Source organism: Fibrella aquatilis (assembly GCF_017353255.1).
GTDB lineage: Bacteria > Bacteroidota > Bacteroidia > Cytophagales > Spirosomataceae > Fibrella > Fibrella aquatilis.
Genome location: NZ_JAFMYU010000001.1, coordinates 344,530 through 402,200 on the forward strand (window position 1 = coordinate 344,530; position 57,671 = coordinate 402,200).

General features: G+C 54.7%; 51 protein-coding genes and 1 riboswitch (2 of these 52 only partly in view). Of the genes, 29 read left to right on the forward strand and 22 right to left on the reverse strand.

All coding sequences use genetic code 11. The features are described from left to right. Positions 1-540, reverse strand: partial view of a hypothetical protein gene (locus J2I48_RS01470; RefSeq protein WP_207333599.1) — the 5' portion only. Its footprint begins 198 nt before the window's first position; only the first 540 of its 738 coding nucleotides appear in the window; the start codon lies at positions 538-540; its stop codon lies off the left edge, out of view. Between the two features lie 15 nt (positions 541-555). Continuing rightward, positions 556-1,110, reverse strand: a complete 555-nt coding sequence (locus tag J2I48_RS01475; protein WP_207333600.1) for a phosphatase PAP2 family protein — start codon at positions 1,108-1,110, stop codon at positions 556-558. 139 nt (positions 1,111-1,249) lie between these two features. Between J2I48_RS01475 and J2I48_RS01480 the strand changes: the two genes are divergently transcribed. Together J2I48_RS01480 and J2I48_RS01485 are read left to right on the forward strand one after the other, a co-directional pair. Beyond that, a complete protein-coding gene (locus tag J2I48_RS01480) occupies positions 1,250-2,236 on the forward strand; it encodes a M48 family metallopeptidase (protein WP_207333601.1) in 987 nt (328 codons plus the stop codon). A gap of 145 nt (positions 2,237-2,381) precedes the next feature. After that, positions 2,382-3,413 carry a lipid A deacylase LpxR family protein gene (locus J2I48_RS01485; RefSeq protein WP_229375708.1) on the forward strand — a complete coding sequence of 344 codons (1,032 nt, stop codon included), beginning with the start codon at positions 2,382-2,384 and terminating at the stop codon, positions 3,411-3,413. 11 nt (positions 3,414-3,424) lie between these two features. Here the strand turns inward: J2I48_RS01485 and J2I48_RS01490 are convergent, their stop codons facing one another. From J2I48_RS01490 to deoC, 3 genes are all read right to left on the reverse strand, one after another. After that, positions 3,425-4,351: a sugar phosphate isomerase/epimerase family protein gene (locus J2I48_RS01490; protein ID WP_207333603.1), complete on the reverse strand. Its 927-nt coding sequence runs from the start codon at positions 4,349-4,351 to the stop codon at positions 3,425-3,427. A 20-nt stretch (positions 4,352-4,371) separates the two neighbouring features. Continuing rightward, entirely contained in the window at positions 4,372-4,770 is a 399-nt protein-coding gene (locus J2I48_RS01495; RefSeq protein WP_207333604.1) for a GNAT family N-acetyltransferase, read from the reverse strand. 133 nt (positions 4,771-4,903) lie between these two features. Beyond that, the gene (deoC, locus tag J2I48_RS01500; protein WP_207333605.1) at positions 4,904-5,689 is read right to left on the reverse strand and encodes a deoxyribose-phosphate aldolase; all 786 of its coding nucleotides are present in this window, start codon (positions 5,687-5,689) and stop codon (positions 4,904-4,906) included. Positions 5,690-5,857: 168 nt separating this feature from the next. On the opposite strand from deoC, the gene J2I48_RS01505 reads away from it, so the two are divergent. Genes J2I48_RS01505 through J2I48_RS01515 form a run of 3 tightly spaced genes read left to right on the forward strand, consistent with a single transcriptional unit; the run spans position 5,858 to position 8,460 of the window. Further along, entirely contained in the window at positions 5,858-6,442 is a 585-nt protein-coding gene (locus J2I48_RS01505; protein ID WP_207333606.1) for a hypothetical protein, read from the forward strand. A 12-nt stretch (positions 6,443-6,454) separates the two neighbouring features. After that, positions 6,455-7,522: a patatin-like phospholipase family protein gene (locus J2I48_RS01510; RefSeq protein ID WP_207333607.1), complete on the forward strand. Its 1,068-nt coding sequence runs from the start codon at positions 6,455-6,457 to the stop codon at positions 7,520-7,522. A gap of 29 nt (positions 7,523-7,551) precedes the next feature. Further along, positions 7,552-8,460, forward strand: coding sequence for a peptidoglycan-binding domain-containing protein (locus J2I48_RS01515; protein ID WP_207333608.1), 909 nt, complete (start codon positions 7,552-7,554; stop codon positions 8,458-8,460). Between the two features lie 9 nt (positions 8,461-8,469). On the opposite strand, the gene trpS is transcribed toward J2I48_RS01515, so the two are convergent. Then, a complete protein-coding gene (gene trpS / locus J2I48_RS01520; RefSeq protein ID WP_207333609.1) occupies positions 8,470-9,453 on the reverse strand; it encodes a tryptophan--tRNA ligase in 984 nt (327 codons plus the stop codon). Positions 9,454-9,561: 108 nt separating this feature from the next. Next, on the reverse strand, positions 9,562-11,091 hold the full coding sequence (guaA, locus tag J2I48_RS01525; RefSeq protein ID WP_207333761.1) for a glutamine-hydrolyzing GMP synthase: 1,530 nt from the start codon (positions 11,089-11,091) through the stop codon (positions 9,562-9,564). A 182-nt stretch (positions 11,092-11,273) separates the two neighbouring features. Between guaA and J2I48_RS01530 the strand changes: the two genes are divergently transcribed. Both J2I48_RS01530 and J2I48_RS01535 read left to right on the forward strand, forming a co-directional pair. Continuing rightward, positions 11,274-11,702 (forward strand): LytR/AlgR family response regulator transcription factor, encoded by a 429-nt coding sequence (locus J2I48_RS01530; protein ID WP_207333610.1) that lies wholly within the window; start codon positions 11,274-11,276, stop codon positions 11,700-11,702. Between the two features lie 314 nt (positions 11,703-12,016). Next, the gene (locus tag J2I48_RS01535) at positions 12,017-12,430 is read left to right on the forward strand and encodes a LytR/AlgR family response regulator transcription factor (RefSeq protein ID WP_207333611.1); all 414 of its coding nucleotides are present in this window, start codon (positions 12,017-12,019) and stop codon (positions 12,428-12,430) included. A 120-nt stretch (positions 12,431-12,550) separates the two neighbouring features. Here the strand turns inward: J2I48_RS01535 and J2I48_RS01540 are convergent, their stop codons facing one another. Further along, complete coding sequence (locus J2I48_RS01540) at positions 12,551-13,225, reverse strand: outer membrane beta-barrel protein (protein WP_207333762.1); 675 nt, start codon at positions 13,223-13,225, stop codon at positions 12,551-12,553. A 258-nt stretch (positions 13,226-13,483) separates the two neighbouring features. Here J2I48_RS01540 and radA point away from each other — a divergent pair, with 258 nt between their 5' ends. Further along, positions 13,484-14,860 carry a DNA repair protein RadA gene (radA, locus tag J2I48_RS01545; RefSeq protein ID WP_207333612.1) on the forward strand — a complete coding sequence of 459 codons (1,377 nt, stop codon included), beginning with the start codon at positions 13,484-13,486 and terminating at the stop codon, positions 14,858-14,860. 76 nt (positions 14,861-14,936) lie between these two features. Here the strand turns inward: radA and J2I48_RS01550 are convergent, their stop codons facing one another. From J2I48_RS01550 to J2I48_RS01565, 4 genes are all read right to left on the reverse strand, one after another. Next, positions 14,937-15,434, reverse strand: a complete 498-nt coding sequence (locus J2I48_RS01550; protein WP_207333613.1) for a hypothetical protein — start codon at positions 15,432-15,434, stop codon at positions 14,937-14,939. A gap of 160 nt (positions 15,435-15,594) precedes the next feature. Continuing rightward, on the reverse strand, positions 15,595-16,266 hold the full coding sequence (locus J2I48_RS01555) for a hypothetical protein (RefSeq protein WP_207333614.1): 672 nt from the start codon (positions 16,264-16,266) through the stop codon (positions 15,595-15,597). A gap of 75 nt (positions 16,267-16,341) precedes the next feature. Beyond that, complete coding sequence (locus J2I48_RS01560; RefSeq protein ID WP_207333615.1) at positions 16,342-18,132, reverse strand: ABC transporter ATP-binding protein; 1,791 nt, start codon at positions 18,130-18,132, stop codon at positions 16,342-16,344. 151 nt (positions 18,133-18,283) lie between these two features. After that, positions 18,284-18,997, reverse strand: a complete 714-nt coding sequence (locus tag J2I48_RS01565) for a hypothetical protein (RefSeq protein ID WP_207333616.1) — start codon at positions 18,995-18,997, stop codon at positions 18,284-18,286. Positions 18,998-19,159: 162 nt separating this feature from the next. Here J2I48_RS01565 and nusB point away from each other — a divergent pair, with 162 nt between their 5' ends. The 5 genes from nusB (at position 19,160) to J2I48_RS01590 (ending at position 22,282) form a co-directional block, all read left to right on the forward strand. Beyond that, positions 19,160-20,296 (forward strand): transcription antitermination factor NusB, encoded by a 1,137-nt coding sequence (nusB, locus tag J2I48_RS01570; protein ID WP_207333617.1) that lies wholly within the window; start codon positions 19,160-19,162, stop codon positions 20,294-20,296. A gap of 112 nt (positions 20,297-20,408) precedes the next feature. Then, positions 20,409-20,711, forward strand: coding sequence for a YtxH domain-containing protein (locus tag J2I48_RS01575; protein WP_207333618.1), 303 nt, complete (start codon positions 20,409-20,411; stop codon positions 20,709-20,711). Positions 20,712-20,743: 32 nt separating this feature from the next. Then, complete coding sequence (locus tag J2I48_RS01580) at positions 20,744-21,199, forward strand: DUF1573 domain-containing protein (protein ID WP_310587243.1); 456 nt, start codon at positions 20,744-20,746, stop codon at positions 21,197-21,199. 36 nt (positions 21,200-21,235) lie between these two features. Next, positions 21,236-21,550 carry a preprotein translocase subunit YajC gene (gene yajC, locus J2I48_RS01585; protein WP_207333619.1) on the forward strand — a complete coding sequence of 105 codons (315 nt, stop codon included), beginning with the start codon at positions 21,236-21,238 and terminating at the stop codon, positions 21,548-21,550. Between the two features lie 27 nt (positions 21,551-21,577). Beyond that, positions 21,578-22,282, forward strand: coding sequence for a YbbR-like domain-containing protein (locus tag J2I48_RS01590; RefSeq protein ID WP_207333620.1), 705 nt, complete (start codon positions 21,578-21,580; stop codon positions 22,280-22,282). A 94-nt stretch (positions 22,283-22,376) separates the two neighbouring features. Here J2I48_RS01590 and J2I48_RS01595 read toward each other — a convergent pair whose 3' ends face one another. Next, positions 22,377-23,939, reverse strand: coding sequence for a capsule assembly Wzi family protein (locus tag J2I48_RS01595; protein ID WP_207333621.1), 1,563 nt, complete (start codon positions 23,937-23,939; stop codon positions 22,377-22,379). 273 nt (positions 23,940-24,212) lie between these two features. On the opposite strand from J2I48_RS01595, the gene J2I48_RS01600 reads away from it, so the two are divergent. From J2I48_RS01600 to menD, 3 genes are all read left to right on the forward strand, one after another. Next, positions 24,213-24,791 (forward strand): DinB family protein, encoded by a 579-nt coding sequence (locus J2I48_RS01600; RefSeq protein WP_207333622.1) that lies wholly within the window; start codon positions 24,213-24,215, stop codon positions 24,789-24,791. Between the two features lie 192 nt (positions 24,792-24,983). Next, complete coding sequence (locus J2I48_RS01605; RefSeq protein ID WP_207333623.1) at positions 24,984-25,418, forward strand: EVE domain-containing protein; 435 nt, start codon at positions 24,984-24,986, stop codon at positions 25,416-25,418. A 126-nt stretch (positions 25,419-25,544) separates the two neighbouring features. Next, on the forward strand, positions 25,545-27,278 hold the full coding sequence (gene menD / locus J2I48_RS01610; protein ID WP_207333624.1) for a 2-succinyl-5-enolpyruvyl-6-hydroxy-3-cyclohexene-1-carboxylic-acid synthase: 1,734 nt from the start codon (positions 25,545-25,547) through the stop codon (positions 27,276-27,278). A gap of 60 nt (positions 27,279-27,338) precedes the next feature. Here the strand turns inward: menD and arr are convergent, their stop codons facing one another. Together arr and J2I48_RS01620 are read right to left on the reverse strand one after the other, a co-directional pair. Then, positions 27,339-27,776: an NAD(+)--rifampin ADP-ribosyltransferase gene (gene arr / locus J2I48_RS01615; protein ID WP_207333625.1), complete on the reverse strand. Its 438-nt coding sequence runs from the start codon at positions 27,774-27,776 to the stop codon at positions 27,339-27,341. A 6-nt stretch (positions 27,777-27,782) separates the two neighbouring features. Then, the gene (locus J2I48_RS01620) at positions 27,783-28,769 is read right to left on the reverse strand and encodes a tetratricopeptide repeat protein (RefSeq protein WP_229375711.1); all 987 of its coding nucleotides are present in this window, start codon (positions 28,767-28,769) and stop codon (positions 27,783-27,785) included. A gap of 129 nt (positions 28,770-28,898) precedes the next feature. Between J2I48_RS01620 and J2I48_RS01625 the strand changes: the two genes are divergently transcribed. Then, positions 28,899-29,150: a hypothetical protein gene (locus J2I48_RS01625; RefSeq protein ID WP_207333627.1), complete on the forward strand. Its 252-nt coding sequence runs from the start codon at positions 28,899-28,901 to the stop codon at positions 29,148-29,150. 69 nt (positions 29,151-29,219) lie between these two features. Here the strand turns inward: J2I48_RS01625 and J2I48_RS01630 are convergent, their stop codons facing one another. Then, positions 29,220-31,151, reverse strand: a complete 1,932-nt coding sequence (locus J2I48_RS01630; protein ID WP_262899079.1) for a M61 family metallopeptidase — start codon at positions 31,149-31,151, stop codon at positions 29,220-29,222. 123 nt (positions 31,152-31,274) lie between these two features. Between J2I48_RS01630 and J2I48_RS01635 the strand changes: the two genes are divergently transcribed. The 6 genes from J2I48_RS01635 (at position 31,275) to trmB (ending at position 40,381) form a co-directional block, all read left to right on the forward strand. Next, on the forward strand, positions 31,275-34,307 hold the full coding sequence (locus tag J2I48_RS01635) for a tetratricopeptide repeat protein (protein ID WP_207333628.1): 3,033 nt from the start codon (positions 31,275-31,277) through the stop codon (positions 34,305-34,307). A 12-nt stretch (positions 34,308-34,319) separates the two neighbouring features. Beyond that, positions 34,320-36,035: a TonB-dependent receptor gene (locus tag J2I48_RS01640; protein ID WP_310587244.1), complete on the forward strand. Its 1,716-nt coding sequence runs from the start codon at positions 34,320-34,322 to the stop codon at positions 36,033-36,035. Next, positions 36,035-37,285, forward strand: coding sequence for an HU domain-containing protein (locus J2I48_RS01645; RefSeq protein ID WP_207333629.1), 1,251 nt, complete (start codon positions 36,035-36,037; stop codon positions 37,283-37,285). The genes J2I48_RS01640 and J2I48_RS01645 overlap by 1 nt, the downstream gene beginning before the upstream one ends. A 147-nt stretch (positions 37,286-37,432) precedes the next feature. Further along, the gene (locus J2I48_RS01650; RefSeq protein WP_207333630.1) at positions 37,433-38,371 is read left to right on the forward strand and encodes a hypothetical protein; all 939 of its coding nucleotides are present in this window, start codon (positions 37,433-37,435) and stop codon (positions 38,369-38,371) included. 6 nt (positions 38,372-38,377) lie between these two features. Then, entirely contained in the window at positions 38,378-39,697 is a 1,320-nt protein-coding gene (locus J2I48_RS01655) for a bifunctional folylpolyglutamate synthase/dihydrofolate synthase (protein WP_207333631.1), read from the forward strand. Positions 39,698-39,703: 6 nt separating this feature from the next. Further along, positions 39,704-40,381: a tRNA (guanosine(46)-N7)-methyltransferase TrmB gene (gene trmB / locus J2I48_RS01660; RefSeq protein WP_207333632.1), complete on the forward strand. Its 678-nt coding sequence runs from the start codon at positions 39,704-39,706 to the stop codon at positions 40,379-40,381. Here trmB and J2I48_RS01665 read toward each other — a convergent pair. After that, positions 40,367-41,299: a sugar phosphate isomerase/epimerase family protein gene (locus J2I48_RS01665; RefSeq protein ID WP_207333633.1), complete on the reverse strand. Its 933-nt coding sequence runs from the start codon at positions 41,297-41,299 to the stop codon at positions 40,367-40,369. The two genes, trmB and J2I48_RS01665, sit on opposite strands and share 15 nt — an antisense overlap. A 154-nt stretch (positions 41,300-41,453) precedes the next feature. Between J2I48_RS01665 and J2I48_RS01670 the strand changes: the two genes are divergently transcribed. Both J2I48_RS01670 and J2I48_RS01675 read left to right on the forward strand, forming a co-directional pair. Beyond that, positions 41,454-42,335, forward strand: coding sequence for a helix-turn-helix domain-containing protein (locus J2I48_RS01670; protein ID WP_229375713.1), 882 nt, complete (start codon positions 41,454-41,456; stop codon positions 42,333-42,335). 132 nt (positions 42,336-42,467) lie between these two features. Next, on the forward strand, positions 42,468-43,205 hold the full coding sequence (locus J2I48_RS01675; RefSeq protein ID WP_207333634.1) for an SDR family oxidoreductase: 738 nt from the start codon (positions 42,468-42,470) through the stop codon (positions 43,203-43,205). Between the two features lie 112 nt (positions 43,206-43,317). Here the strand turns inward: J2I48_RS01675 and gap are convergent, their stop codons facing one another. Continuing rightward, positions 43,318-44,313: a type I glyceraldehyde-3-phosphate dehydrogenase gene (gap, locus tag J2I48_RS01680; protein ID WP_207333635.1), complete on the reverse strand. Its 996-nt coding sequence runs from the start codon at positions 44,311-44,313 to the stop codon at positions 43,318-43,320. Between the two features lie 1,237 nt (positions 44,314-45,550). On the opposite strand from gap, the gene J2I48_RS01685 reads away from it, so the two are divergent. The 4 genes from J2I48_RS01685 to J2I48_RS01700 all read left to right on the forward strand — a co-directional run bounded on the left by J2I48_RS01685 (position 45,551) and on the right by J2I48_RS01700 (position 50,445). Beyond that, complete coding sequence (locus J2I48_RS01685; RefSeq protein ID WP_207333636.1) at positions 45,551-46,369, forward strand: 2,3,4,5-tetrahydropyridine-2,6-dicarboxylate N-succinyltransferase; 819 nt, start codon at positions 45,551-45,553, stop codon at positions 46,367-46,369. A 197-nt stretch (positions 46,370-46,566) separates the two neighbouring features. Further along, positions 46,567-47,052: a helix-turn-helix transcriptional regulator gene (locus J2I48_RS01690; RefSeq protein ID WP_207333637.1), complete on the forward strand. Its 486-nt coding sequence runs from the start codon at positions 46,567-46,569 to the stop codon at positions 47,050-47,052. 18 nt (positions 47,053-47,070) lie between these two features. Further along, positions 47,071-47,276: riboswitch (cobalamin riboswitch) on the forward strand. A 153-nt stretch (positions 47,277-47,429) separates the two neighbouring features. Next, positions 47,430-49,310 (forward strand): TonB-dependent receptor plug domain-containing protein, encoded by a 1,881-nt coding sequence (locus J2I48_RS01695; protein ID WP_207333638.1) that lies wholly within the window; start codon positions 47,430-47,432, stop codon positions 49,308-49,310. Continuing rightward, entirely contained in the window at positions 49,297-50,445 is a 1,149-nt protein-coding gene (locus J2I48_RS01700) for a DUF5074 domain-containing protein (RefSeq protein WP_207333639.1), read from the forward strand. Before J2I48_RS01695 ends, J2I48_RS01700 begins: the two co-directional genes overlap by 14 nt. 274 nt (positions 50,446-50,719) lie before the next feature. Here J2I48_RS01700 and J2I48_RS01705 read toward each other — a convergent pair whose 3' ends face one another. From J2I48_RS01705 to ligA, 4 genes are all read right to left on the reverse strand, one after another. Further along, positions 50,720-52,204, reverse strand: a complete 1,485-nt coding sequence (locus J2I48_RS01705) for a hypothetical protein (protein ID WP_229375718.1) — start codon at positions 52,202-52,204, stop codon at positions 50,720-50,722. Positions 52,205-52,334: 130 nt separating this feature from the next. Continuing rightward, positions 52,335-54,890 (reverse strand): DNA gyrase subunit A, encoded by a 2,556-nt coding sequence (gyrA, locus tag J2I48_RS01710; RefSeq protein WP_207333640.1) that lies wholly within the window; start codon positions 54,888-54,890, stop codon positions 52,335-52,337. Between the two features lie 414 nt (positions 54,891-55,304). Further along, positions 55,305-56,201, reverse strand: a complete 897-nt coding sequence (gene dapA / locus J2I48_RS01715) for a 4-hydroxy-tetrahydrodipicolinate synthase (RefSeq protein ID WP_207333641.1) — start codon at positions 56,199-56,201, stop codon at positions 55,305-55,307. Positions 56,202-56,240: 39 nt separating this feature from the next. Then, positions 56,241-57,671, reverse strand: partial view of an NAD-dependent DNA ligase LigA gene (ligA, locus tag J2I48_RS01720; protein ID WP_207333642.1) — the 3' portion only. The gene runs 729 nt beyond the window's last position; only the last 1,431 of its 2,160 coding nucleotides appear in the window; its start codon lies beyond the right edge, outside the window — the gene reads right to left on this strand; the stop codon is at positions 56,241-56,243.

Here is a 57,671-nt window from a genome sequence, read left to right on the forward strand (position 1 = left end):
GTTTTGTACGGTAATGACCTGTACGTCGCGGTTGGCAAATGAGGCCTGAATGTGCAACTCACGGTCGCCGGTTTGCGCGTAGCTAAGGTAGCTTAGCTCGAAGGGTTTTTCCTTGCCGCCTGCTTCATAAATGGCCTGTATCAGTTCCTGCACCGGATACAGAAACGCGTCAGCATCGGTGGGTGTGCCCGGCTGCGGCGGCTTCCCGTTTGAGCCGGTCGTGGCCATTGTCACCTCCAGAAAATCGTCTTTTTCCGACAGCTCGTCTTCCCGCAGGGGTTTCAGGCGGGTCTTTTCGACCAGGTTTTCCACCACCAGTAGCCAGGCGCGGCCCAACGTGCCCGCCCAGCTGAAATTGTCGTTCAGGGTGAAGCCTTCGCCCGTAATGTCCTCTTCGTCAAGCTCTTCGCGGTCGGTGTAGGTAATAGAAAAGTCGATGTGCAGGGCGTTGGCCGCCGTAGACTTCGCCTCAAGCGTGTAGTAATGCGTGAAAGGAGGGGGAATCATACCCGCCGACTGAAAGCGAATTTTAAGCAACATAGGGGGAGCCAATCACTAATGACCAATGACTTTTTCGTACAAAGATACGCAGCCCACTGCTGCCAGGGTGCCAATGGCGGCGCCAGCCAGCACGTCGACGGGGTAGTGCGCGCCTACGTAGACCCGGCTGTAGGCTACCAGCGCGGCCCAGGCAAAGAGCCACCGCAGCCAGCCGTAGCGGGTGCCCAGCAGCAGCCAGAGGCCCGTGGCCAGGGCAAACGTGTTGGCGGCGTGCGACGAACAGAATCCGTACTGTCCGCCACAGGGTAGGGGCAGGTGGATGGCTGCCTGCAAGGCGGTTTCGTGGCAGGGGCGGAGCCGGAGCGTGAGCGGTTTCAACACCGACGAACATACCTGATCGCTGATGATTACGGCGACGGCCAGCGTAAGTACCAGCCCGATAGCCCGCTTCCTAAATCGCCAGGCGAGCCAGCCCACCAGCACCACATAGCCCGGAATCCAGGTGTTGCGCTCCGTTATCAGCACCATAATGGGGTCGAGCCAGGAGGCATGGAGGTGATTTAGCAGCAAAAAGAACTGGGTGTCGAGCTGATTCAGGGTCTCACGCATAGCAGGGCAAAGGTACGTTTTGGCAAAAGACCGTTCGCTCGAAGTTTCTACAGCGCTCCTGACAAGGGCACGGTTGGGTTAATTTGATGCTCTATATTTATCGACATTGTAGACTATTTATTCACCCAACGCACATTTTATGCTCCGCGACGATCTGATCCCGCTTCCCGACATTTCAGCACAGGCCTTCCAACACCCCCTCGACCGCGACGCCACCGGGCTGCTCAAGGGCATCGACAAGTTCCGCTCCATCATCGGTACGCTCAACTCCTACGTCGAGCATTCGATGCATTACTACAACAGTTCGTCGTGTATTCAGGTAAGCGAAACGCAGTACCCGTCGCTCTATAATGCCTACAAGCGCACGGCTGAAGCACTGGATATTAAGAAGTTACCAGACTTGTACATCGAAACGATCGACGAGATCAACGCCTTCGCCAGCGGCATCGACCGGTATACGATCAAGATCAATTCGGGCTTGCTCGACATCCTCACCGAGCGCGAAACGATGGCCATTATCGGCCACGAACTGGGCCACGTGAAGTGCGACCATATGTTCTACAACACCTTCACCTACTTCATCCGGTACTTCGGCGGGTCGGTGACGGGTATGATTCCGCCGCCCTTCAACTCGGCCCTCGACATCAGTGTGCAATTGGCCCTGCTGGAGTGGAGCCGCCGCGCCGAATTCTCAGCCGACCGTGCTGCCCTGCTTGCCACGCAGGACGTGCAGGCGGTGGCCGAGGCACTGGGCAAAATTGCGGGTTATTCCAAAACTCTCAGCGACCCCATCAGTGTAGAAGCCATTGTGGCACAGGCCAATACGTTTGAAGAGTACGTTGATGACAGCTGGATGGCGAAGTTCATTAAGGTGCAGTCGATGCTGAAACAAACGCACCCCTACACGGTCCTGCGCGTGAAAGAAATCCTGGCCTGGTCTGACTCTGATCAGTATAAGCAGATCCTGGCTGGGACGTATCAGAAAGTAGGCGAACTGCCCGCCGCTGTGCTCGACCCCGCTGCCCCGGCTGAACCCAACGCCGCACAAAAGGCCGCCTCTGCCATTGGCAGTTCGCTCTCGTCAGGCCTGAAATCGTTCGGCGGTTTTGGCAAAAAATCGGAATAAGTCACCCGGTACTGGCAGTACATAGCTACGCACTGCCAGTGCCGGGGCTTGTCATAACGTATAGTCGATACAGTTGACAGACTCGTAAGCAGGACTACATTTGCCAGACAAATGACTGTTTACCGTTCAGTATTGACAACGTTATATGCGCTTTCTTCTATTAATTTTATTTATTAGTGCGTCCAGTTTAACATTTTCCCAGAATATTGATAAACCGCGTATTGGTGAAGTTGCTCAGCCACCAGGTTCTTTTCTAAAAATTGATTGGGAAAATGATGCTTTTCAGGTGCATCAGCGGAGCGTATCAGACCGGTATTTTAGTAATGGCCTTCGTCTGTCGCATCTAAGCAACTACTGGAAAAAGTGGCCCACCCGCGTTGCCCTGCTGAGGCTTTCTGCCAAAGAAAACCGCGATTACAGGTCGCTGTACTCGTTTTCGGCGGGTCAGGAGCTTTACACACCCCGCAACACAACCTGGGTCATGCGCCCGCTGTACCCAAACGACCGGCCTTATGCGGGTTACCTGTACTTCTCGTGGGGCCTCACTACCGCAGACCCTATAGGTGCCCGGCGGCTAAGTTCGGCGATCACACTGGGCATGATCGGTCCGGCGTCGGGGGCGGCTGAGTTGCAGCGGGAGATACACCACCTCATGGGGCAGCCTATGCCTGCTGGCTGGGGTACGCAGATCAAAAACGACCCGATCATTAGCTACACCGTGCGGTACGAAGGCCGGGCTATCCCGCGCTTCACCCCCGCTTTCGACGTTATAAGTGATGTGGAGGGCACTATTGGCTCACTCATGAATACGGCAGGCATGGGGGGAACCTTGCGGATTGGGTTATTCAATGACTATTTCCAGCACCCAACAGGCCTGTATCAGGCCGGAGATGAGTCATCGCGGACGTTCCAGTGTTACGCCTTCTGTCGCGTTGGTTTCCAGGCCGTGCTCGACAATGCGCTGATGCAGGGTGGCTGGCTGAACGGGTCTAAAAACTACTACGCGCTGCCCGCCGTTGAGCTACAGCATTTCTACGGGCAGCTGGATGTTGGCGGTGTCATTGCGGCCAGGAACATGCAGCTTACCTTCACGCAGCACCTTCGCACTGCCGAATTTGTGGGTGCCCTCGCCGATCAGTGGGGCCACATTAGCCTGCTGGTAAGGGTCTCAAACTAATGACAACCAGCCTACCCCAGAAACTGACGCAGGTAGTTACGGGCGGTCAGAATGGCCGTTTTCACGTCGTCGGGGGTGCTTTCGTAGGCTTTGTCTTCTACCTCAATACAGACCGGACCCCGGTAGCGCACGTCGGTGAGGGCGGCGAAGAAAGCTCCCCAGCGCACGTCGCCGAGGCCGGGTAATTTGGGCGAATGGTAGTCCAGCGGATTGGCCATGATGCCCACGCGGTCGAGCCTATCACGGTAGAGTTTGGCGTCTTTGAGGTGGATGTGGTGCAGCCGGTCGCGGTAGGCATATATCGGTTTCACCTCGTCCATCATCTGCCAGATCAGGTGGCTGGGGTCGTAGTTGAGGCCCAGCGTCTGCGAGGGAATGATCTCGAACACGCGGTCCCAGATGGCGGGGGTGGTCATGAGGTTTTTACCCCCCGGCCATTCGTCGTCGGTGAACCACATGGGGCAGTTTTCAATACCGAGCTTCACGTTGTGCGCCTCCGCCTCGTGCACGATGGCGGGCCAGTGTTCGGCCACCAGCTTCAGGTTGTCGGCCACACTCAGCGCGGGGTTCCGACCCAAAAACGTGTTGACCACCGGCACCGACCCGTCGGACCGCGTTAGTTTGGCCGCCGCGCGGATAAGCTTTTTGATGTGCTCGCGGTAAAATTCGGCCTGTTCGGCGTTGGCATCCAACGGGTTAGGGTAATAGCCCAGCCCCGAAATAGTCACACCATATCGCCTGCACAGAGAATGAACGGCCTCTGCGTCGAGGTTATCTACGTCGATGTGCGTAACGTCGGCATATCGTCGGCCGTCAGCGTTGCCCGTAGGCCAGCACATGACTTCCACGCAACGGAACCCGTGTTCAGCCGCAAATTTTAGAACAGAATGCAAATCGTTGTCAGGCAAAATAGCCGACACAAAGCCAAGATCTAACATCGGTAAACAGTAAACTGAAACTATCTTCTAAGGCAGAAAACAAGTTCGGGTTCGTTTTGGATGAACAGGATTTCGCCGGCGGCGGCGTAGCCCCGTTTTTGCAGCAGGTGCAGCATAGGCAGGTTGTCGGCCTCGGTCGAGGTGTAGATTTTCTCAAAAGGCCAGCGTGCTTCGGCGAAGGTCAGCAGGGCCGTGCCGATGCCGCGCCCCTGCGCTTCGTCGCGCACCTGCACGTAAGCAATAAACGGGCATTGGTAGAACGTCCGGGCGGTGGTCAGGTAGCCCACAACAACCTCATTATCAACAGCTACAAAACATTCACCCCGGCTGATTTCCTCCTGCCGGTCACCAGCAAACATGTCGAACTCATCAATGGCACTGAAATCAGCCGCAACGGCTTTACGAATAGAATAAGACATGTGTTGATTTACGAATTACGATGTACGAATTACGATTTTTGCTGGCCGGTCCGCCGGTGCGGCACGAATATGCTGAAGCAAGGGTAGTCGTGCCGCACCGGCGGACCGGCCAGCAAAAATCGTAATTCGTAAATTAGTACCCTTTCCCTTCCTGTATGTCTGTCATGGGTACATCGTGAGCAACGGCACCGAAGCGGCGGTAGGCGTCTTCCATGATGACGGCGGTGGCCGAAGCACCCAGGCGGGTAACGCCCATGGCCTTCACCTGTAACAGTCCGTCGAGGGTGCGAATACCCCCGGCGGCTTTCACCTGAACCTGAACCGCACCGGGTCCCGTCCCTACGTTGTCGAGCATGACTTGGAGCTGCGGGATGGTGGCCCCTTCGTAGTTGTATTTGCCGTCGGCACCTTTCACGAATCCATAGCCGGTAGAGGTCTTCACAAACTCGGCACCCACTTCGGTGCATAGCTGGCAAAGCTTGATAATGTATTTGTTATCAGGCAGATAGTCGTTCTCGAAGATTACTTTCAGGATGGCTCCATGGGCTAGGCAGGCATCATGAATAACCCGAATTTCGTCGCGCACGTAGTCCCAGTCTTCGCTCAGCACCTTGCCAATGTTCACTACCATGTCGATCTCCACGGCCCCGTCCCGGCAGGCCTGAATGGTCTCGGCTACCTTGATGGCGGTGGTCGAATTACCTGCGGGGAAGCCAATCACCGTACCCACCAGCACATCGGAACCAGCCAGTAATTCGGCGGCCATCGGAACGGCGTAGGGCTTTATACAGACCGAAGCCACGTCATACTTGAGGGCTACGGCGCACCCGTCGCGCAGTTCAGCGTCGGTCATGGTGGGGTGCAACAGCGAGTGATCGATCATCTTGGCGATCTCGCGAATGAGTGTTGTGTTGGGCATAGGTGAGAAGGTGAAAGAACAAAGATAGCGGGCCGAAGATAACCCGGTAGCTGGGGGCAGATTACCGCATTATAAATTGACTGTCAATCAGTAACATGGCTCTTGCCAAATGGTGCATTCTATGCGGGAAGTGCGGAAGTTTGGTCCACCATCACATACCCCGCTGCCATGATCTGTACCATTCGCCATATTCTTTTTCTAAGCCTCGTTGCGCTGCTGACGGCGGCGCAGGCGCAGGATACCCCACCCGCCGACGAGCCGCCGCCCGATTTTGCCGAATTCAACCGTCGGGTGGTGCTGCCTCTTGAGGTGGGTATGGGCTTTTCGTCGCAGCAGTCGAAAGCCCTGTCTTCGGTGCAGACCTGCCCCCAAATCACGCTCATCAACCACCGCCTGCGGTTGGGTGCCTCTGTGGGTGGGGCCTATTCGGCTGGGGTGCCAGACCTGAAAACCGATCAATGGCAGGTGTATGCAGGGCCACGGGTTTCGGTCAAACTGACCACACTCAGCCTAGCGTTGAACGGCCTGCCCGACGGCATACGCTGGGGTAATGTGCAGGTATTTGTCGAACACCTGTGGGGACAAACCAATACAAAATTAATTGGCGGTGGCGCGGCATTGGAGGTGCTAAAACGATACAGCGTTTTTGTGAAGTTGCACCGCGACTACGAACACCAAAGTACCTGGGCGCAATTTGCACTGGCGTATAATTTTATTGGTCAGCGAAAAGAAAAAAGTTTTGGCGATAATTAACCAGTTACGGCCATGAAAAAAGCATTAGTTATTAGTGGCGGAGGGGCGAAAGGTGCCTACGCTGTGGGCGTGCTGAAATTTATCAGAAACAGGCCTGAACTCTTCAAAAACGGCCAATTTCTGTTCGATATCTACCTCGGTACCAGCACGGGCGCGCTTATTGTGCCACTGGCATCGGTAGGCGACATGAACGTATTAATTACTTTTTATTCTGGCGTAAACACGGCTAATTTATTGAGTATACACGATGCTACGGCTTTGTTTGCTAAGGGGTGTTTATTTAATAGTTTAAAATTAGACCGGCTCGTCGATACGGTATATGATACCACCCGATTTGGGTTAATTAAAGCCACTGGAAAGCAGGTGGGTGTATCGGCGGTTTGTTTGCAAACGGGCGAATTACGCATATTCACCTCGCAGGCTCTGGCGGCTAGTCTGCCCCACTACACCACGCAAGCAATTAATACCCGGAACGACCTGGTCGATGCCGTGCTGGCCTCGTCGCATCAGCCGTTTTTTCTGGAGCCAGTCCGCATTCGGTCTGACCCGTCCGTGCCTGGCGCACCCCGCCACTACGTAGATGGGGGTGTGCGTGAGTATGCCGCCATTCAGGTGGCGCTCGATGCCGGGGCCGACGAGGTGTACGCCATTTTGCTGGCCCCCGAAACACCCGAAGCGGCCGATACCCTAAAGCCCAATGACCTCATCGGCGTGTTGCAGCGAACTATCGACATTTTCAGCGAAGACGTGAGCCTCAACGACGTGCGGTTGCCCGACATCCTGAGCCGGGGCACCAACTACGTGCTGGCCGTGCGGCAGGCGATGGTGGCGGCGGGCCTGCCCAGTGCGCAGATAGACAGCCTGCTGAATCCGCCCCGGCAACCCAATCCTTTTGCCAACCGTGTGGCCAGCAAACTCCATATCATCCGGCCCAAACTACCCCTGGGTGGCGGGCCGGGCGGGCTGCGATTCGACCCCCTGGAAATGCAGGGGATGATGGCCCGTGGCGAAGCCGATGCCGCCGCCTATTTCACTAGACTCGATGCCAACGGTGGCGTTCCGCCCGTTGTATTAGCTTGATTTACAACAAAATAAACCATTCCATAACCATGAAACTTCAACAAATCATTGCCAACAACCTGAGCATTCACCTCAGCGATCTGGCTTTCGACATTCAGCTGACGGGTGAAGTGCAGACGAAGCTGATGACCCTGGGTTGCCTCGACGCCCCCGTCGACGGGAGTTTTGGACCGGTGTCGAGGCTGGCGCTGAGTCGCTTTGCCGACATTGCCGGGGTAGCCTATGAGGAGCGGGTCGATGCACCATTGGCACAGGCGCTACTCGACGCGTCGGATGACACATTTTTGCCCTTGACGCTTGGTACCGACTTCGCCAGCAGGGTGGTTCGTTATATGCAGCTGCGTAATCACTGGCTGGCCAAACTGCCCGGCTTCCTCAACATCATTTACGTAGAAGGAGCCAACGACGACGGCCAACCCAATGCCGATACGTTCAACGTGTTCAACGACCGCCGGTTGGTGTTACATATACAAAATGGCACGCCCACGTTGCTCCTTAATGTCCTGGCCACCACCGAGCCGGGTCGTTTTTACACCGAGAATCCGGAAAACAGCCTTGGTGCCGCTCGTATAGCGTTTGGGCAGTACAAATCGTGGCAGGTGGGTACTCACAAACAAGGCCGACCCGGTGCCCACGAGGCCCTGGTGCAGGTGGGCAATCTGACCGTGTGCCGCGATCTTAACCGGGATGGAAAACGCACCGGCGACCGGATTTTTATAGACAGCGGATTCGGTATCAACCAGCATTCGGGGCACAACCAGCCCGCCAACAATATTGGCAAAGCCAGCGCGGGTTGCCTGGTGGGCCGTACCGATGCCCAGCATCAGGAATTTATGCAACTGGTGAAAACCGACCCGCGCTACAGCGAAGCCTCGCACGGGTATCGGTTTGTGAGCACCATTATTGCTGGCGACGATCTGAAGGCAAAAGTAGGCTGACGGCTGGGGTTAGCTAAAACCCATCACGTCCCGCACACGGGCAATGGTGCGGCTGGCCACGGCGCGGGCTTTTTCTTCTCCTGCCTGTAGCTCACGCTCCAGTTCGGGGTTGCCATCGGCCATTAGTTCGGTAAAGCGGGCGCGTTCGGTGGCAAACCGACTGAGGATCAGTTCGTAGAAGTCCTTCTTGGCGCTTCCGAAACCGTAGCCACCCGCTTCATACTTGGCCCGCATCTGCTCAATCTGTTCGTCAGAGGCCAGCAGCGAATAGAGTTGGAACGTGATATCGTTGTCCGGGTTTTTGGGGGCTTCAAGCGGCGTAGAGTCAGACAGGATTCGTTTCACCACCTTCCACAGGTCGTTTTCGGGCAGGAAGATGTCGATGTAGTTATTATACGACTTGCTCATCTTGGCTCCGTCTATGCCGGGAATAGTCATGATTTTCGCGTCGATGCGGGCTTCGGGCAGCACAAAAATATCCTTGCCATACTGCCGGTTGACCGTCCCGGCAATGTCGCGGGCCATTTCCAGGTGTTGCCGCTGATCTTTACCCACGGGCACCAGGTCGGCGTCGTAGAGTAGGATATCGGCTGTTTGCAACACTGGGTACGTGAACAACCCCGCCGACGTAGCGCTTTCGCCCAACTTGTCGACCTTGTCTTTGTACGACGTCGCGTTTAGCAACATCGGCATGGGGGTAAAGCAGTTCAGGTACCAGGCCAGTTCGGTATGCTCCGGTACCCGCGACTGCCGCCAGAGGGTATTTTTGGTGGTATCGTAGCCAAACGCCAGCCAGGTGGCGGCAATGGCCCTGACGTACTCGCGGCGCGTAGGACCGTCTTTGAGTGTAGTAAGCGAATGCAGGTCGGCAATGAACAGAAATGACTCATTGCCAGCCACTTTCGATAAATTAATAGCGGGCAAAATGGCCCCCAGAATATTGCCCAAATGCGGCCTGCCGCTGCTCTGAATGCCTGTTAAGATGCGTGACATGGGAAAATAATGTACAATGTTGCAATGCACAATGAACAATGCATAATGGGCTGACGCATAAATATGCTCGCATCGGCTCATTGTTCATTATACATTGTGCATTAAAAACTACTCCCACTCAATTGTAGCGGGTGGTTTGGATGATATATCATAGACGACGCGATTGACGCCTTTGACTTTGTTGATGATCTCGTTGGAGATGTCGGCCAGGAACGTGTAGGGGAGGTGCGCCCAGTCGGCTGTCATGCCGTCAACGCTCGTAACAGCGCGGAGAGCCACTACGCGTTCGTAGGTACGCTCGTCGCCCATGACGCCAACGCTCTGCACGGGCAGGAGCATGGCCCCGGCTTGCCAGACTTGGTCGTACAGCCCTTCGCGGCGGAGGCCGTCGATGAATAGTGCATCGACTTGTTGCAGAATGGCCACTTTTTCGGCTGTGACGTCGCCCAGAATACGAATGGCTAGTCCCGGACCGGGGAACGGGTGGCGACCCAGAATGTGGTTGGGCAGGCCCAGCGTGCGGCCTACCAGGCGTACTTCGTCCTTGAAGAGCGTATTCAGCGGCTCAACCACCTTCAACTTCATGAAATCGGGCAGGCCACCCACATTGTGGTGCGACTTGATCGTGGCCGATGGGCCTTTCACGGATACCGACTCGATCACATCGGGGTATATCGTGCCCTGACCCAGCCAGGCAACGTTCTCGATCAGGTGGGCCTCCTGATCGAAGACGTCGATGAACGTTTTACCGATGGCTTTACGCTTGGCTTCGGGGTCGCTCAGGCCCGCCAGCGCGTGGTAGAACTGGTCTTTGGCGTCAACACCTTTCACATTGAGACCCAGCGTCTTATAGCTATCGAGCACCCCCTCAAACTCATCCTTCCGCAAGAGACCATTGTCAACAAATACGCAGTAGAGATTAGCCCCGATGGCCCGGTGAATGAGCATGGCCGCCACCGACGAGTCGACCCCGCCCGACAGGCCAAGCACTACCTTATCGGTACCGAGTTGCGCCTGTAGCCCCGCCACGGTGGTGTCGACAAAGGACTCGGCGGTCCAGTCCTGACTACAGCCGCAGATATCGACCACGAAGTTTTTCAGCAACTGTTTGCCCTGGGTGGAGTGGGTCACTTCGGGGTGAAATTGTATGCCATAGGTAGCTTCGCCCGTGGCCTGGAACGCCGCCACCCGTACCGTCTCGGTCGAGGCAATCACTTCAAAATCAGCGGGTAAGCTCGTTATCGTGTCGCCGTGCGACATCCACACCTGCGAGTTAAGATCCAGACCGTGCATGAGCCGATTGGCCAAGTCGATCTCATTCAGCCGGGCGCGGCCATATTCACGAATAGACGAAGGCTTCACCTCGCCACCGCCTTTTTGGGCCATCAACTGTGCCCCGTAGCACACACCCAACACGGGCATGTGGTGCCGAAACGCGGTCAGGTCTACACTGGGCGCGTCGGCATCACGAACAGAGCAGGGACTGCCAGAGAGGATGACGCCTTTGGTGTTGGCGGCAATGGGAGGGATGTTGTTGTACGGGTGAATTTCACAGTACACATTCAGTTCACGAACCCGGCGGGCAATCAATTGGGTGAACTGAGAACCGAAGTCCAGAATCAGAATTTGCTCGGTAATCATGCGTGGGTTTCTAAAGCCCAAAATTACATGAATTTGGGCTTTGGCCTCATTGGGGCCTAATTATTGGACTAGATACAACCATAGGGCAACCAAACGATTCCACACTTTATCAGAAAAGTTACACCAAACTGCCTGATAATCAGCCTTTCACTAAAGTATCAGTTACACACTCAAAAAGTATGAAAACCATGACATCTGAATCATTTATCGAATCCCTGTCTATGCCCTTCCACAAAACTGTGGAAAAAAATTCCCTCCCCAACAATCAGAAACTGCTGATTCCGTTCTTCGATCGGAAACGCACGGTATCGGTTGACGAAATTGTTCGGCTGGAAGGGTCGGGTAACTATACCAATTTTTACCTGAAAGACGGGACCAAAATGCTGGTGTCACGGACTCTGAAAGAATACGAAACCCTCCTCGACGGTCAGGCTTTTGTACGCGTTCATAAATCGTGTATCGTGAACCTCAGCTTTGTACGTAAGTTCTTCGTTAAGAAAGAAGGCGAACTCGAACTGGCCGACGGTCAGCAAGTGAAGATTTCTCGTCGTCGGGCGCAGGTATTCATCGACAGGATTCGGGATCATAGCCCATCGCTGGTCAACTAATCGACCTATTCGCTTGCCTATTACGTAGTTAACTAACGAGCCGGACCGGGGTGCTTTCCACACCACAGTCCGGCTTTTGCGTGATTTACACTCAGTGAATAACTTATTTAAAGGGCGTATTTCTACGTAATCGGTAAGGGACATACACGCAAAGGTAAGTCCATTGAAAATGCGTAATGATCTGTTTATCAGTTTATTGAATTGAGTTTTGAGTTTGAGTGAATAGTTTCGTGCCTTTAGCTAACGGTCGGCTTGCTGTAGTTTTGGTCATCCCAATCAGGAAATCATCTGATAAACCAAAAACAGCTCGTACCATGGAATCAAATCACTTCGCACCGCCCGTTGGCATAGCCATGCCTATGTACCCAGCCACGTATCAACGCAATGCCCACCGGCTGGCCCTTCCGTACCTGAACCGTACCGTGATGGTGTCTGTCGATGACATCGTATACCTGGAAGGAGAGGGTAACTATACGTTTATCCACACCCGCGACCGGCGCAAGTATTTGGTCTCAAAGACGCTGAAAGAGTTTGAGAAAACGCTCGACAACGGCATCTTCATTCGCATACACAAGTCGAACATCATCAACCTAGCCTATGTACAGCATGGTGTGTTTGCCCGTGACCGCGTGATCCGCCTCGCCGACAACCGTGAACTAACCATCTCGCGCCGCCGAATGCATGAAATCACCAAATTGATGGTCAACTACCAGGACGAGTTGAACTAGCATTCTGGGCGGTAGTCGCAAAAAAAGGGTCTGTTGCTAGCAACAGACCCTTTTTTTGCGACGGGTGTGTCGTCAGGTTGGGGATGGTGCGGCATTCCGACCTGACGACACACCCGTAAATCAAAAGATTTTATACGCCAGCGTGATTTGCCACGATTTAGCGCGTTGGCCGAAGCTGCCGGACGTGCTGTTGATTTGGGCAATGTCGGAGAGGTTACCCTGGTAGCGCACATCGAGGCCGAGGCTGCCCAGGTCGAGGCCACCGCCTACCTGATAGCCGTAATAGGCCTTCTGCCAGGCGTCGTTGAGGGTGCCGCCCGTATACTGTTTCAGGGCATCGCTCAACCCGGCGTTGTTGTCCACGCGGAATGAGGCTACCGGACCGGCCATAACGCGCAGGGGACCACCTTTCAGGCCCAGCAACACGGGCACGTCGAAACTAGTGGTCTGGATCGTCACGGTTTCGGGCTTGCCGTTGCGCACCACGTCGAATTGCCCCGACAGGTTGGTGTAGAGCAGTTCGGGCTGGATGAACAGGTTCTTGCCAAAGCGCGTGTAAATGCCAAATGAGGTACCGGTCTTACTGTTGATGCTTTCGCTCAGGTTGTCGCGGAAGGTTTGCCCATTCACGTCAACGCTGGGTGAGCCATTAGGGTTAGTGCCCGTGCTGACGAAGTTGCCAAACGAGAGTCGGGATAAGTTGATGCCTCCTTTAATACCAATCTGAAAACCGCCCTGCGCAAAGGTGAGCGTGGGCAGGAGCGTGATGGCGAGGCCAAACAGGAGTTTGTTCATGCAAGCGGTTGTGCGTTTCATATGCTACATGGGTTTAACGGGAAAATCGTGCCACAGACGTCAAAAACTAACTTTTTCTGAGTAAACGGCGTTGTTTCAGTAAACAACCAACAGTCAGCAACCAACAGTTTTTGCTCCTGTCAACGTGTTTACAACCCTTGGACTACCGTTAACGTTGACCGTTTAACGGCCTTCTAAAAAGTTGTTGCCCCTACCACTGTTCGTTGTTGGCTGATCACTGTTAACTGTCCTCCCTCCGTGGCTAAAATCAAAACTGCTTATTTCTGTCAAAATTGTGGTCATCAGTCGCCGAAGTGGCTGGGGCGGTGCCCGTCGTGTGGTGAGTGGAACACCATTGTGGAGGAGGTTGTCCAGAAAGACGAACCCGAAAAAGGCGGCTGGCGGGCTACGTCTGGCCCGCTGAAAGTGTCGGCCAAGCCCAAGCCGATCCACGCTATCAACTACGAAGAGCAACCCCGGATGCTCACCGCCGACGCCGAACTAAACCGCGTACTGGGCGGGGGCATCGTGCCGGGGTCGTTGGTGCTCATCGGCGGCGAACCGGGCATCGGTAAATCGACCCTGCTGCTTCAGATTGCGCTGAGCCTCAGTAGTTTACGAGTACTATATATATCAGGCGAAGAAAGCGAGCAGCAAATAAAAATGCGGGCCGAGCGCCTCGATGCCCCTACGTCCGACTGTCACATCATGACCGAAACGTCCACGCAGAACATCTTCCGCGTGGTGGAGCATTTCGAGCCGGAAGTCCTCATCGTCGATTCCATTCAGACCATGCAGTCGTCGCTGGTTGAGGCGGGGGCGGGGAGCGTATCGCAGGTGCGGGAGTGTGCCGCCGAGTTTATGAAGTACGCCAAAGAGTCGGGCGTACCGGTGTTTATGATTGGCCACATCACCAAAGAAGGCTCGCTGGCTGGTCCCAAAGTGCTGGAACACATGGTCGATACGGTGCTCACCTTCGAGGGCGACCGGCACACCACCTACCGGATTCTACGCACGTCGAAAAACCGCTTCGGCAGCACCGCCGAACTGGGTATCTACGAGATGCTGAGCACGGGACTGCGGCAGGTGAGCAACCCGTCGGAGATTTTGATCTCACAGCGGGAAGAGAGCCTGAGCGGCGTGGCCATCGGCTCGATGCTGGAAGGAAACCGACCCTTAATGATTGAAATTCAGGCGCTTGTAGGTGTGTCTACCTACGGAACGCCCCAACGCAGCAGCACCGGCTACGACAGCAAACGCCTGCAAATGCTGCTGGCCGTATTGGAAAAGCGGGGCGGGTTCCGGCTCGGTCAGCAGGATGTGTTTCTGAACGTGGCGGGTGGCCTGCGCGTAGAAGACCCCGCTATCGACATGGCTGTTTGCGCGGCCATCGTGTCGAGCTACGAAGACATTGCCATCCCCACCAACGTGGCCTTTGCTGCCGAGATTGGCCTGGGTGGCGAGGTACGGGCCGTGAACCGCATCGAACTCCGCATTGCCGAAGCCCAGAAGCTGGGTTTTAAGCAGATCTACGTCTCGAAATACAACCTCAAGGGCCTCGACATCGACTCCTACAACATCAACATCCGCCCCGTCGCCAAGCTAGACGAAGTATTTCAGGGGGTGTTGATGTAAGACAGAGGTAGCCATTAAGCAGAGAAAGCGCACGAATGACCCCAGCGGGGTCATATGTGTTGGCAGTGCTAAGAAATCAATTTTCTTTCGTTTGCGCTTTTTCGAATATTAAAATATCCCTGTAACATAAATAAAGGGCGATAAATCCAAACACGCCAAACGAACAATCGATCAGTTGCCAATAAAACGGAATCCCTCTGATTGGTCCGGCAATAAACGCCAGCGGAAATATCATGATGCAGGCAATCATACCGAATTGAATAACCCAGATATTTCTGACGGGATCGCGCAATGGGCCAATGAAAACAACCGCGATAACAAGGTGTGCAAAAGCCAGCCAATCGGTGCCGTAACTGAGATACGGATAATGTTGATTGGGCGTTCCAACGGCAGCATAGACACTGCTAAGCCAGTTTTGCAAAAAATGGGGAAATGATGCCAAATGCTCGTTGGCAATAGCTAATTCAGTTTCAATAGGAAAGGCCGTTACACCACTCACTATCAGCGCGATAATGAAAAAAAGCAGCTGGTTTCTGATCCTTTTCCTTGATTGAAGTACTTCCTCTTTTGACATAGCTAGTTAAAAATAAAAAATAACTTTATTTGAACAGATGTGAAATATCATACCGTTTACTTAATAAATATTGAACTGCTGAAAAACTATCTATCTTACAAGAAAAATGGAAGATAAACATCAAAAATGAAAATTTGGCTTTTAGCTTATGTTTTGACAACTACTTTCGTTGTTCGTTAGGTTTTCTACTATCAATATTATCAAGCCACTGTTCTGCAAGGGTCTCAACGTAGTCGTTGAAAGTGATGATGTTATCGTAAGTGTATATCGTGTACTTCGGCTGATCTGCTTTCAAAGTTATATCTAGTGGTGAATAGCCATCATGTGCATATAAAAAAACCTCTTTTGTTTCTTTGTGATAAAACGTATTGTTGCCGTTTGATTCTTGTGAAAATGTCAACAAATCCGCAAGCGACAGTGGTAGAAGACTTTCCAATTCACAGGCTTCTAAATAATTGTCTGCCCACTCGAAACTATTTGTAGAGTTCTGTATCCCGAACAAAAAATTATTGGCGTATAGCAAAGTCTCGTTAAAGTCATCACCACCCCAGTAGTTTATTATTCCACCCATTGTCTTAGTCAATAGGATGTGCTCTGGAATTAAATTTAGATGCTGAGGAAATACATGTTCAAGCTGACATAACCAACCACACGTTTTGTTATTTATGAGTCGCCAAATATATTGTCTGTACCTTTTGTTACTATTTATAGTAAAATCAAGCACATGAGCCGTTTTTAAAAGCGAAAAAAGTTTTGGAAACGTCGTTATAAAATCATCAGAGTACGTCAGTTTTCCATTTCCAATTCTGTCAAAAGTTATATTTGTTTCCATTTTCTAACAAAGTGTAATTAAAAGGCAATACGTAACAACACACTGGGCACTGATTAATTTATACAAAAACTCTACTCACACTTCCTCTCCTTGCAACTGCTTGTCATACAATTCCCTGTACAAACCATTGTGGGCCATTAGCTCGTCGTGGGTGCCTTTTTCGCGGATTTCGCCGTCGTCGAGGACGATGATTTGGTCGGCGAGTTTGGCCGAGGAGACGCGGTGCGAGATGATGACCGAGGTGCGGTTTTCCATGATCCGCTTCAGGTTATTCAGGATAATGTTTTCCGTATTCGTGTCTACCGCGCTGAGGCAATCGTCCAGCACCAGAATGCGCGGGTCGCGGGCAATGGCGCGGGCAATGCTCAGGCGCTGCTTTTGGCCACCAGACAGCGTGATGCCCCGTTCGCCAATGCGCGTGTCGAAGCCTTCGGGAAACTCGTTGATGTTGTCAGCTAAATCGGCGTCGGCCACGGCGCGGAGTACGCGTTCCTGCGGCATGTCGGGCTGACCGAAGCGTACGTTGTTGCTGATCGTGTCGGAAAAGAGGAACACGTCCTGCGGCACGTAGCCCATCTGTCCGCGTAGTTTGCTGAGGTCATAATCTTTGATGGGCACGTTGTCGATGCAGATTTCGCCCGTCGAGGCATCGTACATCCGCATGATCAGGTTAGCCAGCGTGCTCTTGCCCGATCCCGTCGTACCCAGAATCGCCACTGACTCGCCGGCGGCTACGTTCATCGAGAAATTCTTCAGGGCCACAATGCCCGTGTCGGGATAGACGAAGCGGACATTCTGGAACGAAAGTGCCCCCTGTAGCTCGCGTTGCAGGTTTTTCGCCGAAACCAGCGGCGTTTTCACGGCCATAAACTCGTTGATCCGCTGCTGCGACGCCGCTGCCCGCTGTGTTTGACTGGTGGTCCAGCCAAGGGCCATCACGGGCCAGGTGAGCATGTTCACATACAGGATAAACTCGGTAATGTTGCCCGGCGTAAGTCGCCCGGCCAGCACCTCCTGCCCGCCCACATACACCACCAGCACATTGCTGAGGCCAATGAGCAGTACGCTCAGCGGTTGCCAGAGCGCATCGACCATCGTGAGGCGCAGCGATTTTTGCTGGTACGAATCGGCCTCCTGGGCAAAGTCGGCGACGGAGTTTTGTTCCTGCACAAACGACTTGAGCACCCGAATACCCGAAAAGGCTTCCTGCACATACGTACTCATCCGCGATAAGGCCCGCTGTATCTCCTCCGACCGCCGGATCACGATGTTTTCGACCAGGTAAATCCCCACCGACAAGATGGGCAACGGCAGCAGCACATAGAGCGTAAGCCGGGCGTTGATGCTCACCATATAGCTGATTACCAGCGTAAACAGCACCAGCAGGTTCATGCCGTACATGATACTCGGCCCCACATACATCCGTACTTTACCCACGTCTTCCGAAATCCGGGCCATCAGATCGCCGGTGTTGTGCTGCCGGTAGAAGGCCAGCGGCAGGGTCTGGTAATGGTCGTAGATGTCGTTTTTGAGGTCGTACTCAATATGCCGCGACATCACGATGAGCGTTTGGCGGACCAGAAACAGGAAAAATCCTTTCAGCAGGGCCATCACCAGAATCAGGAGGCCGTAGAGCAGAATGCTGAATGCAAAAATGTCGTAGAGCGTAGGCTGCAGGCTCGTGCTGTCGTAGAGGTAATAAATATCAAGCGTTTCGCGAACCAGGTCGAGCGAGTAGCGCACCAGTTGGGCGGGAAAAATGCCGAACAGGTTGGAAACAATAGTGAAGACCGTGCCCCAGATGAGGTACCATTTGTAGCGGGCCAGGTATTTATTGAGGTGTGCTAATGCGCGTAACGTTTCCACAAAGACAAGTCGTTATGCTAAGGCAACGCAGCCAGTGGGGGGGAGGGTTCAATGGTGAAAGAGTGAATGGCGAAAGAGTGAAAGTGTGTTCACAACGGCGCATGGCTGAGGCGAACACTCTTTCACTCTTTCGCCATTCACTCTTTCACTCCTATTCCCACAAAATCCCCGACGTGGCGAGGGCGGCCAGGGTAACGAGGGCCATGCCCACGAAGCTGGTGGCCAGGATGAGGGCCAGGGCGGCCCAGCCACGACCCCGAAACTGACTCTTGTTGCGCCTGATTTTGGCCAGCGACCCCGTGGCTACCAGCATCGAGGCTAGGGGCAACGTCAGGCTCAGCACCCACACCCAGGGTGATACAGGGGCCAGAATAAACAGACCGTAGGGCATCACGCTCCCCGCCAGCGCATAGAAAACGCCTTTGGGCACCCGCCGTTTCGAGGGGTGTACGTCGGGAATAATCTGGCTGGCGGTATAGGTGGATTGTGAACCGGCCATCAGCTGACTTCTGTAAAGCCAGGCGGGTTTGCGGGAAACGGTAAGGTCGGGGTTGCTATGCCGGATGGATGCCATCGCGAGGGCGCTGTAGGGGGTGTGGGCAGGGGGCAGCAGTCGGGCCGACAGAGAGGGGGCAGCTGTGCGCTGGGTGGCCGAATAATGGGCTTCTACGGGTTCACTAGCGGGGGCCGGGGTGGGTAGCTGAGCCGGTGCTGGGGCTTGCGTAACCCGGTCGGGAGCCTGCATAAGCGAGGGGACGTAGGCGGGCTGGGCGGGGCTGAAGAAGGCGGGCGGAGCCGTACGGCAGCCGCCCAGACATAGGAGCAGCAATGGCCCAATACGGGCCAGAAAACGGGGGAAGCGCATATGAAGCAGGTAGAGTTAGGTCAAACGATACGGGGTTACAGTTGGGAAAACTAGCCATTTAGGCGTATTTTTGCAAGACGAAATCAGTGTTCTTTTCCATATCGGTAGAATTAGTAGGATTTAAGCGGCATGTTAAGCAGACGACTCCTGCGCATTAAGGTAATGCAAACCCTTTATGCGCTACGGCAGGCCAATCAATCGACGAAACAGTTGGCCGTCGACGGCATCAATGATCAATTCCAGCCTGATCTCAATTCCATGCTTCCCCAGAATAAGCGGCAGCTGGAAGGGTATCGTAAACTGGCAGCGCTGCTCTTTGATGAGGCCGTTCGCACCAACGAACCTGCGCAGGATCAGGAGGTGCCTAGTTCGGTAATCAATGCCGTAAACGACGCCGTTACCTACTACCAAAACCGGTATCGGAAAGACCAGCAGTTTTTGTCGGGCCGACTCATTGAAGCCGTTAAAGACATCTACAGCGATTACCTCCGGGTGCTGCAACTGCTGATCGAGTTTGGCCACATGTCGCGCCTCGACCGCGAGCGCCGCTTTCCTGACCCCGACGAAACGCCCTTTTTGTACGAATCGGACCTGAGCCAGAACCGGATGATTCAGGCGCTGGCGGAGCACCAGCCGTTGCAGGTAGAAAACACGCGCCGGGGCATCTCCTGGACCGAAGACCTGGCGTTTGTGCGCAAGACGTACCGCGAGGTGCTGAAGACCGACGAGACGTTCATTGCCTACTGCGCCGCCCGGCAGCATACGCCCGACGAGGATCAGCAACTGGTGCAGCACCTGCTTCGGCAACTGGTGTTCAAGCATGAGACCGTGCGCGATTACCTAGCCGAAATAGATCTGGCCTGGGCTGAAAATAGTGAGGTAGTGCGCGGTATGGCCATCCGTACTCTGAAATCGGTGCAAAGCGCGGGCGGACTGGTGCTGGAACAACTCACCGAAGACTGGGAGGAAGACGAGCGGTTCCTGAACGAACTCTACCAAAACGCCCTCAGCCGAGACGAGGAAGTGGAAAAATTACTCACCGCCAACCTCGACAACTGGGAGCTTGACCGCGTGGCCATCCTGGACCTGATCATCCTGAAACTCGCTGTGTGCGAAATGCTTACCTTCCCCAACATTCCCACGAAGGTGACCATCAACGAATACATCGAGCTGGCAAAGGCCTACAGTACGCCCAAAAGCGGTACGTTTGTCAACGGAATTTTGGATAACTTGGCCACCCGATTGACCGCCGAAGGCAAACTCCGCAAGAGTGGCCGGGGGTTGTTAGACAATAAATGAACTGATTTACGATGTACGAATTACGAATTACGATTGGTTGCTTACGCACTAGCAACTTAGCCGTAAGCTATACATCGTAAATCGTAATTCGTACATCGTAAATCTTTTGCACATGAGCAGATCAGGCCGTGACCTCACTTTCTTTCTGACCGGAATTGCCACGGGCACTATTCTGGGCTTGTTGTATGCCCCCGAAAAGGGCATGGTTACCCGCGACCGGTTGTCGTATCGGTTGTCGAAATACCGCGAACAGTTGCAGCAGTTGCTGAACGACATCCTGGAGTCGGCCGACTTACCGGAGAACTTCTCTAAAACAGAAGGTCAGCGTGTGGTAGACGAAGCCCGCGAAAAAGCGGAGCGGCTGCTCGAAGACGTTGACCGGCTCATGGCGCAGATCAAGCAGCAGGGTGCCTAATTATCTACTGGTTTATTTTTGCAAACACTTCCGTGAAAACGTATTTCTATTCCATAGCTGTGCTGCTGCTCCTGGGGGCGGGCACAGCCTGTTCTAACCGCCGCGATGCGCAGGGGCAACCAGTGGGTGAGGCCAACGCCATTGCGGGTAAGACAGCCGTGATTTCGTTCAAAGAAACCGGCGTTCACGACTTCGGCACCATCACCGAAGGCGACACCGTAGAACATACCTACGCCTTTACCAACACGGGTGAACTGCCCCTGGTGATCAACAACATAACGGCCTCCTGCGGCTGCACCACACCCGACTGGCCCCGCGAACCGGTAGCCCCCGGAGACAACTCGACGGTGAAGGTCCGGTTCAACAGCCGGGGTAAAGAAGGCGAACAGCGCAAGACCGTCACCGTCTACGCCAACACCAACCCCGCCACCACCGACATTTCGTTTAAAGTGCTGGTGAAACCAAAATCAACCACAACTGTAAACTAGTTTACGGTATTCTGTTTGCTGTAAACTATCTTCTATATGCACGTCGTAATCGCACAGGCCATGGGCCAAAATGGTATGTTGACCCTCCTGCTTTGGGGTGGGGTGTTGCTGGTGCTGTATTTCTTTATGATCCGGCCGCAGCAGCAGAAGGCCAAGCAGCAAAAAGATTTTGTCAACAACCTGAAGAAGGGCGATGCCGTCGTGACTATCGGTGGCCTCTATGGCAAGATCACCAGTGTGGATGCCAACACCGTTACGCTCGACGTAGACCGGGGCGTGAAGCTCACCTTCGACAAGTCGTCGATTGCCCGTGAGGCGTCGGCCAAGGTAGAATCTGAAAAAGCGGCCTAAAACTGGCTTTTCTGCCCCGCTTCGTAGATGCAACAAGAAACACCACCCCAGAAAACGGCCTTTCAGGTGGGCAAGTGGCTGGTCTGCGTACTGGCGGCTGGCCTGTTTTGGGTAATGAACGCCCTGAACCGCGATGGCTACTCGCTGAACGTGAACTACCCCGTCAAGTTTCAGTATAACGATTCGCTGTTTATTCCCACCACAACGCTGCCCCGCACCGTGCGGGTGAACGTGTCGGGCGATGGCTGGGGGCTGTTGCGCCTGTCGTGGTTGCCGTTTCGGACCAACCCGGTGCAGTATCCGGTAAACAACCCCATGCAGGCGTCGATCATCAACACGTCGGCCATGACAGCGGCCCTAGCCGATCAGGTGAAGAGCCTGAAAGTCAACTACGTCGTGGCCGACACGCTGGAAATGGGTTTCGACCGGCGCATGACCAAAACCATCCGCCTCATCCCCGACAGCACGCATATTAACCTGCTGCCGCGCTATGTGGTGTCGAGCGTGATCAACATGACTCCGGCAGTACTCACCGTGGAAGGCCCCGCCCGGCTGGTTCGTGGCTTTGCCGACACGCTGGTGGTGCGCATCCCTGGTCGCCGCATTGCAGACAATTACGACGAAGAACTGCCGCTGAATGCATACAGACACCCCCTGGTGAAGCGCAGCCACGAAAAAGTGTTCGTCAGCTTTGAAGTAGCTGAACTGCTCTCGCCCTTGCCGAAAAGGTGAGAGAGCGAAAGAGTGAAATAGTGAAAGAGTGGCTGACGCAAGGGGTTGATCTTGCGTCAGCCACTCTTTCACTATTTCACTCTTTCACCATTCCCTATCTCGTAAAACGCGACCGGATCATGCCCGTCCTTTTCAGGCTTACGAAAAAACCGAGGTTATTCTCGTAGAGATCGCCCTGGTCGTAGCCGGTGGTGGTGGTGAGGAGTGTACCGCCTAGCCACTTGAGCTGACTATAGAGGCCGAACATACCCGAAAACTGGGTGGCCACCTGCGCAAAAGGCGCGTCGTAGATACCGATGTTTTGGCTGTACGAAAACTTACCAATAAAACCCATTCTGGCCGAAAACTGGCCCGACAGGCCCACGTGGTAAACCCGAACGCGGTTGTTGTTGGTGAACGCACTGCCCGGAAAATGGCCCGGCAGGTCGGTGGCGGGGGCAATGAAAGGTGTGCCAATGGTGCGCCCGTAGCTCGACCAGCCGTCGCGGTACTGACCGTGGTTGAAGTAGTTGTCGCGGCCCCGTTTGCTGGCATCTTCGTTAATAAAATCGCTCCCGCCCTGACTGTAGGTGTTCAGGTACTCCAGCACTGCCCGGTTTAGCCGAAAACCCCCTTGGTTGGGTCGGTTATTGGTAAATCTGGCTCCGTGCAGCCCGTCGGCAATGTTGATGAGGTAAAAAAGCGAGCCATCTTCATAGATGCTCTGGCGGTAAAGAAACACCGAAACGCGGCGGCCCCGTAGTTCAAGACCCAGATCAACGGTGCCAAGGTGGTTGCCAATGCGGTTGCCGGCGTCGAAGGGGCTGTACTTGGTGGTGTCGACGGTGCGGTTGCCTAGGCTGTTTCCCAACACGATATCAATGTAATCGTGAAAGCTGGCGGGCAGCTGACTATTGCGGATAAAGGCGCTGGGTAATGACTCGTTGTTACCGCCCCACTGCACCGAGTGGTTCATGCCCCCACTGAGCCAGATCTTGCCCGTGGCCTTGCCTAGGCGCAAATACAGCGCCTTCTGATGCAGCATCGACCCTTTGATGAACCGGTCATACTCAAACCAGCCCTGCACGTAGAGGGCGTTGATGTACAGCCAGCGGGTTAGGGGCACCCAACCTATCGTGTTGAACTGAATTTTCAGGGGCGGCACCGCATTGCCCGACCAACTATAGGACCCTGTCGAAAGCGACGAGTCGGTCAGTCCAATGACTTCACGCCGACGGCCTGCCCAGCCTTCGATGCCCCGGAGACGCACTTTTGCATAGGCTTCTGGCAGGATAACCGCCACAGGGTCAGTGGGTTTACTACGGTCGGGGTTAACCCCGTTGGCGTTGGCGACCAGGTCGAACCCCCAGCCCCAGTCTACGCGCCGGTGGCTGGCCCGAAGGCTGTCGAGGGCCGTGAGGGGGGCACCGTGGTAGTCTACCCGGATACCTGCGCGGAGGGTGGGTACGTTTTCGCCGCGTGGCACAATGCCGTATTGATTGGCTCGCAGCCAGAACGGAATTTCGGCCTGCTCGGCTAAGTTGGGCGCGGCGTACCGTTGGGCGTAGGTGCGTTGGGGTGTTACATAACTGCCCAACTCGAGCTGATAATGCAGCGGTTTACTGGTCTGGGCAACCGTGGCGGTGCCGCAAAATAGTAACAGGACAAGTCGATACATTGGGTTAAGCGTGAGCGAAGGCAGGCGTGAGGTGTAGCGGGCTGTGGGCAACCCAACAACGAAGGCTACAAAATCCAAGCCAGAGCACCGGCCATCCGCCCAACAGGAGTTTTGGACAGGATTAGACCTGTAAATAGTGATCGGTATTCGTTTTCCTGTATTTTCGGAACGCCATCAATATTGCCCTACCTTTGCCCAAATCAACTGGTGTCGCCTTACGTTGGTCGATGCAAATCCGGTGGAAGCACCGGTAGTCCCAACTAGTTTAGTGCTATGGAAACAGCTAACAACCCCAATAACGATGAACTGCTGCGGATCATTGATCTGCTGAATACTACTTACGAAGGTGAAGAAGCCTGGCATGGTCCCTCGGTGGCCGGTGCCATGCGCGACCTCACCCCCGACATAGTGGGTCGTCGCCTAACGCCTAACGTGCATACCATTGCCGAACTGGTTTTTCACATGACAAGCTGGCGCATTTTCTGCGTGAAGAAAATGCAGGGCGACGGTGAATTTGATATCCTTACACCCGAAAAAAACTTCGGTCAGCTGCCCGACAAGATCGATGATTTTGAGTGGGAGGCCCTGCAAATGGAATTGAGCCTGAGCCAGGAAGAACTCATCAACGAACTCGACAAGCGCGACGATGATGAGTTTCTGGAAGAGATCGTGCCCGGTCGTGATTATACCTACTACGACCTGCTTCACGGCATTATTAACCACGATACCTACCATACCGGGCAGATTCAGATTCTGAAAAAAGCGCTGGCTTTCAGCCATGCCGGTACCAGCCGTTTCGCCGATGAAGACGATGAATTTGGTGGAAAATTCGACCGCGAAGATTATTATTGAGTAGTCATACGCATGGAAATAGAGTTTTTTTAACTAGTTGACCAACAGAAGGTTAACAGTGTTAGATTAAGTCTATAGGACTTGAATAATTTGTTGACTTTGCTCTAAGAACTTTGCCGGAGTGGCACCCTGGAACTCAGTAGGAGCAGGGTGCCACTCCGGCAAAGTTCTTTTGCCTTTCACTCGTTCAAAATGAATTATTGGTTAGTCAAGACCGAGCCGGAGAAATATGGCTGGTCGCATTTTACCGCACAGGGCCGCGCCATTTGGGACGGGGTGCGCAACTACCAGGCGCGAAATAACCTGGCCGCCATGAAGCTGGGCGATCAGGTGCTGTTCTATCATAGCGTGTCGAACCCGGCGGTAGTAGGGGTGGGCACCGTTACCCGCGAAGCCTACCCTGACCCCACGGCTCCCGTTGAAGCCAACGGTAAACCAACGCCCTGGTGCGTAGTTGAACTGGAGCCTGCCCTGGCCTTTTCGCAGCCGGTGTCGCTGGCGCAGATCAAAGCCGAACCCATGCTGGCCAACATGGGGTTAATTAAACAGTCGCGGCTGTCGGTTATGCCCGTGAAGTCCGACGAGTACGACCAAATTCTACAGTGGGGGATGAAGTTCAAGGTTTAACGTCTAACGTTCAAAGTCCAAAGCCTAGGTGACCCTGTCTAAAGGTTGACTGAGGCATTGGAACTGCTCATGCGTCAGCCAACTTTAAACGTTAGACTTTAAACGTTAAACTTCCCCTTTCCCTCCATGGCCCTTCTCCAACCCATTCTTGATCTAGTCGACTTGCTCTACAAAAAAGGCCTGCGCGATGTGGTGATCTCGCCGGGGTCGCGGTCGGCACCGCTCACACTGGCGGTGGCGCGGCATCCGGGCCTGCGCACCCGCGTAGTGCCCGACGAGCGGTCGGCGGGGTTCACGGCACTGGGCATGGCGCAGATGACCGGGCTACCCGTGGCCCTCATCTGCACGTCGGGGAGCGCGGTGTATAACCTGAGTCCTGCCTTGGCCGAGGCGTATTTTCAGGAAGTACCGCTGCTCTTGCTCACCGCCGACCGTCCGCCTGAATGGCTCTACCAACAGGACGGGCAGACGATTGCGCAGGCGGGTATTTTTGGCACACACGTCAAGCGCAGCTACGACCTCCCCGCCGATTACACCCATGCCGATGCCCGCTGGTTTATTGAACGCACTGGTAATGAAGCAGTTAATTTGTGCGCCGCCACGCCGTCGGGACCAGTCCATATCAACATCCCCCTGCGCGAACCGTTCTACCCTAAGGCCGATGAATCCTTTGTGTATGGGGCCGGTAGGATGGTAGAGGCATTGCCTGTTGACAGGCAGTTGCCAACCCCTGTGTGGCACTCGCTGCTGGACGAATGGGACGCCACCGAACGCAAGCTGATTGCCGTGGGGCAGATGCCCTACTCGCCCGAACTAATCAGGTTGCTTACACAGATCAGCCAGGAGTTGCAGGTACCGGTGATAGGCGAAATCATTAGCAACCTAGGGCGTAATGAGCTGTTTATCAGTACGTCAGACACGCTGCTGGCGCAAAAGGATACAGCCCTGCTGAAGCAACTACGCCCCGATTTGCTCATTACGCTGGGTAATTCATTCCTGACGCGCAACCTGAAAACATACCTCCGCACCTACCCGCCCACGCGCCATTGGCACATCCGCCCCACCACCGAACGGCTCATCGACCCGTTCCGGTCCATGACCACGCAGATACCGATGGAGCCGCTGCCATTTCTGCAAAAGCTGCTGAACGATGTTGATTATCAGCGATTTAAGCAAGGCGACGATGACAGCGACGAAGAAAGCAGCTACCTCACCACCTGGCAAACCGCCGACAGCGCCGCCCGCCGACGGGTGGAAACGCACCTACGCGATGCTCCGTTTACCGACTGGTCGGCCACGCAGCGGGTGCTGGAAAGTCTACCCGACGGCTCGCACCTGCATCTGGGCAACAGTATGCCCGTTCGCTATGCCAACATGTGCGGGCTGGATGCCCGGCAGGAGGTACACGTCTGGGCCAACCGCGGCACGAGCGGCATAGACGGGTGCATGAGCACCGCCGTGGGCGCGGCCCTGCGTACCGAAACCATTGTGACGCTGCTCATCGGCGACGTATCATTTTTCTATGACCGCAACGCCCTCTGGCAACCCGACCTGCCCAACAACCTGCGTATCGTGCTGCTCAACAACGCCGGCGGGCATATTTTCCGCATCATCGATGGCTCCTCATCGCAGCCCGAACTGGAAACCTACTTCGAAACCCCCCATGATCTAACCGCCGAACGCACCGCCGCCGACCACCACTGCGATTACATGGCAGTTTCAGATAAAAACGGCCTTACAGAAGCCCTGGGCCACTTTTTTATCCCGTCAGACCGCCCGCAAATTCTGGAAATAAAGACAAATAAATTCGTGAATGAGGCTGATTTTAAGGTGTATAAAACAGCTCAGTTAAACCTATAAGGTTTTGAAAACCTTACAGGTTTTCTATTCACGTTCATACTGCGTATTGCTGAAGTAATATTAATTGATAATCTCTGCGTTCGAATTCGCTTCGAGATTTGCCAACCTTTCACGCCATTGCCGAATTTGTTCTGGTGTTTGTCTTACCCAATCGGTCAATTCACCAACAACTTTTAATGGAGCCTGGCTACGGTAGGAACGTGTCGGATTACCCGGAAATTTCTTGTCCGTAACGTTCGGGTCGTTCTCAAAAGTACCTGTCGGTTCAACGATATACACCCGTTCGTGTCCGTCACCTCTGGCCAGGGCAGCGGCTAGTCCCGCCCCATCGGGCAGGGCTGTGAAATAGATGTGATTCATGATGACGTCAGGCTTGTAATTCGACCTGAACCCTGCTGTCAGCAGATCGCCAATTTGCAAATCGGCTCTTGTTCCGTGATAAAAGGGACCGTTGTCCAAAACGGTAGCCTCACCAGTTACGATAGGTTTATTTTCCATTTCCCATTACCGGCAATTTGAATTAATCAAGTTTATAGCCTGTTCATCGCCAGCCTGTTGACCGCGCTGCCAGGTGGCGCAGGCTTGGGCTTTTTGGCCGAGGGCCAGTTGTGCTTCGCCCAGATAGCTATACAACTGATCGACCGACGAATCGAGTTTTTCTGCCTGTTGCAGACTGGCGAGTGCTTTGTCGGGTTGCTGTTGGCGGAGGTAGTAGATGCCCAGATTGCGGTGCGCCCAGGCGTTTTTGTCGTTGGCACGGAGGGCGTCGTCAATGAGTGGCTTGGCTTCGGCGTCGCGGTTGAGCATCAGGAGCAGGTAGCCTTTGTTGTTGCGGTAGTAGGGCTGGGTGGGTTGCTGCGTGAGGGCGCGTTCCACAAACGGCAAGGCCTGGGCGTATTGCCCCGTTTGCGCTAGCAACAGGGCCTGATTGTTCAGCGTCTCGGCACGATTTGGGTCAATGACCAGCGCCTGTTTCAGGTCGGCTTGGGCATCGGCGTAGCGTTTTTGACCGAAGGCGAGGGCCGCCCGGTTGGTAAGAGCTTCGGCGTTTTTGGGGTCGAGCAAAATGGCTTTGTCGAAGGCCGATTGGGCCTGTCCGGCGTTGTTCAGACCCGCGTAGGCCTCGCCCAGGCGGGTTTGGTAGAAGGTAGAGTCTTTGTAGGTTTTGGCAATCTGCCCTAAATCGCGGAGGGCATCAGTCGGTTGACCGGTGGCCAGAAAGACGTCGGCGCGGTTGAGGTAGGCGGGTTCAAAGGTGGCGTCGGTCTGGATGGCTTTGGTCAAATCGGCCTGGGCGGCTTCCAGATCACCGTTGCGGTAGTGGGCCAAGCCGCGGTTGCTGTAGGCGTCGGCGAAATCGCCCTTTTTGCCGATAGCTTCCGTATAATACCGGATGGCCTCTTTATACTCGCGCTTCTGCAACTGCACGTTCCCCTTCAAAAAAAACTGCGCCGCCTCGCCAGTACGGTCGGAACAGGAAGTAATGTACAATGTACAATGAACAATGTACAATGCCAAGAGCCAACCATACCGCCGCTTCTTCACCTTCACTCCAATATGCTGTAGGCCAGTGAACCGGAGGCCATTGTACATTGTACATTGTACATTATTCATTGCTCTATGCGCTATATAAAAGACCTCCCTCATCCGCAGATTAAGATTAGTCTGTATAGTTGGAACAGCAAATACATCGTAAAAATTGAGGCCGGTCCCTACGAACAGACCTATAAAATCGGTGAGTTCGACGTGACCGGCCCTGATGAGGTAGAGGCCATGCTGTCTGAAACCTTTATCGCCTCCGTCCTGACCCGCTTTCAGGAGATGGATAGGGATTGGAGCGGGGCTATCGCAGCGGTAAGTGATGAGTGGTAAGTGGTGAGTTTGCTGCCGCGTCTGATTACGCCTACGGCAGCAAACTCACCACTTACCACTCATCGTTTATCACTTGATAAAAAGCCACCTGTTATACAGCGCTTTCTGTTTGTCGGAGACGCTGGGCAGGGGTTCCAGGCGGTAGCCGTAGAGGGGGCTTTCGGTGAGTTGCACGGTGAACTCCCGGCTGATGCCCCCGCGGTTTACGCCTACTTTCAGGCGTTCGCCAGCCTTGCGGCCCGCGAGGGTTTTGTTCAGGTCGTCGGTCAGGGGCGCACCGTCGATGGCCACAATCTCGTCGCCTACGTTGAGGCCACCCAGTTCGGCAGCAGAGCCACGGCGAATGCCCATGACCGTAGCGCGGTTAGTGGCCGGGTTGGTGCGGGCCGTAGCTCCCAGAAAACCGCCCTGCTGCTGCCGGGCTTCGGGCGTGTCGGCGGTGTTGACCAGGCGCAGGCCCACCGGCTCGAAGTAGGCGTTGTAGTTCAGCGGACCGGTGCCATTTACCCCGTTGTCGAAGAAATCGGCCAGGTGCTTGCCCGCTATTTGCTCGGCGGCTTTGCGGAATTCGTCGTCGGTGAAGCCGCGCTGCTGTTTTTTGTAATATTCCTGGTACAGGTACCGCAGCAAATCATCCATCGACCGTTGGCCGTCGGTGGCGCTCAGGATGGCCAGGTTCAGCAGCGACCCCAGCACGGCTCCTTTAGAATAATACGATACCGTGCTATTGGCCGAATTCTCGTTGGGGCGGTAGTATTTGATCCACGCATCGAAGCTCGACTCCGCCGCCGACTGCACCCGGTTGCCCGGCCCGTTTTCGATGCCCGATATATCGCCTGCTACCACACGCAGGTACTCCTCTGGCGTATGAAAACCGGCCCGGCGCAGGATATAATCTTCATAGAACGACGTGCAACCCTCTGACAACCAGAGCATGTGCGTGTAATTCTCATTTTCGTAGTCGAACGGGCCGAGCGCAATGGGCCGGATGCGCTTCACGTTCCAGAGGTGGAAATATTCGTGGGCCACCAGGGTCAGAAAACCCTTGTAGTTGGTCTCGTTGGCATAGGCTACGCGGTTGGTTTGCAGCGTGGTCGAGTTCAGGTGTTCCAGTCCGCCGCCACCCACGTTGGTGTGGTGCACAATAAAGGTGTAGTCGGTGCAGGGGTGTTCGCCTACCACGGTGGCGGCGGTTTCGCACACGCGCTTGTAGTCGGCGGCGAGTTTGGCGGCATCATACTGCACGTTGCCGTACATCACCACCGTATGTGGAATTGCCTGCCCGGCGCGGTCGCTGCTTGTGGCAGGATTGTTCACCGTAAACGTGATGGTTTCGTGGTTGCCAATCTCTATCGGCGAATCCACCAGGATATCGTAGTTGGGTGCCTCGAAGGTGAAGGGCGCGTTGGCCACCGCTTTCATGCCCGTGTTCACCTTCTTCCAGCCCGTAAACGGCACCACCTGCACCTGCAACGGATTGTTTTTCAAGGCGTTGTGATACAGGAACATGGTCGCCCCGTTGAGGTAGCCGTGGGTATCGTCGAGGAAGCTGTTACGTACGCTGAACTCGTAGGCATAGACCCGGTAGCGCACGGTGATGTCGTCCGACTTCGTATACACCCGCCAGGTATTCTTGCTCACCTTCTCCGAGCGTACGGGCTGTGTACCGGCCAGGGCGGTGAACCCCTCCACGTTTTTGGCGTATTCGCGAATCAGGTAGGAGCCGGGCGTCCAGACGGGCATCTTCAGGTCGTAGTAGCCTTCTTTGCTGGCGTTGGTGGCTTTGGCAGCGTTTTGCAGGCGCATTTCCACCTCGAAATAGTGCGTTTGCGGCTGTGGCATCGAGAGCACGTACCGGATCTGCGGCGCGGGGGCGGGAGCGGGTTCGTCGGGGCGGGGCGGGTGCGCCGGGGCGTTGGCCAGGCAGTGGGGGCTAAAAGGGCCACTCAATAGGGTTAGCAGGGTGCAGGCTAAAAGGCCGTTGGCCAACAGTTTTTTCATACGGAAAGAGCACTACATTCGTTGATTGGGTAAGTTTACCGGGCCAAAACGGGCAGTTGAAGGCTGTTTTGGGCCTGCGAAACTACACTTCTTTCTACCCTTACACAACCGTTCACCGGTTCTATGCAGCTACTGTCACGCCGTTTTTTGGGTGTGCTGTGCGTGGGTTTTGCTTCGTTGCTATCCCCGCCCGTCACGGCCCAGCGCACCCTTACCTATACCGAACCCGACCTGTATTTTCGCAACGGCCTGGAACTGTTCGAGAAAACCAACTACGCCGCCGCCCGCGCCGAATTTGGCCGCTACCTGGCCCAGCGTCGGCCCCTGCTCAACGCCACGGGTAGCCCCGCTGCCGGGTCGCCCGCCGCCGACCCCAATGCCATTTCGGCGGAATACTACATTGCCCTGGCCAGTCTCTACGCCAATGATCCGGGTGCCGAAGCGCTGGTAGATCGGTTTGTGCGCAACCACAGCGAAAACCCCAAAGCCGGGCAACTTTACGGCGATCTGGGTACATACTATATTGGCCAGCAGGATTACACTAACGCCATTGTCTACCTGGAAAAGGCCGTCAATCAGGCCAATACGGGTACCCGCCAACGCGCCTTGCAGTATCAGCTAGCCCTGGCTTACTATAATACCCAGGATCTGGCGCGTGCCCTCCCCTTGTTCAACCAGGTTAAAACCGACCCGAACTTTGCCGATGCGTCGGCGGCGTCGTACTATGCCGGGGTAATCCTGTTCCGCAACGGCAACTACGCCGAGGCCGTCAACGACTTCCGGCGCATCCAGAACGACCCGACCTACAAAAACGAAGTGCCCAACTGGATTGCCCAGGCGCTCTACAAGCAGGGTCGCTACGACGAGCTAACGGCCTATACCGAACCACTGCTGGCCCGGTCGCCGGGTAACACGCTGGCGGAGGTAAGTTTATTTACTGCCGAAGTGTATTACCGGCAGGGGCAGTACGACCGCGCCATTCCGGCCTACAAACGCTACCTCGCCGCCAAAGGCACGGCCGCACCCGCCGCCATTCGCTACCGCTACGGGCAGTCGCTCTACAAAACGGGGGCTTATGCCGAAGCCATCAACCAGCTGAAAGGCCCGGCTGCCGGGAAAGATACCACCGCTCAATACGCCGCCTATACGCTGGGTATCAGCTATTTACAGTCCGATAATCCGGCTTATGCGCTCACGGCTTTCGACCAGGCGGGACGGTTGTCGTTTAGTCCGTCTATTCAGGAGGAGGCCCGCTTCACCCACGCCAAGCTCCAACTCGATCAGCAGCGCGGGGCCGACGCCATCAACGAGCTGAATGAGTTCCTGAAAAAATACCCCGACAGTAAGTTCGAGAATGAAGCCAACGAACTGCTGGGCGAGAGCTACCTGGCGTCGAACAATTACCCGGTGGCCATTGCGTACCTCGAAAAACTCAAGCGCCGCACCCCGCGCATTAACGCTACCTACCAGCGCCTTACCTATAATCAGGCGGTGGCCGATTTCAACGCCGAACGCTACGACGCGGCCCTGGTGAACCTGAACAAAGCCATTGCCACCCCCGCCGACGATGATGTCAAAGCCGACGCGACGTTCTGGAAGGCTGAGGCCCTGTCGGCGCAGAAAAAGTTTACCGAAGCCATTCCGCTCTACGCCGCCATCAAGTCGGGGGCCTACGCCGGGCGCAGTCAGTACGGGCTGGGCTATGCCTACTACAACCAGAAGGACTACGCCAAAGCGCTGACCTATTTCCGGGCCTTCACCCGGTCGAATCCCGACGATGCCGTGTTGCTGGGCGATGCACTCATCCGCACCGCCGACTGCCTGCTGGCCACCAAGCAATATACCGAGGCGGTGCAGGCTTATGACCGGGCCATCGAGACGGGCCGCGCCGACGCCGACTACGCCACCTACCAAAAAGCGGTCATTTTCACCTACGTCGGTCGCGATGCCGAGGCCCGCGCCCTGTTTGATCAGGTGCAGAAAAACCCCAACTCGCGCTACGCCGACGATGCCTTGTTTCAGACGGCCAACGTCGATTTCGAGAAAGGTAACTTCAGCGGTGCTGTCAATGGCTATTCGCGGTTGATCAGCACCAAACCAACCAGCTATCTCATTCCAGCGGCGTTACTAAAACGGGCCGTGGCCTACAGCAACCAGCAGCAGTACGATGGAGCCATTGCCGATTATAAGCGCATCCTGGCCGATTTTGGCAATACGTCCGAAGCCAAAAGTGCGCTGCTGGGCTTGCAAAATGCCCTTGACGATGCCGGCCGGGCTGAAGAGTTTTCGGGTGCGCTGGGCGACTACAAAAAGAAGAACCCCGGCAGCAGCGACACCGAGAAGGCCGAACTGGACAATGCCAAGTCGCTGTATTTCGCGGGCAAATACCCACAGGCTATCACGGCTTTTAAAGCTTTTGTGCAGGAGTACCCCAACAGTGCCAACGGGGCCGAGGCGCGGTATTACGGGGCCGATTCCTACGCCAAAACCGGCGACGTGCCGAGTGCGCTGAAGCTCTATAACCAACTGGTGCAGTCGGGGCAGACCGATTTTGCCACCAAAGCGGCCTCGCGGGCGGCTGAGTTGGAGCGCAAGGAACAGAATTATGCCAACGCCGTCCGGAATTACCGCTTTGTACTCAGCCGGGCCAACGAGCGTGCCGATCAGGTGACGGCGCAACTGGGGCTGATGGATACGTACATGGCTTACAAGATAGACTCGGCGGCGGTATATGCCCGTGAGCTGGTCAATGCGGGCAACGTGGTGCCGGGTGCCCAAAACCGGGCGCAACTGGTGCTGGGTAAAGTGGCCCTGGCCAAAGCCGATTACAAAACCGCCATCGCCGATTTCGAGAAAACCGTGGCCCTGGCCAAAGACGTGAGCGGGGCCGAAGCCAACTACCTCATCGGCGACGCGCAGTACCGGCAGAAAAAATACAAAGAGTCCATTGCCACGCTGCTCAAGTTCAACCAGGTGTTCGACGGCTTCGACTACTGGAAAGGCAAAGCCTTTTTGCTCGTGGCCGACAATAACATAGCCCTCGGCGAAACGGCTCAGGCCCGCGCCGTACTCAGCTCCATCATTGACAATGCCGCCGACGCGGAGATTGTGGCCGAAGCCAAAAAGAAACGCGATGCCCTCGGCGACAAGAACTAGCCCTAGCCACCCATGACATTCACGCAAAAAAATAGTATTAAGCGATCAATCAATTCACTGGTAGTCAGTGGATTGTTCTTTATCGGGACGACGTCTGTCATGCAGGCGCAGCAGCCGGGAAAACCGACGAATCCCGGTTCGATTGACAACCAGGAGATTACGGTAGAGAAGAGTCGCCGGATCGAGTTGCCACCCGCTACCCGGATCATCAACAAGATTCCGGCTCCCAAGCCCAACACCGACGCCCGCAAGCTGACCTACGAGTTTCAGGACCGCAAGCTCACCATTGGCGATCCGCGCATTCAGCCCACGGTACTCACGCCCGCGCAGGCCCAGGCCGAGGGGCGCACAGCCCTGTCGAACTACGTGAAAGTAGGGGCGGGCAACTACAATACGTTCTATGGCGAAGGGTTTTACCAGACCAGTACCGCCAGCGGGCTGGGGGTAGAGGCCTCGGCGCGGCACCTGTCGTCGGGTATTGGGCCGGTAGATGGGGCCAACTCGGCGCAGCGCGAAACCCGCCTTGACCTGAAGGGTAGCTACAACACGGGTAACATGAAACTGACCGGCGGCATTGGCTTCGACCAGCAGCGGTACTTTTTCTACGGCTACCGGCCTGTTTCGGAAAACGGTAACCGCGTGGTGCCCAGCCGCGACAGCCTGCTGCAACGGCTGAGCACGTTCCGGCTGAATCTGGGTATTGAGAACACGGGTAAAGACCAGGCCGTAGACTACGCCCTGCGCACCAGCCTGTCGAGCCTGAACGATGCCTACCGCGCCGCCGAAACCGACTGGACTACCCATTTTCAAAGTTCACTGGCCATTACCGATAACGTGGTGGCCCTGCTGGATGCCGACGCCAGTCTGACGCAACGCACTGACCGTGAGACCACTACGCGGAATTTGTTCCGGCTGCGGCCCGCGTTCAAGTATACGGCTTCTAATTTCGCCGTCACGCTGGCCTTGAACGCGGTAAACGAAACCGACAAGCTTCAGGGCATCAACAACACCAAAGCGTTTCCCGTTGTCAACATCGACGTGGTGCCAGCGGGTAATATCCACTTCTTCGCGGGGCTGGATGGCGACATTGTGCGGAACACCCTGCAAAGCTTTCTGTCGGAAAACCGCTGGCTGGCCCCCGACGTGCTGCTGGCCAACACCACCAAATCGTATGATATCTACGGCGGGTCAAAGGGCCAGCTGGGTGGTGGCTTCAGTTACGAAGGCAAGGTGTCGTATGCCCGGTACCGAAATTTCTACGCCTTCAACAATACCCTGGCCGATACCACGAAGTTTTTTACCCTCTATGACGGCGGCTATGCGCAGGTGCTGACCCTGTCGGGCCAACTGGGTTACGCGCCCAACGATCAGTTCCGGTCAACGCTGAAAGCCGACGTGTTCCGGTATGATCTCGACCGCCTCGACGATGCCTGGGGCCGTCCGCGGGTGTCGGCTAGTTGGCAGAATAGCTACACGCTGGACAAGAAGCTGTTTGTCACCTCCGATTTTTACGTCTACGGCGGCATTCGCAACAAAAATTTCGTGACCAACCAAACCGTTCAGCTGCCGGTAATTTACGATTTGAACCTGAAAATCGATTATCTGCTGGGCAAACAGGTATCGGCGTTTGTCTCGCTCAATAATATCATTGGCCAAACGTATCAGCGGTATTTGTATTACCGGGTGCAAGGGCTTAACTTTCTAGGCGGAATCTCATACTCCTTCTAATGGCTATGCAACCCATCGGCGATTACCTGAAAAAACTGCTCTACCAGTACGACTGCCTGGTTGTACCCGGTCTGGGGGCCTTTCTGACCCATGCCGTGTCGGCATCGTATAATGAGCGCGATGGCCTGTTTCTGCCCCCTCGCCGTCGGCTGGCGTTCAACGAAGCCATGCGCTTGGATGATGGGATCCTGACCAACTACATCATGTTTCATGAGCAGTGCCACCGCGAGGCTGCCCTGGCCCATATCGACGCTTTTGTGCAGGAGATTAAGCAGGCCGCGCAGCAGATGGGCAGCTTTTCGCTCGATGGCATCGGCCTGTTTTCGCTTAATGCCGAAAACAGCCTGCAATTCGATCCGGAGCTAAGGCACAACTTCCTCAGCAGCGCCTACGGCATGTCGGCTGTTCAGGTGCAAGGGGCGTCGGTGTTGCTGGCCCAGCCAGTGCTGGCCGTTACCGAAGAGCCAGTGCGGAATCCTGTTTTTGTGGTGAATCGTGAACAGGATGCCGATGAGGTTTCTGTATTCGAGATGCCCGTGCGGCAGCTGTCGCCGGGTTGGCGCTGGGCCGCAATGGCTTTCCTGGCCGGGTCGCTGGGCTTCATCAGCTACTTCACGATTATGCACCCTGACACCGGCTTGCAAAGCAGCCTGAACCCCGCGGCTATGTTCCGCGTGTTTGCGCCCTCGTCATGGCCTGCCTCGTCAACAGCCGAGCGGGAAACAACGACGCCCGTTGCGTCCCTAGCCACAACACCGGCTACACCCATTGCCACCCCGATTGCGCCAACTCCCGAACCAGTTGTGCCAGAAGCTACGCCTATGGCTTTGGCTCCCGCACCGGTTGCTGTTAAAAAGGCAGTTTTGAAGCCAGCTAAAACCCCGGCCGTTCCTGCCAGGACCACACCTGCCACCGTTGTTCCGGCTGCCGACGTACCAGCCACAGGGACCCCATTGGTTGCAACACCTACTGTAGCCGAGCCGGCCAAAGCGGCCCGATTAATAAAACCCTTCGCCGGTAGCCCCTTTGCTGTGGTGGTGGGTAGTTTTGCCAACCGGGCCAACGCCCTGCGGTTACGCAAACGCCTGATCGCAGCCGGCTATAGCGATGCTACGCTATTGCCCGTTCGCAAAGGCGAACTCATCAAAGTAGCTGCCGTGGGTGCCGCCACACTCGACGAGGCTGCCGTCAGCCAAGATTCATTGACGCAGTTTACCGGTACAAAGGCGTTGATCGTCCGCAATCGGTAGCTGTCGGACTGTATCATTCACAAATGAACACGCACAAAAGGCAGCCTAAGGGTTGCCTTTTTTTCTGGTTAAGCGGTTTCGTTATAACGAAATAGGGTTTAGCACCGTTATTTTGGCATAGTTACCCGTTTCTTTTCCACCTGTTCCATGCGCATTACCTACGATAACGAAGCTGAAGCCCGCACCGCCGCCCTTGCTGGGGCCTTCGGTGTAATGGTGCTGTTGCTGATCGTGCTGTTTTTGGTGAGTATTTCGGCCAGCCGCCCGCAGCCACCACCGGTTGAATACATCGAAGTCAACTTCGGTACCTCGAACGTGGGGAGTGGTTCGGTACAGACCTACAATAAGCCCGACCCATCGCCCCGGGCCGAAAATGTCAAGGCGTCGGAAGATCGGCCCAACCCGAAAGTGACCACCACACCCCGCGTGGAGCGCACCCGGCCTACACCCGCCGAGCGCACACCCGATGTTAAACCGACAAAAACGATAACTGAAAAGCCCATTATTGCCTCGAAAGCCGAAAGCCCGGTATCGGTGCCCGAACGTCCCGAAACCAAGCGGCCCGAATCGGCTTCGCCCAAAACCGTAACGGCCCCGCCCCGCGCAGAGCCGACCAAAAAAGTGGAGACGGTTGACCCTAATGCGCTCTACAAAAAATCGTCGGGCGGGGGTGGATCCAACGGTACCAACGGCAAGGCGTCGGGCATTGGTGGCAACAACAACGGCGACGACAAGTCGGGCGTGGGCGATAAAGGGAATCCAGACGGGAATATCAACGCCAAAGAATTCTACGGTAAGCCAGGCGGGTCATCGTCGGGGGTGGCCCTGAACGTGTCGGGCTGGGCATTTGGCAATAACCGCCTCGACAAAGACGATTCGGACGAGGGGGGAAAGATCATCTACCAGATTCGCGTGGACAGCGACGGTAACATTGTGTCGGCCAGGGCTATTCAGCAAACGGTCAGTCCCTCGGTCGAGAGTTTTTATCGTCGTCAGGTGTTGCGGTTTAAACTGCGTCCCAAAGGCTCTGTTACGCCTTCTGACATTGCCACCGGCACCCTGACGGTAAACATCAGTGCCAAGTAATTTCCAATGACCTATCCTGAAGCGGTCGAGTATCTCTACGACCGGCTCCCTGTTTTTCACCGGGTTGGGGCGGTGGCCTATAAGCCTGGTCTCGATAACACCCTGGCCCTGCTCGCCGCGCTGGGCAACCCGCATCAGCAGTTTCGCAGTATCCACGTGGCGGGTACCAACGGCAAAGGCAGCACGTCGCACTTGCTGGCCAGCATCTACCAGTCGGCGGGTTACCGGGTTGGTCTCTACACGTCGCCGCACCTGAAATCGTTCACCGAACGCATCCGCGTGAATGGGCAACCCATTGATGAACAGGCAGTTGCGCAGTTTGTCGGGTCCAACCAGGCGGTGATCGAGCGGCTACAGCCATCTTTTTTTGAAGTGACGGTGGCCATGGCGTTTGCGCAGTTTGCCCAACAGCGGGTGGACCTGGCCATTGTGGAGGTGGGACTGGGCGGCCGACTGGATTCAACCAACGTGATTACGCCCGAACTGAGTGTCATTACCAACATCGGGTTCGATCATACCGATTTGCTGGGTAATACGCTGGGCCTGATTGCGGGCGAGAAAGCAGGCATCATTAAGCCAACGGTGCCGGTGGTGATAGGAGAGAGGCACACAGAGACGCAGCCCGTTTTTGACTCCGTAGCCACCACCCAACAGGCCGAGATAACCTATGCCGACACCGTATGGCAGTGCACGGATGGCGGCCTGGCCACTGGCATTCGGACGGTAGAGGCTGCCCGGCTGGATACGCCTGCGCCGAACCGGTTAACGCTCCAGTTGCCACTATTGGGATTATACCAGCTGAACAACCTGCAAACGGTACTGACGGCTGTGACTACGGTTCAGGCTAGCTGGCCGGTGGCTGATGAGGCCATTGAAGCGGGGTGCCGGCTGGTTTTGCAACAGACGGGGTTACGGGGGCGGTTTCAGCCTATTGAGATTCCGTCGTCGGTCTCGGTGTCGCCGCCACTTGTCTTTGCTGACACCGCCCATAACCAACCAGGTTTGGAAGCACTGTTTGCCACTGTGCAAACCATTCCGCACCGGCAACTGCATGTGGTGATGGGCCTGGTGCGTGAAAAACGCGAAGCCGACATCTGGCCCCTCTTTCCAGATGGGGCGCGGTATTACTTTTGTGCTGCCCACCTGCCCAGGGCGCTACCCGTGGATGAACTGGCCGAGATGGCAGCGCAACACGGAAAGCGCGGCGCTACGTTTGCCGACGTCAACGAGGCTCTGCTGGCGGCACTAGCATCGGCCCACCCCGACGACCTGGTGCTGGTAACGGGTAGTACATACATTGTGGCCGAACTGGCCTATTTAGATTAAACAAGCATGAGTGGTCGATTGAAATTGCAGCGGTTTGAGCAAAACCGGCTGGCCTATAATGTCATTGAGCGGGGAAAACCAGCCTATACCACCATTAGGGGGGGCTGGAATACAAATCAATTTCCTACCGATCAGCCCATTGTGCTGGAATTAGGCTGTGGTAAAGGGGAATATACGGTGGGTTTAGCGCGGGCTTTTCCCGAAAAAAACTTTATCGGTGTTGATGTGAAAGGCGACCGCATTGCGCGTGGCTCCCAGCAGGCCATGACCGACAACCTGACCAACGCGGCTTTCCTGCGCACCGACATTCAGTACCTGGCTGAGTTTTTCGCGCCGGGCGAAGTGAGCGAAATCTGGATTACCTTCCCCGATCCACAACCCCGTGACAAGCAGGAAAAACACAGACTCACCTACGCCAGATTCCTGGCCCTATATGGTTCGTTGCTAAAACCGGGGGGGCTGCTCCACCTGAAGACCGACAACCCACCGTTTTTTGCCTACAGCCTGGAATCGCTGCCCGCCAACGGCTTCACCCTGCTCGACTGGACGACTGATCTTTATAATTCGCCCCTGAACGAGCGGCATCTGGGCATACAGACGAAGTACGAAGCCATGTTCTTTGCCAAAGGGTTCTCCATTAATTACCTCGTCAGCCAATGGGCTGGTGCGTCAACGGGTAGTTAGCCCAACCGAGGTCACGGCAGCGGGGTAGAAGGGGATAACGGCTTCTGGCTCAGCAATTTCCGGATGCCAGCGCTTTTCCCACTCAAAACTATAATACCCGTTGTAGCCACCAGCCTGCAAGGCAGCAATGGCCTCCCGCAGCGGTGCTTCTCCCTGCCCAACCGGTACGTACCGGGGTTTGCCAGCCTGGAGCATGGCGTCTTTCACGTGCACATGCCGGATGTAGGGGGCCAGTGCCCGATACACATCACCCACCGGTTCATGGGCATCGACCCACATATTGACGATGTCCCAGATAAGCCCAACGTGTGGGTGCTTCGCCTGTTGCATGAGGGGGAGCAGGAGGTCGGTGCGGGTTAGCTCACCGTGTGATTCGAGCAGCACGCTTACCCCGCTGCTACGGGCGTATGTCCCCAGTTCCAGCAAACCCTGACTGATGAGCGCCAGGGTTTGCTCCCGGTTCTGGTCGGGGGAAAGCTGATCGGGGAAGACGCGGACAAACGGGCAGTCGAGCTGGTGGGCCAGGTCGATGTAGCGCTGGGCCTCGTCGAGGTGCTGAGTCCGTTTGGCCCTGTCAGCGTGGTGGAGTTGCGCCGAAGAACCCAGGTTGCAGATATGGACGCCTGACTGGGCAAACTGTCTCTTTATGTCCGCTGCCCGCCCTGCCGAGGCAAATTCCGGGCTTTTGGTCAGGTCCAATTCGCCCCTTAGCCCCCGGAGTTCTACACCCTGATACCCACCCCGAACGGCTGTAGCTATGATGGTGGCGAGATCCCAGTTTGGGCATCCGAGGGTAGAAAAGGCCAGTTTCGGCTTGGTCCCTGGCAAGGTTGCTCCCTGTAGTTGAGGAAAGCAACCAGCTGCCAACCCGGTGAGGACTACTTTAAGGGCAGAGCGCCGTGCTAGTATAGGTGTCATTGCGAGTGAGGTGGTATCAATATCGTTGTTTTTCGGCTTTCGTAAAAACTTCGGTTGATGGAACAGGGTCAACTGGCCTGCTTGACTCCTGTTGATCGCTATGAATTCACCGACCAATTATTAAGTTGTAGTTTGATTATATTAATTTTGTTGTATGAGCATGATACCAGCATCCTCCAATCTGACTTACACGGATGCCGATTTGACACCCAAAGGGTTTAACGTCTACGAGATGTCGGGGGCCGTGCCTAATCTGCTTGTTAGTGGTCGCCGGGACTATTACAAGATCGTTCTTAGAACGGGTGATATGACGATCTTCTCAGGCGATCAAACGATTGAGGTCAAGGACACCTACTTATTTTTTGCTAATCCCCACGTGCCTCATTCGGTGGTTGATCGTTCCAACGGAGAAAAGCGTTATGCCTGCCTGTTCACTGAGGCCTTCATTGCGGGCCGGGAACGAACGGAACTCCTGCACAGTTCGCCCCTGTTTCGCGTTGATGCTTCCCCCGTTATTCCCCTTACCGATGAGCAGGCGGTGTTTATGACTGGGCTTTTCCGGCAGATGTTGTTGGTTCACCAAGGTGACTATGCCCGTGGAGATGACCTGCTGAAAACCTGCTTAGAACTTCTCCTGCACGAAGCCCTCCGGCTTCAGCCCATCCAGCCGGGGCTTCCAGCAACCAATGGGGCTGCCCGGATCACCCGGCTGTTTCTGGAATTGCTGGAAGGACAATTTCCCATCGAAACCAGTGCCAGGCCTCTCCAGGCCAGAACGGCCAATGACTTTGCTCAACGGCTCTCCGTACACGTCAACTACCTCAACCGAGCGGTCAAAGAAGTGACTGGCAAACCGACTTCCGTCCACATTGCCGAACGAGTTGCCGTCGAAGCTAAAGCACTGTTGCAGCATACCGACTGGTCCGTCGCCGACATCGCCTACAGCCTGGGGTTTGACTACCCTACCTACTTCAATAATTTCTTTAAACGGCTGACGGGGCGTATTCCTAAAACCTTTCGGAAAGCTAAGGTTTGATAGTCATACTTTTTGGTTCGATTCTCTTTATTAATGGCCTACGGGTAAGCGCGAACTTTGTCCCGACAAAAAACCAGATGAGGCCCCTCACGCAGACGAGCCTGAACGCTGGAACATTGAACGACAAGAGTTATGAAAAAAGCCTTAATTACCGGAGCTAACAAAAGCATTGGCTTCGAAACTGCCCGTCAATTGTTGCAACAAGGCTACCACGTTTATCTAGGCAGCCGTAACGAAGAAAACGGCCAGGAGGCCGTCGAGAAGCTCAACGCCGAAGGGCTGACCGAAGTAGAAGCGGTGCAACTCGATGTCAGCGATCCCGAATCGGTCAAAGCTGCCCGCGCCCAGATTGGTCAGAAAACCGATGTGCTGGACGCCTTGTTCAATAACGCTGGCATCAACGGGGGCATCCCACAAACCGCCACGGGCGCGAGTATTGACACTTTCAAAACGGTCTACGATACCAATGTATTTGGTGTCGTATCGGTTACGCAGGCGTTTCTGGATCTGTTGCAAAAGTCGGACGCACCCCGCATTGTGAATGTATCGTCGGGCATGGGATCGCTCACGTTGCACACCGATCCCAACTGGAAATATTATCATAACAAGGGGGCTATTTACCACACCTCGAAAGCAGCTCTCAACATGTACACCATCATTCTGGCGTATGAGTTGCGCGATACACCGGTCAAAGTCAACGCCGTTGATCCCGGTTTTACGGCGACCGATTTCAACCACCATCGGGGCACAGGCACCGTAGCCGAGGCGGCGGCCCGGTTGATTAAATACGCCACGATTGGTGCCGACGGCCCAACGGGGAAGTTTTTCAGCGAAGAAAACAACTCCGAAACCGGCGAAATTCCCTGGTAATAACCGGTAGCAATGCGCAATACGTTAGGATTGTGCGCTTTCTAAAGTAAAAAAGGAGACCTGGCCACCGGGTCTCCTTTTTCTTACCGCCATTGATTGGGGGCACTTCAGCTTAACTGAACAAACGTTCCATCAGATCGGCCACACGGCTTGAATAACCATACTCATTGTCGTACCAGCCTACCACTTTCACGAAGTTGCCCATCGATGTGGTCAGTTTTGAATCGAAAATGCACGAGTGTGGATTGCCAATAATATCGGCCGATACCAGTTCGTCGGTTTCGTAATAGAGAATGCCTTTCATGGTGGTCCCGGCAGCTTCTTTCATCACCCGGTTGATTTCTTCAGCCGAGGCTTCTTTCTTCAGGATGACTGAGAAGTCGGTGATTGATCCGTCGGGCGTGGGTACCCGCATCGAGTTGCCGTCGAGTTTGCCTTTTAGGTGTGGCATGATTAAGCCAATCGCTTTAGCGGCACCCGTTGAGCTTGGCACGATTGAGAGAGCAGCGGCCCGGGCGCGGCGGAGATCTGAGTGAGGGGCGTCCTGTAGATTCTGATCGGCCGTGTAGGCGTGGATCGTAGTCATGAAGCCTTTCTCGATGCCAAAGTTATCATCCAGCACCTTGGCCATTGGGGCGAGGCAGTTGGTCGTGCACGAGGCGTTGGATATGATTGTTTCGCTGCCGGTTAGGATGTTGTCGTTGACACCCAGGACGACGGTTGGGATATTTCCTTTGGCAGGAGCAGAGATGACTACTTTTTTGCAACCAGCCGTGAGGTGTTGCCCGGCACCCGCTTCGTCGACAAAGCGGCCTGTCGATTCTAGTACCACGTCAATGCCCAGGGCAGCCCATGGGAGGGCTTTAGGATCACGTTCGGCGTAGGCGTGAATACGTTTGCCATTGACGGTAATGCTATCGGCATCGGCCTCTACCTGTCCGTTGAAGCGGCCATGAACGGAGTCATATTTGAGTAGATGAGCCAGCGTATTATTATCGGTGAGATCATTGATTGCGACGATCTCAATGTTTTTTTTTTCCAATAACCGACGGAAGGAGAGACGTCCAATACGTCCAAAGCCATTGATCGCTACTTTAATGGTTGCCATTCGAATATAAACAGGTTTGGTTAACAGGGTCAAATATACGGGTATGCAATGAGAAAGGCTTTTAGCAAAATCAATACAGTGGTTTAGCAAAACAGTAGGGCCGGGGTTGGCAATGATTAGCAAATACTAAGATTATTATTAGTAAAACATATTATTTGCCAAATTTATCGGCAAAAACTAACGGATTTGCTATTATTTTCGTCATTTTTTGAGCAATTTGCTACTATTTATCAAACATTATTAGCAATACTAATTATATTTACTAATGCCTTCCCCTTGTATAGGATTTTACTAAAAGACCATTCGGTGACTTACTAAAAGTGCGTTTCGTGTGTTGACACGACTCTTAACTAACGATTTGCTATAAAACTAAGCAGACACCATTTGATGAAATAGCGTATAATACTCTTAAAGAATAGAGGAGAGGGTATTCTATGATAGAGTTAACAACAACATTTTTACCCAGGTCCAACAAAACGATACAACTAGTTTCAGTTCTCTGTAATACTCAATACTGACGTAACAAACCTTCAATTTCATATAAAACTATCATTCCAGGTAACGCAACGCGTTCATAAAATACCACAGTTACATTTCCTCAGTTAATCTTCGTTCGTTCGCTTAGAACCAAATTTTTAGGCCACAAAACAACTGATCCATTCATCAATGACAAGTTGTTCGTTCACTCGTTGGCTATCACTATAGCTATGGACAACTCTTTCGACTCTGACAAATAGATCGGCAAACCCAACAGCACACACTTCACCAACGGCATAAAATTTGCAGTTGGATTATGAGATACATATCATCCCTAAATGGTATGGTGAATCCACTGACATTTCTGCATTGAAAACCCCAACTAAGTCGAGTGGACTTTACGTTACTTCAATTCGGCCCCTTCGGTAACTCCATTTCATACGCGTCCACCTATACCACCTAATACAGTTCATAACCAGCAGACATGACTAGTATCAAAGACTGTTAGCTCTCTAACTGCTCTACAATCATCGTTTATACTATCATCAATGCCTACCTCAGCAGTCTAAAATAAAGCGCTTACAACTTATCTTTGACGATGGTATCATCCATTTTGGAAACAGGCAAATAGATTTATCTTGTAATTGTTAGGCTACGCATACCATAACAAAATAAAATTTGCCTAGTAGCAGATATCATAAAAATTAAACGTTGTAAATCAGCTAGTTAGCTAGCCTTAACTAAAGTTCAGCTTTATATTATGTCCCAACAAATCACAGCTATCGAAGCAGCATGGCAAGACCGTAGCCTACTGGCCAATCCTGATTACAAACATATCATCGACACCGTTATACGCGACTTGAATCAGGGCGTACTACGCGTTGCCGACCCCATAGCAGGAGGGGAGTGGCAGGTGAACGAGTGGATCAAGAAAGCCATTCTGCTCTACTTCGTTAGCCAGCCCATGCAAACCCAAGAGGTAGGTATTTTTCAGTACCATGACAAGATTCCGTTAAAGACTGACTTTGCCGCAGCAGGTGTTCGCGTAGTACCACCAGCCACTGTTCGCTACGGTGCCTACATTGCTGCCGGTGCAATTCTCATGCCTTCCTACGTAAACATGGGCGCCTACGTAGGCGAGCGCACTATGGTCGATACCTGGGCCACGGTGGGCAGCTGCGCGCAGATTGGCAGCGACGTACACCTGAGCGGCGGTGTTGGTATCGGCGGCGTACTGGAACCACCACAAGCTGCCCCTGTCATCGTGGGCAATGGTGCGTTCATCGGCTCACGTTGCATTGTGGTGGAAGGTGCCCGAATTGGGGAACGCGCAGTACTCGGCGCTGGCGTGACAATCACGGGTTCATCGAAAGTGATCGACGTAACAGGCGATGCGCCGGTGGAGTATAAAGGCCTGGTACCAGCCAATTCGGTAGTCATCCCTGGCAGCTATACTAAGTCGTTCCCAGCAGGCGATTACCAGGTACCCTGCGCGCTGATCATCGGCCAGCGCAAAGCCTCTACCGATCTGAAAACATCGCTCAATGAGGCACTGCGTGAAAACAACGTAGCCGTCTGATCCGTGACTGCAATCGTCTCTGTCAGTTGACTCTGACGCATAAATGTCTGAGTTACAAATGTAATTTTTTACTCCGACAGCTATTGATAAGCCCTGATTGACAAATGTCAATCAGGGATTTCTTTTACACAATGGTTTACATTTGTTAAATCGTATCGTTTGTTTACATTTGTACATCAATAAACGATGATTTACTTATGTCAATTAATGACAAAATTAAACAGGTCCTGTTAGCCAAAAACCTGTCTCCATCGTATCTGGCGGACGACATTGGCGTTCAACGGTCGAGCATCTCGCATATTCTATCGGGACGGAATCGGCCTAGTTTAGACATCATCCAGAAGATCGTACGCCGCTTTCCTGAGTTTACGTATGAATGGTTTTTAGAAGACGATGCACAATTGTCAACTGATTCCTTCACTGCTCAGCAGGACGCACCACCGCCTACGGCCATGAATCGCACAACTATACGTGCTGATCGACCGGCCGTAGCCAACACCGGTTACCCAACCGCACGGATAGCCGTTACAGATGGACCAATCGTTCCAAAACAAGTAACGTTCGATCCGCTTACGCCAACACCCCCAGTAGCAGATGAACCTGGTAGGTCCGTTGGCAAACAAATAGACCGCATCCTCATCTTTTACACCGACGGGACGTTTAGGGAATACACCCCAGCCTAGGGTGCCTTTTTTACGTATCTTTGTGGCCAATGCCGAGGTGCCCGCCGTTTATCTGAGCGACCGGGCTGAAAAGGGAAACCGTCAAAAGCCGGTGCTGTCCCCGCAACTGTAGGTTCATTATACGTTGGTTGCCCATGCTACAATGCCACTGTCAGCGTATCAGACGGGAAGGCCGTGCCACCAATTGAACAAGCCAGGAGACCTGCCCCGACATAACCTGTCAGTTTGATTTCGGGTGAAAATCAGCTGCCAATGCTTAGAGGCTCCCGCAGGGGTAGCTCCGCTTTATGCAGTATGATGGTTTGGTTAGGTCGGCAAGAAAACGCTGCCCCATCCGGTTATGGCTTGTGGTCGGGTCGCTGCTGCTTGCGCGACCCGTGGCAGCGCAGCAACCGGGTTGGCTCGATACGCTACGGGTGGTAGACCGCGTAGGGCCAGCCCTCACCGTGGGCCTGACCACCTGGACCACCGACAGCACCGCCCTGTCATTGCTTCAGTTACGCACCGTGGCCGACGTGCTGCCCACCTTATTTCCTGTCGCCGTCCGTCAGTATGGCAACGGTATGCTGAGTACCTTATCCGTACGGGGTACGGGGCCGTCGCATAGCCTCGTCAACTGGAACGGACTCTCGCTGGCATCGCCCATGCTGGGTCAGCAAGACCTCTCGCTACTGCCGGGCATTGCCTTCAACCGCATGAGCCTGCAATTGGGCAGTTATAACACCGTGGTGGGGGCCGATGCCGTATCGGGCACCTTGGCGCTGCAAACCACGCCCAACTGGCGAGCCGGTTTTCGGGGGTCGGTGCTGGGCGACTGGGGGAGCTTTGGTCGCTATGCCGGTCAGGCAACGCTGGGCTACGGCAGCCGGTCGGGGCGGTGGACGGCGCAGACGGGGGGCTACGGCCTGCAACTGGCCAACGATTTTCCCTATCAGAACAACACCCGGTTTGGTAAACCCATCGAAAGGCAGACCAACGCGGCTGTGCAGCAATGGGCCATTACGCAATCTTTGTTCGGGCAGCTAAGCCAACGTACCCTGCTGGCCCTGCATGGGTGGTGGCAATCCGCCGACCGACAGTTGCAACCCGCCATTGGCGAATCGAATACCGGCGAACGCCAGCAGGATGCCAGCCTCCGCCTGACGGCCCAACTGAGCGGGGGGCGTGGGCAACGGGAATGGCTGGCCCAACTGGGTTTTCTGGAAGACAACCTCCGCTATATAAATCCCATTACCCGCACCGACGAACCATCGACGGCCCGGCAGTATATCGTACGGCTGGAACAAACCTGGTCGCTTTGGCCTGGTCTGCCTGCCCGGTCCAGCTGGCAGCTGCGGCTGGGGGCCGAATCGATCACTGCCACGGGCGTTATTGCTGCTTATCAGGGACAGCGGCAACAGGTACGGGCCGATGGCTACGCCCTGCTGACAGGGTCGCTTACCCCACGGCTGACCGTGACGGGGCAGTTTCGGCAGGGGTGGGCGGATGGGTTTACACTGCCGCCACTGCCAGCCCTCGGCCTTACGTATCGGCTGCTGGACCGGGCGGCCTACACCCTCACGGGCCGACTGCACCTAAGTCGTACCTACCGCATCCCTACGCTCAACGACCGGTTCTGGCGACCTGGGGGTAACGAGTCACTCCGGCCCGAAACCGGCTGGAGCCAGGAGGGAGGCCTCACACTCGAAACCAACCGCCACCCGACTCATTCGTTTCGGTTGCTGCTGACGGCCTACCATACCTTGCTCCACGATTGGATTTTGTGGCTTCCCCAGGCCAACGCGGGTTATTGGTCGCCGCGCAACGTGCAGGTGGTGCGTAGCCGTGGCCTGGAGATGCAGGGGACGTACAGCCAAAAAGTGGGACGCCTGACTTACCAAAACGGCCTTAGCCTGGCCTACAACCGCGTAAACGAAGTGGCGGGGCCATTGGTGCAGGACCCAACCACGCTGGGTCTTCAGCTACCCTACGCCCCCGTCTGGGTGCTCACCAGTCAGCATGCCGTGCGGTTTGGTGGATGGTCGGTGGGAGCACAACTCAGCTACACCGGTCCCCAGGCCACCCAAGCCGACCATAGTCATTCGTTGCGGGCATTCTGGCTCCTCAACGCCCAACTCAGCTACCGTTTCGTACGCCTGCCCGGTTTTACGGCCAGTCTGCACGGCAATAACCTTACCCAGTCTAGTTATCAAACCATCGAAAACAAAGCCATGTCCGGTATCAACGGGCGGCTACAGCTTGCGTATGCATTTCACTAAATCAGGCCCGCTGCGCCACACTACGATTGTTGCCTTACTGGCAACGGCCAGTTTTTTCGCCCTCCAGGGTTGCGCCGTCACCGATTCCGTTCGCACGGAGCCATACGATTCGGGCGTATTGGTCATTGAAGAAGGCGCCTTTAAAAAGGGCAACGCGTCGGTAAGCCTGCTTAACGCCCAGACGGGTGCCATTACCGCGCCCAACATTTTTTCGGCCGTGAACGACCGACCCCTCGGCGACGTGCTGCAATCATACACCGAAATTGGGGGCAAAGGCTACCTGGTGGTTAACAACAGTGATAAGGTGGAAGTGGTGGAGAGCAGCACCTTCCGCAACATCGGCACGATTCAGAAGGGGGTTAATGTCGCGTCACTTACCGTAGAACAACCCCGCTACATGGTGGCTGCGCCGCCGCAGAGCGGGCAGTACCTGAAAGCCTATGTAAGCTGCTGGGGCGGCAAGACAGTAGGGGCCAGCGTGGCGGTGATCGATCTGGCTGGTCGGCAGGCGTTTAAACAGATTACCGTGGGGGCGGGGCCGGAGCAACTCGTGCTGGCGGGCAATCAGGTCTTCGTGGCCAACTCCGGAGGCTTTGGCCTCGACAACACCGTATCGGTCATCAATACGGATACTGATCAGGTGGTGACGACGATTTCGGTAGGGGACCGGCCCACGTCGATGGCCTACGATGCCGATAACAACGTCATCTACGTCTTGTGCAGCGGCAAATACGCCTATGATTACGTAACGAACAAAGTGGTACCTACCACGGCCGAACTGGTAAAAATAAACCCAACAACCCGGCAGGTAGCTGGTCGCGTGGTTATTGGCGGCAAACCCATTACGGATAATCCGAGCAATCTGGTATTCAATAAGACAACCAAAACCCTGTACTTCAACTACGCCGGGGCCGTCTACAGCACACCCGCCGCCGCCACAAGCATTGCGCTTGACAAGCCGCTCATTAACCGGAGTTTCTACGGCCTCGGCGTTGATCCGGCTACCAACATCATCTACGGTGGCGACGCCAAAGATTTTAACCGGGGTGGCACGGTGGTGCGATACCAGGCTACGGGTGCCGTACTCGATTCGGCGAAGGTGGGTATTGCACCCAACGGCTTTTACTTCAAGTAGCGCTCAATCGCATGTTTCCACAAAAAGCCCGCTATTGGCGGGCTTTTTTCGTTTGGTTAGCCTACGTTATTGGGGTAAGAAAGGGCATTTAAATGGTGTATAGGGCTGTTATGATAGCTAACTCCCTCTCTAGTAGAACATTAACGTTTCACGTGGATAAGCTGTTGACAATGGGTGGATAACGGGCCATTCTTGAGTTCTATAATTTATATTATGTTAAGTAGAAACACGAAAAAAGAGGGCACCCCATTGGCGTGCCCTCTTCCACCACTCTTTATTTCGATTCAACGCAGGCAATGTTCTTGCCTTCAAATTGTTTCAGAATCGTCTCCAGTTGCTCCAGCGACGTATTCAGCGCGCTGTCGTCTGCTTTGATTGATTTGGCTTTGGTGAAGTATGGTAGCGCCTGCTTAAACTTACCACAAACCCGGCCTTCTACTTCCTTGCCGTTCTTAGTATAATCGGCCATGCTCATGTTGTCCACTTCACGCTTCATCTCAGCACCTTCATTGAAGTAATACACGCCCAGGTTGAAGTTGGCCTCGAAGCTGTTAGGGTCGGTAGCCAGCACCTTATTATAATAGCCTTTCGACAGTTCGCGGGTTTCGGTTGCTTTCTTGGTCAGGTCAGCCGCACTCTTCTGCGATGCACCGGCGTCTACCCCTTTGGCTGCTTCTTCTTTCATCTGGGCATCCAGATCAGCCATTTTCTTTTTCTGATCAACCACCTTCGTTTGCAGGTCGGTGAGTTGACGCTTCAGATCGGCATTTTTGGGCTGCTTCTTAATGGCACCGGCCAACCGGGCAGCTTCAGCATTATACGTTTCGAGCACCGCTTTTTCGTCGGCCACTTTCTTGCTCAACTGACCGCCTTTTTTACCGGCGTCCATCGCTTTCTTCGCCTCCTTTTCATACTCGGTGGCTTTGTTATCATAGAGGATAGCCAGGTTCAGCGCCGATTGTACGTCCGTCGGGTTTTTGTCGTAATAATCTTTCATGCTGGCAATAGCATCATCTACCCGACCCGATGATTGGAGGATACTCACGCGGGTAGCGCTCAGGTCGCGGTTGCCGGGCAGAATTTTCAAGGCCTTATCCAGCGTGGCCAAGGCCTTGTCGGTTTCTTTGTCGTTGTTATACATCTGCGCCAATGAAGCCCAGATGGTAGCATCGCGACCGCCGTTGGCACCATATTTTTCAAATTGCTCTTTGGTTTGGGTCATGTAGGTACCTTTGTTGGCCCCCTCCCCTTTCGAATTCATCGCCTGCTGCGCACTAATACCAGCATACATGGGTGCGGTAGTATCGGCAGGGTTGATCTGAGCGGCCATTGACATAGCAGCGTAGGCAGCATCGTAATTCTTTGCCTGATACTTCCGAACACCCTGGTTCATCATGGCCGAATACATCATCTTCCCTGTGAGGGCGTCGTTGATTTCTTTAGCCATCTTGCCGCCGTTCGGCTCTACCTCCAGCGCTTTCTTATAGGAATCGTAGGCCGTCATGGCGGCGTTTGAATCCAGCGTGTTGAATTTCTGGTCAACCGCAATGGCTTCATAAATCTGCCCGCGCGTATACCAGGTTTTTGATTTACCCGACAGTTTGGGTTCGGCCACGTTGGCGTCAATTTCTGTTTTAGCCTTATCAAGCGCACCCTGTTCTTTCAACAGAATCGCTTTGTTTTGGGCCACGGCTGTTAACGACAGCAGCGACGCGGCCGATAGGATCAGGACATGTTTCATGGGAACGGATTGTGCCATGTAGCGTACGTATTGGGTTGATGTTGAAACTAAGAACGAAAATACACATTTCGTTCCGTTTTTAGACGCAAAACCGAGTCGCCGGTTTAATCCCCAACGACTCGGTCTTAGCACCAGGCACTTATACCAGTTATTCTGCCAACGGGGTAGAAACGTCGTTAACGCTATCGGCCGGGCCTTCCGGCACCACACCCACTACGGTTTCTTCGTCCTCCAGTTCATCCTGCACCACCGTTGTCACCGACGAAATAGCGTCGCCATCGCGGAGTTTGATCACCCGAACACCTTGGGTGTTGCGGCCAATCACGTTGATCTCCCGCACAGGTGTCCGAAGCAGAATACCCGACCGGTTGATCACCATCAGGTCCACCGAATCAGACGCTTCCAGGATACCCACTAAGGCACCTACTTTTTCGGTAACCTTCAAGGTACCAACGCCTTTGGCACCGCGGTTGGTGATTCGGTATTCATCGATAGGTGAACGTTTGCCATAGCCATTTTCCGAGATAACCAGCAGTTGCGCGTCGGGGCTGCCGATGCACACCATGCCCACTACCCTATCGTCGGGGTGCGAATCGTCGAGGGTGATACCTTTTACGCCCGCCGCCGTACGACCCATAGGTCGCACACCGCGCTCGTTGAACCGAACGGCCTTACCCGCCCGTGAGGCAATCACGATTTCGTTGCTACCGTTGGTCATCACCACGTCGAGCAGGCGGTCGTCCTGATCGATGGTAATGGCAATGATACCGCTCTGACGGGGCCGGGAGTAGGCTTCCAGCAACGTTTTCTTGATCGTGCCCTGTTCGGTACACATCACGATGTAGTTGTTGTTGATATAATCCGGGTTGCCCAGGTCCTTCACGTTGATCACGGCCCGGACTTTATCTTCCTGCTCAATCTGAATGTAGTTAGGCAGTGGCTTGCCTTTGGCGTCGCGGGCACCCTCCTGCAACTTGTACACCGGCAACCAGTACATCCGCCCTTTCTGCGTGAAAATCAGCAGGGTATTGTGCATCGATGCCGAATACAGGTGTTCGGTGAAATCGCCGTCTTTGGTAGTCGCGCCTTTCGAGCCGGTACCGCCCCGCCCCTGCTGCCGATACTGCGTCAGCGGTGTGCGTTTGATGTAGCCTTCGTGCGAGATGGTGATGATCATTTCCTCATCGTCGATCAGCGACAGGTCGTCGATGTCCCCATCAGCCAGGGCGTTAATCTGGGTGCGGCGGGGATCACCATACCGGTCTTTGAGATCGGCCAGCTCGATCTTGATGATCTGCCGCTTGCGCTCGTCCGAGGCCAGAATCTCGTTGTAGTCGGCAATAGCGCGCATCAGCTCGTCATATTCCGCCTGGATTTTGTCGCGTTCCAGACCCGTCAGGCGCTGGAGACGCATTTCCAGAATGGCTTTTGCCTGGGCGTCCGACAAGGCAAAATCGGTCATCAGGCCTTTGCGGGCCACCTCGGCATCGCGCGAACCACGGATCAGCTTGATCACGGCGTCGATATTGTCAAGCGCAATGAGCAGACCCTGCAAGATATGCGCCCGCTTTTCGGCCTCGCGCAGTTCATACTGCGTCCGGCGCGTGATTACCTCATACCGATGCTCTACGTAATAGCGCATCATGTCCTTAAGGTTCAGGATCATAGGGCGGCCTTTTACCAGGGCCACGTTGTTGATGCTGAACGACGATTGCAGGGCGGTATGCTTATAGAGGTTGTTGAGCACTACGCTGGCATTGGCATCACGCTTGATGTCATACACCACGCGCATGCCGTCGCGGTCCGACTCGTCGCGGAATGCCGAAATGCCCTCGATCTTTTTCTCGTTGATGAGATCGGCGGTTTTTTCGAGCATCACCGACTTGTTGACCATGTACGGAATCTCCGTGACGATGATCTGGGTTTTGCCTTTATGCTCTTCAATAGTAGCGTTGGCCCGGATCACCACCCGACCCCGCCCTTCGCGGAAAGCCGACTGCACACCGCTCATGCCGAAGATGGTGCCACCCGTCGGAAAATCGGGGGCCACCACGTGCTTCATCAGCTCATCAATCGTGATGTCGTTGTTGTCCAGGTAAGCCGTGATACCATCCACCACTTCCGACAGGTTGTGCGGGGCCATGTTGGTGGCCATACCCACGGCAATACCCGACGAGCCGTTGAGCAGCAGGTTGGGCAGTTTGGCGGGCATCACGGTTGGCTCCTCCAGCGAATCGTCGAAGTTGGGCTGGAAATCAACGGTTTCCTTGTAGATATCGCCCAGCATTTCTTCGGCAATGCGTTTCAGGCGGGCTTCGGTATAGCGCATGGCCGCCGGCGAATCACCGTCGACGGAACCGAAGTTACCCTGCCCATCGACCATGGGGTAACGCAGGGACCAGTCCTGAGCCATCCGCACCATGGTATCGTAAACGGACGAGTCGCCGTGGGGGTGGTATTTACCCAGCACCTCGCCCACGATACGGGCTGATTTTTTATGTGGCTTGTTGTAATTAACGCCCAGTTCAGCCATGCCAAAGAGCACGCGGCGGTGTACGGGCTTAAGACCATCACGCACGTCGGGCAAGGCCCGGGCAATAATCACCGACATAGAATAGTCGATGTAGGCACCACGCATTTCGTCTTCGATATTGATCGGGACTACGTTGCTGGGGTTCTCCATTTCGGGAGCTTGATCTGCCATAAACGGAAGGGGGATTTCGCGAAAATTTACAATTTTGTCCGTAGCGTTTCACAGCGAACGGCTATAGACAAATATACAATTTTTCCGGGTAAATTAAAAGTTAAACCCTACAATCGCGCGCAAGAGGCCTTATTTACCAAAATCCACTCCCCTCCTATCCACTTCATAGTCAGACCGTGGAACAGTGGTTATATTCTTTCTGAAATACAATTATTCGTCTTCTAAAACAGCTTTATAGTCGTTAGCTGTTGGGCACTAGTTATTAGACTAAAAAAACGGTCCCAGATTGCCTTATTCCTTCGAGCGGGTGTCGAAAAGAAGGGTCCGACCCGATCCGGTCAACGCGGCCATAAGACAACAAAAAAGCCGCGCTATGAATCACAGCGCGGCTTTTTTGTGAAAAATCCAGGTACGTTAGGCCACCAACTCTAATAACCGATCTTGTTGCAGAACGGCGCGTTGACGTTCGCCCAAGTCATCGGAAGCTCGCATCAGGGGCAGACGTACTTCGGGCAAAATCAGCCCCATGATGGATAGTATATTCTTGATACCCACGGGGTTTCCTTCTTCGTAAAGCAGTGGGTCGATGCGCAGGAAATGGCCCAGTTCGTGGCTGGCGGTTTTGAAATCGCCCTGCAAGGCGGCGTCGATCATGGCGGTAAACTTGGCCGGAAACGCATTGGCAACCACCGACATCACCCCTACCCCACCGATACTGATAATGGGCACGCCTTGCACGTCGTCGCCGGAAATTAGCAGGAAATCGTCGGGCTTGTCGCGGGCAATTTCCATGCACTGCTCGATCACGCAGGAGGCCTCCTTCACGCCAATAATGTTGGGGTGCTGAGCTAGTTCCACAATCGTGTCGGCGCTCATGTTGATACCCGTCCGAAACGGAATATTATAGAGAATGACTGGCACCGGGCTGGCGTCGGCAATGCGCGTGAAGTGTTCGATCACCCCCCGTTTTCCGGGTTTATTGTAGTACGGACAAACCGATAGAATAGCATCAACGCCTTGAAAATCAATGGCTTTCATGCCCGACACCACTTCGCTCGTCACGTTACCACCCACGCCGTAGACGATAGGCAATTGCTTTGGGTTATTGGCTTTGAGGTAGTCAAGCAGTTGCGCCTTTTCGGTCTTTGTCACCGTCGGCGACTCCCCCGTGGTGCCTTGCAGCACAATATAGCGCACCCCGCCTTCCGAGACGTGGTTGATGACCCGGCCAAAGCCATCGAAGTCGATGGTATGGTCGGTGTTAAAGGGTGTGACAATGGCGACACCTACGCCGTGAAAAAGAGAGGACATGTACGGTTCCGGGTTGTATTACGTCAAAGTTACGGATTTTCACCCCAGCATGGCAATGAACTCATCTTCAGAGAGCATGGGCACGTTGAGCTGCTGGGCTTTGGCTACTTTCGATGGCCCGGCGTTTTCACCGACGATCAGGAAATTCAGCTTTTTCGACACCCCACTGAGCAGTTTACCTCCATTGGCGGCAATACGTTCTTCGATGGCCTCGCGGCTGAAGTTGGCGAAGGTGCCGGTGTACAAAAACGTCTTGCCCGCCAGCGAATCGCTCTCCAGCGCCACCACTTTTTTCTCGGAAACAAGCTGTAGACCCGCCGCCCGGAGCCGCTCTACATACCGGCGGTTGTCTTCATCCTGAAACCAGGCGAAGGCACTTTCGGCAATGCGCGGCCCAACGTCGGGCACCCCGGCCAGGGTCTCCAGCGGGACGGCCATGAGCGCATCGAGCGAGCCAAAATAATCAACGAGGCGGTCGGCGGTGGTGCTGCCTACGTAGCGAATCCCCATCGCAAACAGCACATTGCCAAACGGTTGCGCCTTAGACCGCTCAATGGCCGTGAGGATGTTGTCGACGGTTTTCTGGCCAAATTTTACCGTCCGCGCTTTGCCCGGTTCTTCAGTACCGTCGGCACGAACGATGGACGTGGCAGGATATGTTTTCTCCAGTCCCAGCAGCTTTTCGTTCGTCAGGTCGTAGAGGTCGGCGGGTTCTTCCACCAGCCCCCGGTCAATGAGTAGTTCAATTTTTCCTTCGCCCAAGCTTTCGATATTCATGGCCCGGCGCTGAATAAAATGCTCGAACCGAGCCTGACGCTGCGGGGGACAATGCTTCTCGTTAGTACAATAAAAGTGCGCCTGCGCCGCCCCTTTGTCGTCCTCTTTACGAACCAGGGACGTGCCACAGGCAGGACATTCCGTTGGGTAGGCAATGGCGTGGGCCGATTCGGGCCGTTTGCCGAGGTCAACGCCCGTTATCTTAGGAATGATTTCGCCGCCTTTTTCCACAAAAACCGTGTCGCCCAGCATGACGCCCAGCCGGGCAATCTCGTTGGCATTGTGCAGCGACGCCCGTTTCACTACCGTGCCCGCCAACAGCACCGGCGACAGGTGCGCCACGGGTGTGACGGCCCCCGTGCGCCCCACCTGATAGGTGATGCTGTTGAGCGTGGTGGCCGCCGCTGCCGCCTTGAATTTGTAAGCAATGGCCCAGCGTGGACTCTTGGCCGTGTAGCCCAGTTCGCGCTGCTGATCATAGCGGTTTACCTTGATCACGATGCCGTCGGTGTTGAGCGGCAGGGTAAACCGTTTGGTATCCCACTCGGCTATGTAAGCCTTAACGGCTTCAATATCAGCGCACTTTCTCCAGGTTGGCGAGATATTGAACCCCCAGCCAGCCAAGGTAAGCAAGCTTTCTTCGTGGGTTTGGAAAACGGGTTCGTCGGACAAAAACGAGTAGATAAAACAGTC

Bases quoted from the DNA above. Each gene is read 5' to 3' on its own strand.
- J2I48_RS01505 (WP_207333606.1), top strand. From the start codon at position 5,858: ATGATCTGTACCATTCGCCATATTCTTTTTCTAAGCCTCGTTGCGCTG.
- J2I48_RS01475 (WP_207333600.1), bottom strand. From the start codon at position 1,110: ATGCGTGAGACCCTGAATCAGCTCGACACCCAGTTCTTTTTGCTGCTA.
- J2I48_RS01510 (WP_207333607.1), top strand. From the start codon at position 6,455: ATGAAAAAAGCATTAGTTATTAGTGGCGGAGGGGCGAAAGGTGCCTAC.
- J2I48_RS01630 (WP_262899079.1), bottom strand. From the start codon at position 31,151: ATGAAAAAACTGTTGGCCAACGGCCTTTTAGCCTGCACCCTGCTAACC.
- J2I48_RS01665 (WP_207333633.1), bottom strand. From the start codon at position 41,299: ATGACACCTATACTAGCACGGCGCTCTGCCCTTAAAGTAGTCCTCACC.
- trpS (WP_207333609.1), bottom strand. From the start codon at position 9,453: ATGTCACGCATCTTAACAGGCATTCAGAGCAGCGGCAGGCCGCATTTG.
- J2I48_RS01700 (WP_207333639.1), top strand. From the start codon at position 49,297: ATGCATTTCACTAAATCAGGCCCGCTGCGCCACACTACGATTGTTGCC.
- J2I48_RS01540 (WP_207333762.1), bottom strand. From the start codon at position 13,225: ATGAACAAACTCCTGTTTGGCCTCGCCATCACGCTCCTGCCCACGCTC.
- gyrA (WP_207333640.1), bottom strand. From the start codon at position 54,890: ATGGCAGATCAAGCTCCCGAAATGGAGAACCCCAGCAACGTAGTCCCG.
- J2I48_RS01530 (WP_207333610.1), top strand. From the start codon at position 11,274: ATGAAAACCATGACATCTGAATCATTTATCGAATCCCTGTCTATGCCC.
- deoC (WP_207333605.1), bottom strand. From the start codon at position 5,689: ATGCCCAACACAACACTCATTCGCGAGATCGCCAAGATGATCGATCAC.
- J2I48_RS01590 (WP_207333620.1), top strand. From the start codon at position 21,578: ATGCAACAAGAAACACCACCCCAGAAAACGGCCTTTCAGGTGGGCAAG.
- J2I48_RS01640 (WP_310587244.1), top strand. From the start codon at position 34,320: ATGACATTCACGCAAAAAAATAGTATTAAGCGATCAATCAATTCACTG.
- nusB (WP_207333617.1), top strand. From the start codon at position 19,160: ATGCAAACCCTTTATGCGCTACGGCAGGCCAATCAATCGACGAAACAG.
- J2I48_RS01685 (WP_207333636.1), top strand. From the start codon at position 45,551: ATGTCCCAACAAATCACAGCTATCGAAGCAGCATGGCAAGACCGTAGC.
- dapA (WP_207333641.1), bottom strand. From the start codon at position 56,201: ATGTCCTCTCTTTTTCACGGCGTAGGTGTCGCCATTGTCACACCCTTT.
- J2I48_RS01595 (WP_207333621.1), bottom strand. From the start codon at position 23,939: ATGTATCGACTTGTCCTGTTACTATTTTGCGGCACCGCCACGGTTGCC.
- gap (WP_207333635.1), bottom strand. From the start codon at position 44,313: ATGGCAACCATTAAAGTAGCGATCAATGGCTTTGGACGTATTGGACGT.
- J2I48_RS01650 (WP_207333630.1), top strand. From the start codon at position 37,433: ATGCGCATTACCTACGATAACGAAGCTGAAGCCCGCACCGCCGCCCTT.
- J2I48_RS01645 (WP_207333629.1), top strand. From the start codon at position 36,035: ATGGCTATGCAACCCATCGGCGATTACCTGAAAAAACTGCTCTACCAG.
- J2I48_RS01490 (WP_207333603.1), bottom strand. From the start codon at position 4,351: ATGTTAGATCTTGGCTTTGTGTCGGCTATTTTGCCTGACAACGATTTG.
- J2I48_RS01535 (WP_207333611.1), top strand. From the start codon at position 12,017: ATGGAATCAAATCACTTCGCACCGCCCGTTGGCATAGCCATGCCTATG.
- J2I48_RS01705 (WP_229375718.1), bottom strand. From the start codon at position 52,204: ATGGCACAATCCGTTCCCATGAAACATGTCCTGATCCTATCGGCCGCG.
- J2I48_RS01605 (WP_207333623.1), top strand. From the start codon at position 24,984: ATGAATTATTGGTTAGTCAAGACCGAGCCGGAGAAATATGGCTGGTCG.
- yajC (WP_207333619.1), top strand. From the start codon at position 21,236: ATGCACGTCGTAATCGCACAGGCCATGGGCCAAAATGGTATGTTGACC.
- J2I48_RS01690 (WP_207333637.1), top strand. From the start codon at position 46,567: ATGTCAATTAATGACAAAATTAAACAGGTCCTGTTAGCCAAAAACCTG.
- J2I48_RS01565 (WP_207333616.1), bottom strand. From the start codon at position 18,997: ATGCGCTTCCCCCGTTTTCTGGCCCGTATTGGGCCATTGCTGCTCCTA.
- J2I48_RS01670 (WP_229375713.1), top strand. From the start codon at position 41,454: ATGAGCATGATACCAGCATCCTCCAATCTGACTTACACGGATGCCGAT.
- menD (WP_207333624.1), top strand. From the start codon at position 25,545: ATGGCCCTTCTCCAACCCATTCTTGATCTAGTCGACTTGCTCTACAAA.
- J2I48_RS01550 (WP_207333613.1), bottom strand. From the start codon at position 15,434: ATGTCAAAAGAGGAAGTACTTCAATCAAGGAAAAGGATCAGAAACCAG.
- J2I48_RS01635 (WP_207333628.1), top strand. From the start codon at position 31,275: ATGCAGCTACTGTCACGCCGTTTTTTGGGTGTGCTGTGCGTGGGTTTT.
- J2I48_RS01515 (WP_207333608.1), top strand. From the start codon at position 7,552: ATGAAACTTCAACAAATCATTGCCAACAACCTGAGCATTCACCTCAGC.
- J2I48_RS01480 (WP_207333601.1), top strand. From the start codon at position 1,250: ATGCTCCGCGACGATCTGATCCCGCTTCCCGACATTTCAGCACAGGCC.
- J2I48_RS01575 (WP_207333618.1), top strand. From the start codon at position 20,409: ATGAGCAGATCAGGCCGTGACCTCACTTTCTTTCTGACCGGAATTGCC.
- trmB (WP_207333632.1), top strand. From the start codon at position 39,704: ATGAGTGGTCGATTGAAATTGCAGCGGTTTGAGCAAAACCGGCTGGCC.
- J2I48_RS01485 (WP_229375708.1), top strand. From the start codon at position 2,382: ATGCGCTTTCTTCTATTAATTTTATTTATTAGTGCGTCCAGTTTAACA.
- J2I48_RS01675 (WP_207333634.1), top strand. From the start codon at position 42,468: ATGAAAAAAGCCTTAATTACCGGAGCTAACAAAAGCATTGGCTTCGAA.
- J2I48_RS01655 (WP_207333631.1), top strand. From the start codon at position 38,378: ATGACCTATCCTGAAGCGGTCGAGTATCTCTACGACCGGCTCCCTGTT.
- arr (WP_207333625.1), bottom strand. From the start codon at position 27,776: ATGGAAAATAAACCTATCGTAACTGGTGAGGCTACCGTTTTGGACAAC.
- J2I48_RS01495 (WP_207333604.1), bottom strand. From the start codon at position 4,770: ATGTCTTATTCTATTCGTAAAGCCGTTGCGGCTGATTTCAGTGCCATT.
- J2I48_RS01555 (WP_207333614.1), bottom strand. From the start codon at position 16,266: ATGGAAACAAATATAACTTTTGACAGAATTGGAAATGGAAAACTGACG.
- J2I48_RS01625 (WP_207333627.1), top strand. From the start codon at position 28,899: ATGCGCTATATAAAAGACCTCCCTCATCCGCAGATTAAGATTAGTCTG.
- J2I48_RS01600 (WP_207333622.1), top strand. From the start codon at position 24,213: ATGGAAACAGCTAACAACCCCAATAACGATGAACTGCTGCGGATCATT.